The organism is Prosthecobacter sp., from assembly GCF_020439865.1.
Taxonomy (GTDB): Bacteria; Verrucomicrobiota; Verrucomicrobiia; order Verrucomicrobiales; family Verrucomicrobiaceae; genus Prosthecobacter.
Window position 1 is genome coordinate 1 of the sequence record NZ_JAGRPF010000064.1, and the last position, 57,671, is coordinate 57,671.

The 57,671-nt window shown below is 60.2% G+C and carries 48 protein-coding genes and 2 tRNA genes (1 of these 50 running past the window's edge); 28 read left to right on the plus strand and 22 right to left on the minus strand.

The window, feature by feature from the left end; all coding sequences use genetic code 11:
• Both KDL09_RS06225 and KDL09_RS06230 read right to left on the minus strand, forming a co-directional pair.
• Positions 1 to 235: helix-turn-helix transcriptional regulator (locus tag KDL09_RS06225; RefSeq protein WP_294382783.1), on the minus strand; the 235-nt coding region annotated here is incomplete at its 3' end.
• A 130-nt stretch (positions 236 to 365) separates the two neighbouring features.
• Entirely contained in the window at positions 366 to 1,037 is a 672-nt protein-coding gene (locus tag KDL09_RS06230; RefSeq protein ID WP_294382785.1) for a hypothetical protein, read from the minus strand.
• Between the two features lie 38 nt (positions 1,038 to 1,075).
• Here KDL09_RS06230 and KDL09_RS06235 point away from each other — a divergent pair, with 38 nt between their 5' ends.
• Positions 1,076 to 1,870 carry an HNH endonuclease gene (locus KDL09_RS06235; RefSeq protein ID WP_294382786.1) on the plus strand — a complete coding sequence of 265 codons (795 nt, stop codon included), beginning with the start codon at positions 1,076 to 1,078 and terminating at the stop codon, positions 1,868 to 1,870.
• A 28-nt stretch (positions 1,871 to 1,898) separates the two neighbouring features.
• Here KDL09_RS06235 and KDL09_RS06240 read toward each other — a convergent pair whose 3' ends face one another.
• The 3 genes from KDL09_RS06240 to KDL09_RS06250 are packed head-to-tail and all read right to left on the minus strand — an operon-like array spanning position 1,899 to position 4,032.
• Positions 1,899 to 2,786, minus strand: coding sequence for an NgoMIV family type II restriction endonuclease (locus KDL09_RS06240; protein ID WP_294382787.1), 888 nt, complete (start codon positions 2,784 to 2,786; stop codon positions 1,899 to 1,901).
• Positions 2,783 to 3,808: a DNA (cytosine-5-)-methyltransferase gene (dcm, locus tag KDL09_RS06245; RefSeq protein WP_294382789.1), complete on the minus strand. Its 1,026-nt coding sequence runs from the start codon at positions 3,806 to 3,808 to the stop codon at positions 2,783 to 2,785. The genes KDL09_RS06240 and dcm overlap by 4 nt, the downstream gene beginning before the upstream one ends.
• A complete protein-coding gene (locus tag KDL09_RS06250; protein WP_294382792.1) occupies positions 3,805 to 4,032 on the minus strand; it encodes a helix-turn-helix transcriptional regulator in 228 nt (75 codons plus the stop codon). Before KDL09_RS06250 ends, dcm begins: the two co-directional genes overlap by 4 nt.
• Before the next feature lie 138 nt (positions 4,033 to 4,170).
• Here KDL09_RS06250 and KDL09_RS06255 point away from each other — a divergent pair, with 138 nt between their 5' ends.
• From KDL09_RS06255 to KDL09_RS06265, 3 genes are all read left to right on the plus strand, one after another.
• A complete protein-coding gene (locus tag KDL09_RS06255) occupies positions 4,171 to 4,329 on the plus strand; it encodes a hypothetical protein (protein WP_294382793.1) in 159 nt (52 codons plus the stop codon).
• A gap of 417 nt (positions 4,330 to 4,746) precedes the next feature.
• A complete protein-coding gene (locus KDL09_RS06260; protein WP_294382795.1) occupies positions 4,747 to 5,055 on the plus strand; it encodes a nucleotidyltransferase family protein in 309 nt (102 codons plus the stop codon).
• The gene (locus KDL09_RS06265; RefSeq protein ID WP_294382797.1) at positions 5,042 to 5,389 is read left to right on the plus strand and encodes a DUF86 domain-containing protein; all 348 of its coding nucleotides are present in this window, start codon (positions 5,042 to 5,044) and stop codon (positions 5,387 to 5,389) included. Before KDL09_RS06260 ends, KDL09_RS06265 begins: the two co-directional genes overlap by 14 nt.
• 366 nt (positions 5,390 to 5,755) lie before the next feature.
• On the opposite strand, the gene KDL09_RS06270 is transcribed toward KDL09_RS06265, so the two are convergent.
• Together KDL09_RS06270 and KDL09_RS06275 are read right to left on the minus strand one after the other, a co-directional pair.
• On the minus strand, positions 5,756 to 6,226 hold the full coding sequence (locus KDL09_RS06270) for a cytochrome c oxidase assembly factor Coa1 family protein (RefSeq protein WP_294382800.1): 471 nt from the start codon (positions 6,224 to 6,226) through the stop codon (positions 5,756 to 5,758).
• 97 nt (positions 6,227 to 6,323) lie between these two features.
• On the minus strand, positions 6,324 to 8,390 hold the full coding sequence (locus KDL09_RS06275) for a prolyl oligopeptidase family serine peptidase (protein WP_294382802.1): 2,067 nt from the start codon (positions 8,388 to 8,390) through the stop codon (positions 6,324 to 6,326).
• Between the two features lie 169 nt (positions 8,391 to 8,559).
• Between KDL09_RS06275 and KDL09_RS06280 the strand changes: the two genes are divergently transcribed.
• Together KDL09_RS06280 and KDL09_RS06285 are read left to right on the plus strand one after the other, a co-directional pair.
• On the plus strand, positions 8,560 to 8,715 hold the full coding sequence (locus KDL09_RS06280) for a hypothetical protein (protein WP_294382804.1): 156 nt from the start codon (positions 8,560 to 8,562) through the stop codon (positions 8,713 to 8,715).
• Between the two features lie 1,302 nt (positions 8,716 to 10,017).
• Positions 10,018 to 10,587, plus strand: a complete 570-nt coding sequence (locus KDL09_RS06285) for an elongation factor P (RefSeq protein WP_294382805.1) — start codon at positions 10,018 to 10,020, stop codon at positions 10,585 to 10,587.
• A 105-nt stretch (positions 10,588 to 10,692) separates the two neighbouring features.
• Here the strand turns inward: KDL09_RS06285 and KDL09_RS06290 are convergent, their stop codons facing one another.
• The 5 genes from KDL09_RS06290 to KDL09_RS06310 all read right to left on the minus strand — a co-directional run bounded on the left by KDL09_RS06290 (position 10,693) and on the right by KDL09_RS06310 (position 15,570).
• Positions 10,693 to 11,250 (minus strand): hypothetical protein, encoded by a 558-nt coding sequence (locus tag KDL09_RS06290; protein ID WP_294382808.1) that lies wholly within the window; start codon positions 11,248 to 11,250, stop codon positions 10,693 to 10,695.
• A gap of 85 nt (positions 11,251 to 11,335) precedes the next feature.
• The gene (locus KDL09_RS06295; RefSeq protein ID WP_294382810.1) at positions 11,336 to 13,099 is read right to left on the minus strand and encodes an ABC transporter ATP-binding protein; all 1,764 of its coding nucleotides are present in this window, start codon (positions 13,097 to 13,099) and stop codon (positions 11,336 to 11,338) included.
• Positions 13,100 to 13,134: 35 nt separating this feature from the next.
• Positions 13,135 to 14,433 (minus strand): class I SAM-dependent methyltransferase, encoded by a 1,299-nt coding sequence (locus KDL09_RS06300; RefSeq protein ID WP_294382811.1) that lies wholly within the window; start codon positions 14,431 to 14,433, stop codon positions 13,135 to 13,137.
• A 40-nt stretch (positions 14,434 to 14,473) separates the two neighbouring features.
• Complete coding sequence (locus KDL09_RS06305; RefSeq protein ID WP_294382814.1) at positions 14,474 to 15,418, minus strand: GDP-L-fucose synthase; 945 nt, start codon at positions 15,416 to 15,418, stop codon at positions 14,474 to 14,476.
• 77 nt (positions 15,419 to 15,495) lie between these two features.
• A tRNA-Glu gene (locus KDL09_RS06310) sits at positions 15,496 to 15,570 on the minus strand.
• Between the two features lie 1,586 nt (positions 15,571 to 17,156).
• On the opposite strand from KDL09_RS06310, the gene KDL09_RS06315 reads away from it, so the two are divergent.
• From KDL09_RS06315 to KDL09_RS06330, 4 genes are all read left to right on the plus strand, one after another.
• Positions 17,157 to 18,923 carry a hypothetical protein gene (locus KDL09_RS06315; RefSeq protein WP_294382816.1) on the plus strand — a complete coding sequence of 589 codons (1,767 nt, stop codon included), beginning with the start codon at positions 17,157 to 17,159 and terminating at the stop codon, positions 18,921 to 18,923.
• A 61-nt stretch (positions 18,924 to 18,984) separates the two neighbouring features.
• Positions 18,985 to 19,626 (plus strand): GTPase domain-containing protein, encoded by a 642-nt coding sequence (locus KDL09_RS06320; RefSeq protein WP_294382817.1) that lies wholly within the window; start codon positions 18,985 to 18,987, stop codon positions 19,624 to 19,626.
• Between the two features lie 11 nt (positions 19,627 to 19,637).
• Complete coding sequence (locus KDL09_RS06325) at positions 19,638 to 20,036, plus strand: roadblock/LC7 domain-containing protein (protein ID WP_294382819.1); 399 nt, start codon at positions 19,638 to 19,640, stop codon at positions 20,034 to 20,036.
• Positions 20,037 to 20,209: 173 nt separating this feature from the next.
• Complete coding sequence (locus tag KDL09_RS06330) at positions 20,210 to 21,064, plus strand: FAD:protein FMN transferase (RefSeq protein ID WP_294382821.1); 855 nt, start codon at positions 20,210 to 20,212, stop codon at positions 21,062 to 21,064.
• On the opposite strand, the gene KDL09_RS06335 is transcribed toward KDL09_RS06330, so the two are convergent.
• Positions 21,042 to 22,226, minus strand: coding sequence for a hypothetical protein (locus tag KDL09_RS06335; RefSeq protein WP_294382824.1), 1,185 nt, complete (start codon positions 22,224 to 22,226; stop codon positions 21,042 to 21,044). The two genes, KDL09_RS06330 and KDL09_RS06335, sit on opposite strands and share 23 nt — an antisense overlap.
• A gap of 42 nt (positions 22,227 to 22,268) precedes the next feature.
• The gene (locus KDL09_RS06340; RefSeq protein ID WP_294382825.1) at positions 22,269 to 23,312 is read right to left on the minus strand and encodes an alcohol dehydrogenase catalytic domain-containing protein; all 1,044 of its coding nucleotides are present in this window, start codon (positions 23,310 to 23,312) and stop codon (positions 22,269 to 22,271) included.
• A 105-nt stretch (positions 23,313 to 23,417) separates the two neighbouring features.
• On the opposite strand from KDL09_RS06340, the gene KDL09_RS06345 reads away from it, so the two are divergent.
• The 4 genes from KDL09_RS06345 (at position 23,418) to KDL09_RS06360 (ending at position 28,395) form a co-directional block, all read left to right on the plus strand.
• Positions 23,418 to 24,317: a sterol desaturase family protein gene (locus KDL09_RS06345; RefSeq protein WP_294382827.1), complete on the plus strand. Its 900-nt coding sequence runs from the start codon at positions 23,418 to 23,420 to the stop codon at positions 24,315 to 24,317.
• A 64-nt stretch (positions 24,318 to 24,381) separates the two neighbouring features.
• A tRNA-Arg gene (locus tag KDL09_RS06350) sits at positions 24,382 to 24,456 on the plus strand.
• A 130-nt stretch (positions 24,457 to 24,586) separates the two neighbouring features.
• Positions 24,587 to 27,706, plus strand: a complete 3,120-nt coding sequence (locus tag KDL09_RS06355) for a PVC-type heme-binding CxxCH protein (protein WP_294382829.1) — start codon at positions 24,587 to 24,589, stop codon at positions 27,704 to 27,706.
• 71 nt (positions 27,707 to 27,777) lie between these two features.
• On the plus strand, positions 27,778 to 28,395 hold the full coding sequence (locus KDL09_RS06360) for an LON peptidase substrate-binding domain-containing protein (RefSeq protein ID WP_294382830.1): 618 nt from the start codon (positions 27,778 to 27,780) through the stop codon (positions 28,393 to 28,395).
• A gap of 3 nt (positions 28,396 to 28,398) precedes the next feature.
• Here KDL09_RS06360 and KDL09_RS06365 read toward each other — a convergent pair whose 3' ends face one another.
• A complete protein-coding gene (locus tag KDL09_RS06365) occupies positions 28,399 to 29,202 on the minus strand; it encodes a fumarylacetoacetate hydrolase family protein (protein ID WP_294382832.1) in 804 nt (267 codons plus the stop codon).
• 3 nt (positions 29,203 to 29,205) lie between these two features.
• Positions 29,206 to 29,976 (minus strand): phosphoribosylformimino-5-aminoimidazole carboxamide ribotide isomerase, encoded by a 771-nt coding sequence (hisA, locus tag KDL09_RS06370; RefSeq protein ID WP_294382834.1) that lies wholly within the window; start codon positions 29,974 to 29,976, stop codon positions 29,206 to 29,208.
• A gap of 288 nt (positions 29,977 to 30,264) precedes the next feature.
• Here hisA and leuA point away from each other — a divergent pair, with 288 nt between their 5' ends.
• Complete coding sequence (gene leuA / locus KDL09_RS06375; RefSeq protein ID WP_294382836.1) at positions 30,265 to 31,932, plus strand: 2-isopropylmalate synthase; 1,668 nt, start codon at positions 30,265 to 30,267, stop codon at positions 31,930 to 31,932.
• Between the two features lie 10 nt (positions 31,933 to 31,942).
• Positions 31,943 to 32,536 carry an HAD family phosphatase gene (locus KDL09_RS06380; RefSeq protein ID WP_294382838.1) on the plus strand — a complete coding sequence of 198 codons (594 nt, stop codon included), beginning with the start codon at positions 31,943 to 31,945 and terminating at the stop codon, positions 32,534 to 32,536.
• On the opposite strand, the gene rsmA is transcribed toward KDL09_RS06380, so the two are convergent.
• On the minus strand, positions 32,529 to 33,914 hold the full coding sequence (rsmA, locus tag KDL09_RS06385) for a 16S rRNA (adenine(1518)-N(6)/adenine(1519)-N(6))-dimethyltransferase RsmA (protein WP_345781075.1): 1,386 nt from the start codon (positions 33,912 to 33,914) through the stop codon (positions 32,529 to 32,531). The two genes, KDL09_RS06380 and rsmA, sit on opposite strands and share 8 nt — an antisense overlap.
• Before the next feature lie 65 nt (positions 33,915 to 33,979).
• On the opposite strand from rsmA, the gene panD reads away from it, so the two are divergent.
• The 8 genes from panD (at position 33,980) to KDL09_RS06425 (ending at position 45,108) form a co-directional block, all read left to right on the plus strand.
• On the plus strand, positions 33,980 to 34,330 hold the full coding sequence (panD, locus tag KDL09_RS06390; protein WP_294382842.1) for an aspartate 1-decarboxylase: 351 nt from the start codon (positions 33,980 to 33,982) through the stop codon (positions 34,328 to 34,330).
• A 112-nt stretch (positions 34,331 to 34,442) separates the two neighbouring features.
• Positions 34,443 to 37,478, plus strand: a complete 3,036-nt coding sequence (locus KDL09_RS06395; RefSeq protein ID WP_294382844.1) for a PVC-type heme-binding CxxCH protein — start codon at positions 34,443 to 34,445, stop codon at positions 37,476 to 37,478.
• A 70-nt stretch (positions 37,479 to 37,548) separates the two neighbouring features.
• Complete coding sequence (locus KDL09_RS06400; RefSeq protein WP_294382845.1) at positions 37,549 to 38,463, plus strand: dihydrodipicolinate synthase family protein; 915 nt, start codon at positions 37,549 to 37,551, stop codon at positions 38,461 to 38,463.
• A 74-nt stretch (positions 38,464 to 38,537) separates the two neighbouring features.
• Positions 38,538 to 39,431, plus strand: coding sequence for a sugar phosphate isomerase/epimerase family protein (locus KDL09_RS06405; RefSeq protein WP_294382866.1), 894 nt, complete (start codon positions 38,538 to 38,540; stop codon positions 39,429 to 39,431).
• A gap of 37 nt (positions 39,432 to 39,468) precedes the next feature.
• A complete protein-coding gene (locus tag KDL09_RS06410) occupies positions 39,469 to 40,266 on the plus strand; it encodes a PIG-L family deacetylase (protein ID WP_294382868.1) in 798 nt (265 codons plus the stop codon).
• A 92-nt stretch (positions 40,267 to 40,358) separates the two neighbouring features.
• Complete coding sequence (locus KDL09_RS06415) at positions 40,359 to 40,793, plus strand: NYN domain-containing protein (protein ID WP_294382870.1); 435 nt, start codon at positions 40,359 to 40,361, stop codon at positions 40,791 to 40,793.
• Between the two features lie 29 nt (positions 40,794 to 40,822).
• Positions 40,823 to 41,545, plus strand: coding sequence for a tetratricopeptide repeat protein (locus KDL09_RS06420; protein ID WP_294382872.1), 723 nt, complete (start codon positions 40,823 to 40,825; stop codon positions 41,543 to 41,545).
• A complete protein-coding gene (locus tag KDL09_RS06425; RefSeq protein ID WP_294382873.1) occupies positions 41,542 to 45,108 on the plus strand; it encodes a hydantoinase B/oxoprolinase family protein in 3,567 nt (1,188 codons plus the stop codon). The genes KDL09_RS06420 and KDL09_RS06425 overlap by 4 nt, the downstream gene beginning before the upstream one ends.
• Here KDL09_RS06425 and KDL09_RS06430 read toward each other — a convergent pair.
• The 5 genes from KDL09_RS06430 to KDL09_RS06450 form a co-directional block, all read right to left on the minus strand.
• Entirely contained in the window at positions 45,095 to 46,531 is a 1,437-nt protein-coding gene (locus KDL09_RS06430; RefSeq protein ID WP_294382875.1) for a PPC domain-containing protein, read from the minus strand. The genes KDL09_RS06425 and KDL09_RS06430 overlap by 14 nt on opposite strands.
• Entirely contained in the window at positions 46,531 to 47,871 is a 1,341-nt protein-coding gene (locus KDL09_RS06435) for a DUF1501 domain-containing protein (RefSeq protein ID WP_294382879.1), read from the minus strand. Before KDL09_RS06435 ends, KDL09_RS06430 begins: the two co-directional genes overlap by 1 nt.
• A gap of 69 nt (positions 47,872 to 47,940) precedes the next feature.
• Positions 47,941 to 51,417 carry a DUF1553 domain-containing protein gene (locus tag KDL09_RS06440; RefSeq protein WP_294382881.1) on the minus strand — a complete coding sequence of 1,159 codons (3,477 nt, stop codon included), beginning with the start codon at positions 51,415 to 51,417 and terminating at the stop codon, positions 47,941 to 47,943.
• A 69-nt stretch (positions 51,418 to 51,486) separates the two neighbouring features.
• Positions 51,487 to 52,089: a protein-S-isoprenylcysteine O-methyltransferase gene (locus KDL09_RS06445; protein WP_294382883.1), complete on the minus strand. Its 603-nt coding sequence runs from the start codon at positions 52,087 to 52,089 to the stop codon at positions 51,487 to 51,489.
• Positions 52,090 to 52,190: 101 nt separating this feature from the next.
• Entirely contained in the window at positions 52,191 to 53,204 is a 1,014-nt protein-coding gene (locus KDL09_RS06450) for a heparan-alpha-glucosaminide N-acetyltransferase domain-containing protein (RefSeq protein WP_294382886.1), read from the minus strand.
• Positions 53,205 to 53,282: 78 nt separating this feature from the next.
• Here KDL09_RS06450 and KDL09_RS06455 point away from each other — a divergent pair, with 78 nt between their 5' ends.
• From KDL09_RS06455 to KDL09_RS06470, 4 genes are all read left to right on the plus strand, one after another.
• On the plus strand, positions 53,283 to 55,838 hold the full coding sequence (locus KDL09_RS06455) for a CehA/McbA family metallohydrolase (protein WP_294382888.1): 2,556 nt from the start codon (positions 53,283 to 53,285) through the stop codon (positions 55,836 to 55,838).
• Between the two features lie 4 nt (positions 55,839 to 55,842).
• Entirely contained in the window at positions 55,843 to 56,229 is a 387-nt protein-coding gene (cdd, locus tag KDL09_RS06460; protein WP_294382891.1) for a cytidine deaminase, read from the plus strand.
• A gap of 10 nt (positions 56,230 to 56,239) precedes the next feature.
• Complete coding sequence (locus tag KDL09_RS06465) at positions 56,240 to 57,115, plus strand: D-hexose-6-phosphate mutarotase (RefSeq protein WP_294382893.1); 876 nt, start codon at positions 56,240 to 56,242, stop codon at positions 57,113 to 57,115.
• A 76-nt stretch (positions 57,116 to 57,191) separates the two neighbouring features.
• Positions 57,192 to 57,671, plus strand: the beginning of a protein-coding gene (locus tag KDL09_RS06470; RefSeq protein WP_294382895.1) for an AMP-binding protein. It continues 816 nt past the right edge of the window; the window shows 480 of its 1,296 coding nt (coding positions 1-480); the start codon lies at positions 57,192 to 57,194; the stop codon falls past the right edge of the window.

The following is a 57,671-nucleotide window of genomic DNA, read 5'->3' on the forward strand; positions in this document are numbered from 1 at the left end:
CCACCACGACCACCGCCAGCGGCTTGTTCAGCGCCTTGGACAGGCGCTCCACCGTGTCCAGCGTCGGGTAGCGCTGCTGGGTCTCGATGAAGTGCAGGCCCATGGGCGAGATGCCCGCCGCCCTCGCAGCCTCCTCCTGGGAGAGCTTGAGTTCCTCACGGCGCCTGCGCAGGGTCTTGCCAATCCGGCTGGTCACCGGCATTGGCCCGTCGTCGGGGAGATGATTGGATCCCATGCTTAGAATCATGCCATAACCGGCTAGGGTTTGGGAACCAAACAATTGTATAAATTTGCTTATCCCCATCCACCGAACCGGCAAAATGAACGGGAATAATTCATAAAATAACCTGCCCGAAGCTGGTGCCTCACTCGTCCAAGCGGGCATGAGCAGGAATCAGCATCGGTCTTTCCGGGAACGCAACCCCCGGCGCGAGATTGGATGCCAAAGACCTGACCTCCGCGTAAGTGGCCGAATCGCGGATGTGTTCCAGCAGTCCATCGGCATCGATGCCATACAAGGCGAGCACGGGCGGCTCATAATCCGCGTCATGCGGATCATCGCCATAGCACATCGGCTCCATGTCCTCCTCTCCTTGAAGCCTGCGCACTGTCTGAATACGCCACCGAACGAAGGATGAACCCTGCACCGGATTCGCTGCCGTCAGATCCAACGGCAGCTTGAACCCATCGCGATACCACAGCGGCAAATTCATGCCCATCGCCACCACGAGACAATCCATCGCGTCAAACGTGATCAGACCGTCCATGTTAACGTGCGCCAGACATGCGTCGCCAAACTTAGCCTCCAGCAGGTAGGGCCAAACATGATCCAAAGCTTCAAAAGCCACATTCTCGCAGGCCCAGTTCTCAAAAAGTGTCGCGATTCGCATCACCTTTCGCCAGAATTGATCTCCACCGTGGAAGACCTCGCTAAGGTTGATGCCATGACGCTCCGCATTCTGCTCGCAGGCATCACGCAAAGACACAGCGCATGCAAAGACAGCGGCGGGATCGGGTTGATCGATTTCAAAACTCATGACTTCCCACGAACGAATGGGCGTTCTAGTTTCCTGGCATGGCCGCACGAAAAAACTGGACCCGTCACGAGCTGCTCATCGTGTTGAATGTTTATCACAAGCTGCGGTTCGGACAGATGCACAAAGGCAATCCGACCATCATCAAGCTGGCCGAGAAACTGGAGCGAACGGCGAGCAGCGTGGCGATGAAGTTTTGTAATCTGGCCGCGCTTGACCCGGCCCTGAAGCTTCGTGGCATCAAAGGTCTGTCGGGAGCCAGCAGGCTCGATGAAGACATGTGGAACGAGTTTCATGCCAATCTTGAGGAAGCAGTTCCATCAAGCGAGGAAGCCCTGCGCAAGCTGATGAAGGCGGGACCGGAGTCTGAAATCGAAGTGCTTCCCAAGCAGGGCATCCGCATCACCAAACCGCCGCCCTCCGGCCCCACCACGACCACGGGCTCGGTCAACATCCGGCTCGGTCAGGACTATTTCCGCAACGCGGTCCTGAACAACTTTGGCGGACACTGCGGCGTCACTTCGCTGAGCATTCGCGAACTTCTCATCGCATCTCACATCCTTCCTTGGAGCACCCATGCCAGTGAGCGACTGAATGTGCGCAACGGCCTCTGCCTCTCGCGCCTTCATGATGCGGCATTTGACCGTTATCTGATCTCGTTCGATGACAATCTGCGCCTGCTTCTATCGAAACGGCTTCGCGATGAGATGTCGCAGCGAGCCGTGAAGGAAAACTTCGCCGCGTATCAAGGCCAGGTTTTGGACCTGCCGGACGACTCGGTCCTGCCTGACCTCGCATTCATCGCAGCACATCGGGCGAAGTTTTTGAAGCAGTGAGCAGCCTGCCTGCAATCTTCAAGACAGCTCATATTGCCAAATCTAACGGCAAGTCTGAAATATCCCGAAGACGCTTGCCAGCGATCAGCATTTCCAAGTCTTGATCCTGTTCACTCCGGCGACCTTCCATGCTTTCACTGACAGCCTCCCGAAGCTCAGGCAATGCGATATGATACACACAGTCTAGATCGCTTGTCCCTTGCGCTATTGACGCAATACGTTTGGGCATTGGCTCGGCAGTGATCGCCACAATATGTGGAACGTGGCCATTGCGGTTCCGAATCAAATTGAGAGCCTCTGTTCTGGCATTTTGAGCGCGGTCACTTCGAATAGTCCATTTACAGGATATACTTGCATGCAGAAACTTGCCTGGCGCAGACGAGACATTGCTTTTCCTCAGCGGACTCAGAAGCGACACTTGGTCATCCACAATCGCTCCCGGCTGATTAATCACAGAATCAGGCTCAGCATGCCGAACAACAACGACATCTGGTTCAATGAAATATTCGCCACCGAGGACTGCACGGAGATCAGGGTCTGTCTTTGTCTTCTCTGCCAACCTTAACAAATGGTTATATTGCTGGAAGTTTGAAATGCGCACCAGCGAGCGCTCGGAGCCATGCAAAACATCCCAACTTCCAGGACGCAAATGTCCCAATGCCAGGAATGTGGTCCGCAAAAAGTCTGCAACGGCTATCTCAAAACCTTTCCCCGCTGATTGTCCGCTGTTCTTCTCCGCCGTCAGAGCTTTTCCAAGTCTTGCGATAAGAGAACTCGCAATACTTTTCGAAATCGCGCTTCCCCGATCTGCGATGCTGGGCACGCCGTCTTTGTCCACACTCAAATCTGCCTGCAAAAGGGAAGCAAGAAACTGAGCACGGGCCGCCTGGATGATTGATTTCTGGGTTGTGGTCATTTGGCCGCTTTCATTCGTTTGTGTTTATATGCCTTCGGCTTCTCCAAAAGCCGCATTTGATCCGCTGAATCCCAAGTTACCGGCTTTTCACCTTTCAGAGCGGCACGAATCGCCAGCCCAAAAGCCTGAGCAACCTTCGGCGGAAATGCATTGCCGATCTGCCTATAGGCAGCCGTCTTTCCTCCAAAGAACTCCCAGTAGTCAGGGAAGCTTTGAATCCGGGCTGCCATACGTAGCGTGAGCTTGGGTATGAAGTCCTTAGGGGCATCCGCCGGTGGAGCACTGTTCGCTATCCCCATTCCGTCAACTCCCAGCGTCCTCCACTGGGCCTTGGCTCTCGTGGGCCCAAGGTCGGGGCCGCCATGCAGACGCGATCCTCCCACCAGTGTGGGAGCAATTACATTGGCTCGTTTGGCCCAGGCTTTAGCGCCTTTCCAGCCTTCAGCTCCCATGAGATCAACCAAAGTTTCACCAACTGATTTGGCGTCCAATGTTGGGATCGGCCATGCAAACCGGTTCCAGTCAGCGATTGCCATGCCGATAATGATGAAACGTGGTCGAAGCTGCGGAACCCCATAATCGGCTGATTGGATCAATCGGCCTTCGGGCTCATAACCAAGCTCTCTGATTTTTTGAAACAGATCATCGCGATATTCGGCAAACTTCGCCGCAGCGAGACCGGGCACATTTTCGAACATGATCGCCCGAGGTTTTGCGCTCGCTATGATCTCAAGCGCAGCAGGAAACATATCACGCTCGTCATTTGATCCGAGTTGCTTGCCTGCAACACTAAATGGAGGACACGGAACTCCCGCCGTGATCAAATCAACTCCACGGTAAGCTCCGCCGCTGAACTCCCTGATGTCCTTATGATGGACTTTCCACTCGGGCCGATTTCCACGCAGTGTCCCACAAAACTTCTCTTCGTATTCCACGACCGCTGCATGATCAAAGCCCGCCATCTCAAAGCCAAGCGCCTGACCACCACCGCCTGCACAAAGCTCTAGAACGGAAAGATTCACGCCTTCACCCCCTGGAAGAGGCTGCCTGAATCGGTTCCCAGCGCCTTGGCGATCCGAACGATGCTCAGCAGACTCGGATTCCGAACGCCACGCTCAATGCCACTGATGTAGGTGGAATCGAGGTCCGCCTTGTCGGCGAGCGCTTCTTGGGAAAGGCCTTTTTCGGCGCGTTGTTTTCGGACGTTTTGCCCGAACTGATCGAGGGCACGGTGGCGGGAGGACATGCCAGCCACCTTGGACGATGAGTCTAGGGACGATGAGTCAAGTCAGGCCCTGCGCCCGCCGCGCTTCTGAAAAACGCGTCTTAAACAATGGAAGGAAAAAATGGTGACAGCGGAAAAGGCGGTGCGGAGATTTGATACATGATCTTCGCCGCCCTGCCTGCCCATGCTGACCCGTTCAAGCTGATCATTGATTCCGTGATCCAACATCCTGCCGTCGCCAGCGTGGTCGGCCTGGCGCTGTTGGTGAACATTCTGGTCTGGGTGTTCAAGAAGCCGAATGCGCGCCGGCGGCGCTGAGCGCGATTTTAACCATCCCAAGCGAGGAGACAAACGCGCCTGCGTTTCCCACTTCGGCAGCGCAGGAGCGTTGCCCTCCCCTCTTTGAGCGCTGCTGCGAGAGCGAACTCATGCGCAAGCGTGCCCGCCGGGCCCCGCGCAAGAGCCCATTCGCGAACGACGTGAAAAAAATCAGGGCTCACGCAGGATGAAGGGACGGGATCCACCGGCGCCTCACGGCGCAGGCTGCGGGGGAGCCTTGAGATCGATGGCGGCCTGACCGGGGATCTGCACCTCGAGCACGGAGCGTGGCTAGGCAAGGAACGCGGGCACATCACCCGTCAAGAGAAGGACGATGCTAAACCGCGCACGATGCCGCTGGAGGGGCTTGCCAAGGCGGTCGTTGCACAGCAGCGGTCCAGACGTTAATCTAAGTTCATGCCGATGGTCACTCCGCAAACTCAGTCTGTGCTCGGCTCCTTGCGCGCCCTGCTGCCGGGGCTGCGCCAGGAGTTTCCGCTGCATGGCATGGCCTTGTTCGGCTCCACCGCGCGCGGGGAGGCCGGGCCGCAGAGTGATGTGGACATCCTGGTGGATGTGGACGGCAGCATCGGCCTGGAGTTTGTGACGCTGGCGGAGCGGCTGGAGGCGGCCCTGGGCCGGAAGGTGGACCTGGTCTCCCGCCGCGCGCTGAAACCCGCGCTCAAGCAGATCATCGAGCAGGAGGCGATCGATGTCGAAGCGTGACACGAGCCTGCTGATCGCGGACATGCTGGAGTCCATCTCCCGCATCCAGCGCTATGTGGCGGGGATGGATTACGACGCCTTCCTGGCGGATGAGCGCACCTGTGACGCGGTGGTGCGCAATGTGGAGATCATCGGCGAGGCATCCAAGCAGGTGCCGGAGGACTTCAAGCAGGCACATGCGGCGCTGCCCTGGCAGCAGATGGCCGGGATGCGCAACCGCATCGTGCATGACTACACCGGGGTGGACCTGGCGATCGTGTGGGATGTGACGCAGAATGCGCTGCCGAAGCTGCAAGCGCAGCTCGAAGTGCTGGTGAAACCGGGCGCCGCCTGAGACTCCCTGCCGCAGTTTTTTGACAGGCGTGGTAAGTTTCAGGCATGAGCTACCACATCCTCCACGTCTTCCAGCACGGCGCGTTGCCGGGCAAGGAACGCGGGCACATCATCTGCCAGGGGAAGGAATGATTCTTGATGCTTCGCTGCCTTCGGTTGTCTCCTGTGAACCAGGACGGGAAACGGGGGCGGTTTGCCACTGGCTGACCAATCGTCCTCGTTCTCCTGCTCGTCCTCAACAGGGCGTGCGGAGTGTGACGCGGAGGTTTCCGTGGGCTTCCGGGTGTTCCGCAGGCGAACTGGCGGCGGAGTTTGACTATCGAACAAGGAACCTCGCGGGTTTAAGGGGCCGGGATTCACCGGCGCCTCACGGCGCGGGCTGCGGGGGAGCCTTGAGATCGATGGCGGCCTGGCCGGGGATCTGCACCTCGAGCACGGAGTATTGCCAGGGCTCGCCGGTCTTTTTGTCGGCCTTGGCCACGAGGGTGCCTTCGCCTTTGGGACCCGAGAGCGGCACGTTGAACTCGGCGGTGCCCGCGCCGTTCTTGTAGTTCACCGATCCCTGAAACATCCAGCCGGCCTCGACGGGCGTGCCGAGCGCCGACTGCACCTGCGGTGAGTTCTGCGCCTGCTTGTAGGCTTCCTTATAAACGTCCGTGCTCTTGATCGTGCCCATCACCATCCAGAAGAATCCGGCAAAGCAAAGCACGCCGAGGATCGTCAGCGACAGACAGCCGCCGCAGCCGATGAGCACCCACTGGCCCGCGCTGCGCTTCGGCGGGGATGCAGGAGGAGGCGGAGGAATCACGGCATTGGGAATGGGAGGGGGAGTGTCCATGATCGTGGCGGGGTGATGACCCGCCCATTCAACCACACGACGGCCCCCGGGTCGAGCCTCTTGTGCGGGGCTGCCCCCTGCGCCCCGCACCCGCATCTCAGGGCTTCTTCACCTGCCAGTGGTCGTCAAAGAAGTCCGCGGCGACCACCTTGCCCGCCGTTTCGGCGCTCGGCGGCTGCGTGATGTCCAGGATCGCCCAGTCGGGCAGCTTGGGATTCTGCAGCGAGTTCGTGCGGTCATGCGCCTCGCGGAAGGTGAGGCCGGAATTGATCACGGCTTCAAAACCCATCGACTTCAGGCAGGGATAGGTCAGCAGCGGCACGTGCGTCTTCGCATCAAATGACTGCGCACCGATGCCCACCTTCGCCGCGCTCCATTCCACCGGCAGCGATTTGACCAGCTGCCTGATGCAGGAGTTCGACTCCGGCGTGCCCCAGAGGATGAGGCTCTGCGTCTTGCCGGCTTCAAACACATCGGCGATGTCCGACGCCTGCACCACGCGTGCGTCGCCACGCATCAGCCCCCGCCAGCGCTGAAGGAAATGCGCGGACTCGGCCTTCACCCAGGCGTCCACCGCCGGGGAGGACGACTCGCCATCCGGCAGCACGACGACGAAGCGCTTCAGAAAGCTCGCATCCATCGGTCCGGGATGCGCGCCCGCCTTGCCGCCCTCGGGGCCTTCATGCTGAAACGGCACCGCATTGCCAAAGTCACGCCACGCGCCGTTCTCCTTGATGAGACGGCAGAAGGCGTTCGCCACCTTCGGCCCCGGGCTCATGAAGGTCTCGAACTTCGGCGCCTCCGGTCCCGCCGTGAGCTGCAGCTCGGTGCCGTCGATGATCAGCTTCAGCTTGTCGCCGCCCTTTCGCGCCTGCGGCGGCGGGTAAAACACGATGCGCGTCACGTTGCTCGTCTTCATCTCGATGGTGCCGCCGTCCACGACCCGCGCGTCGATCCGCGCGTCCTTCCAGCTCTCCTCCATGCCGTGCAGATTCACCCACTTCATGCGCCCGTAGAAAGGCGTCTTCGTCTGCACGTGCACCTCGTCGGGAAACAGCTCGCGTCCTTTCGCGACGGCCTTCTCGATCCATGCCTGCACCTCCTTGATGACCTCCGGATGATACTTGTGCCCCATGCCGGGACCGATGAGATGCGGCGGCTTGATTCCTTCCTTCGCCAGCACCTCCATCATGTACTCCGCGCTGTCGCGCTGGGCGTCGATCTCGCCGCTGTAGCTGATGAGCGGCACGTTCATGAAATTGCGCGCGTAATCCGGCACGTCATACACGCCCCACAGCGTCTGCTCATACCACACGGGATACTTGTCCGGCGTGAGCTTCTGATAGCGCTTCACATCGGCAAAGCCCGCGCCCGTGTGCACGCAGGCCCACTGGTCCGCATAGTGCGCGCCGAGATGCCACGCCCCTGCCCCGCCCATGCTGAAACCCGCCAGCGCCACGCGGTTGGTGTCCACGTTGAAGCGCTTCGTCGCGTCATCCCGGCACTCGAACACATCCGTCTCCCCCGCGCTTTTCCAGCCGTTGCAGTAACGCCCAAAGGGATGAATCACGATCGTGCCCGCCGGCTGAAACTGCCCCGGCTTCTTCGCCATCAGCTTGCCATACACAAAGCTCAGGTCCGTGCTCGTGTCCCCGCGGCCGTGCAGCCAGATCCACATCGGCACCGGCTTCTTCCCCGCGCCAAACTCCAAACCTTCCGGAATCTCCACGCCATAGGGCTGCGGCGAGTCGTCGATCTTCGAGTAAAAGCCCAGCACCTTCGGCCCGCTGCCGTTCATCCACGACGTCTCGTTCTTCTTGAGCGATGCGATGCGCTTCTTCGCCTCATCGAGCAGCGCGGTGGCCTTCTTCACGCCGTCCTCGGGCTTCTTGTCATACCACTCGTCAAACTCCAGCGCGTAACGCACCGCCTTGATGAAGATGTCCGCGTCCGCCGCGCGCGGGTGCTTCTTCACTGACGCAAACGCCTTCGTCACCGCCGCCAGTTCCTTGGCGATCCCCGCCTCCTGTTCGGCCGACAGCGCCGCCGTCGGTTTCGGTGGCAGGCTGCCTTTAAAAGAGGCCGTGGCACCGTTCGGGCTGAGCTGGGCCTGGGCGGGAAGGACTGTCGCGGCGAGGAGGGATAGAAGGAGGGAACGTCTCATGTTGGGAAGCAACTAAACGCACCCATTCGCCCCTTTTCGCCGCCCATCTGCGCCCACCCCGAATCGGGAGGTACGAAGACATCCAGCATGACGCCTCCCCACCTTCAAAAGGCCTGTCTGAACGCCGGGCCCGCTGGCGCTGTCTCAACGGAGATCCCGTTCCTCCCCCATGAATCCCAGCGACACCCCCACCCCGCCCACCCCACGTGAGAAAGAAGTCTGGCGCCTCTCCGCCAACGGCAAGTCTCCTGAAATCATCGCCATCCGGCTCGGCATGAAGCTCTCCAAAGTGCTCCTCATCCTCGCCATGCTGCCCAAGCCCTGAGCGCCGGATCCCAATCTCCAGGCCTTGGAGTCTCCCCGTCTCCGGCTCCACGTTCCCTCAGCGCCCCGTCACCGCGCCGCCATTCGCCGTGAGCATCAGTTCCCGGTCGCCGACCGGCGTCCAGCGGAGTCGTAGAACAGCACTCCGTCCGCACTCTGACCGGCCCAAGGCACCCGACCAGTCAGGCTTCAGGCCTCAGAAAGGATCGCTCCAAGCGTTACAAACTCATCATCTTTTCAAGCCGCAGGCGCTCCACTCCGTCAGCGCCGATGCCCCGAGGTCCCTGCTCCTAGATTCACCCGACCTGCCCGGCACGCGCCACTCGAAAGCACTTATTCAAGCGTTACATTTAGACGGCAAGCAACCTCGGTGAACAAGTCTTTCGCTCCTTCTCCTCCCCACTCCAGGTGTCTCCAGCACTCCATCGGCTCGGCTGAATCTAATTCAAAAAGGCCCCTTCCATCTCCTGCCGATCTCAGGGTCACACCAGCCTCATTGTTGAATCATGCCAATGCTTTGTTTACCCAATCTTTTTCTCTGTCCTTCAAAACTTTAACACCATTTATACACACTCATTAAAGCCGCCCTTTGGCAACGGTCGAAACTCGTTATTGCCCTGTTTAAAGCAGTGTATTTAATCACTTTAAACCGTTACATTTAATCCAACCTCAAACGGCCATCACGCCAATGGCGGGGAGCGAACGACGGGGAACAAGTCCTGGAAGCAGCCGCCGCGACACAAAGTGAGGCCGCCGTGCCGCACCGGGGTTGAGTTGCGTCCGCTCCACCTCGGCAATACTGAGATTGCGTTACTTAATGCCTCCACTTGGGGGGCCCGCACTTCCCTCTCGGCTCACTCAGGACGGCTGCGCAGACCCAGGCGGGCAGAGAGCTCCGACGGAGTTGTTCACAGCCCTAGATCGACAGCCTCCGGCCGCCCCCTGCTCCGAGCGAATCTCCCCCGACATCCTTCCGAACCCGCTAGAGCCGGTACGACACAACACCTGCCATCCGAAGGCGGCGCCCTGATGAGACGGGGCGGCTGGCGCTCCCCGTTGCCATTCCACGCCACCCCCTCCAGACCGGCTGAAGCCGGAACAACACAACGCCTGAGGCCGGCCCCGGACTGCGCCCGGCCACGGCTTCCGGTCGTCTCACCGCTCCTCGATTCCTCTTCACCTGAATGCCTGCGCGGTCGAGAACGCCCCAGAGGACGGAAACGAGGACTCCCCCGAAGCCCCCGGCCCGGCTGTGAACCGGGGCTTGCAAAGCGCTGCAAACTCGCCAAGGAAGCACGCTCTTATGCCAGCCACCCCCGTCATCAATCTCCGCAAAGGCCACGCCGTCCGCTACAACAACGACGTGTGCGTCGTCACCGACACCGAACTCAAGACGCCGCCGCGCATGGCCTCGTTCGTCCAGATGTCCGTCCGCAGCATCACCATCGGCAAGATGTACAACCTGCGCATGACCTCCAACGAGTCGCTCGAGTCCGTGAACCTCGTGCGCGACAGCCATGAATTCAGCTACAAGGATGGCGACGGCTACCACTTCATCCACCCTGAGACATTTGAAGACGTGCTCATCGGCGAGGACAAGCTGGATGCCAAGACCCGCGGCTACCTCATCGAAGGCCAGAAGTACCTCGTGGTGTTCGCCGACGACGTCGTCGCCGGCATCGAACTGCCCGCGAACATCATCATGACGATCACCGACAGCCCTGCGGGCGTGAAGGGTGACTCCGCCAACAACGTGTACAAGGAAGCCACGACGGAATCCGGCATGCGCGTGCAGGTCCCCCTCTTCATCGGCCCCGGTGACAAGATCAGTATCAAGACCGAAGACGGCACCTACCTCGGCCGCGCGAACTGAGTTCTGCGATCGAATTGATTCAAACAAGGCGCCTGATCGTGAAAGCGGTCAGGCGTTTTTGTTGGGGCTCGTCAAATCCAGCGGCAAGACGCAATCGTGCCCGGCTCATTCGGGCTTGAGCTTGCCATCGATTTTGTCCCTACTGCCGCCAATGTACCCCTCGCCTTTGTCGAGGAACTTGAAGAACCAGGTCTCGACGACGCCAGAATCGTTTTTCTGACCGCTTACTTCGACCATGTCGGGGCCGACGATCCTCCAGACGATGGCCTTTTTGTCCGATCCCAGTTGTCGAGTGCCCGATCCGCCCTTTTTGAACTCGAACGACGTCCCAAGAGAAGTGCGCCACGACTTGCCGACGAAGAGCTTCTCCAAAGGGGGCTTGCCCGGCTGGATGGGCGAGCCCGAGGTATCCTTGATCGCCCTGCCGGTGAGCCTCTCAATCTCTTCCTTCACTTCAATGGCCTCGGCCAACTGACCGGCCTTTGTGCGCTGCTCGAGCAGCTTCAACAGCTCCTTTTCATACGTGGCATTGATCGGGGCCAATGCACGAGCGGAGGCATCTTGGTAGGACTGCTTCAAGCGCTCAAGATCCGCATCAGCAGCACGGGCGGCCGTACCAACAATGAAAAGTGCCGCGATCCAAAGAGCGAGTCTGTTGTTCATATCCGTTGGATTACCACGCGGGCAGTCTTCGCGACAAGGGAAAACTGTCGCGATAACCTGCCAGAAGGCTCCGCTCTCAAAGAGCTCAGGATGGTCCCTCGCCTTGGTCGAACGCGAGAGCGGTAAGTTCGCGGTAGTAGGCGGAGGACTGGAGAAGTTCGGCGTGGGTGCCGTGGACGAGGACGCGGCCCAGATGGAGCACGTAGATGACATCGGCCTCAACGATGGTGCTGAGGCGATGGGCAATGACGAGGCTGGTGCGGTTGGCGCGGAGCCGGACGAGTGCCGTTTGAATGAGATGCTCGGACTTCACATCCACGGATGACGTGGCTTCATCGAGCAGCAGAATCGGTGCGTCTTTGAGGAACGCGCGGGCAAGGGCGAGGCGCTGGCGCTCGCCGCCGCTGAGGAGGACGCCGCGCTCACCGACTTCGGCATCGAGGCCCTCGGGCAGACGTTTGACAAAATCTTCCGCGCAGGCGTCGCGCAGGGCGGTCCAGAGTTCATCGTCTGTGGCGGACGGTTTGCCGAGGAGGAGATTGTCGCGCACGGTTCCGGCGAAGAGGAAGGACTCCTGCGTGACGTAGGCAAGAGACATGCGCAGGGAGCGCTTGCTGAGGTCGGTCAATGCAACGCCGTCGAGCGTGATAGAGCCGCTCTGCGGATCGTAGAAGCGGGTGAGGAGCTGGAAGAGCGTGCTCTTGCCCGAGCCGGTGGCACCGACAATCGCGACGGTTTGATGACGCTTCGCGGTGAGCGAGATCTCGTGCAGCACGGGCTTGTCGTCGCGATAGGCAAAGGAGACGGAGCGAAACTCGATCTCGCCACGGATCTGCGCGAGCTCTCTGCCAGAATCGAGGTCCTCCTCGGTTTCGCGATCGAGGATGGCAAACACGCGCTTGGCGGCGGAGAGGCCGTTGAGAAGGGTTTGATTGACGCCGTGGAGACGGGCGATGGGTTCGTAGAGGAATCCGACGAGCAGGATGAACTGCATCAACTGGCCGGGCGTCATGTGACCGCTGACACACCACCATGAGCCGGCCATCAGCAGCAGGACGAGCCCCGCATTGCCCAGCAACGTCATGGAAGGCGCGTAGAAGGCCCAGGCGGCCATGAGACGCGTCTGCTTCTCCTTGAGGCGTTCGCTGGCGGCGAGAAATTTCCACTGCCGCATTTCCTCGGCGGTGAAGCTCTTGATTTGCCGGATGCCAGTGATGGTGTCGTGCAATGTTGCATTGAGCGCACTGGTGGCCTCGCGTGCGGCGGTGGCTCGCGGAGACACCCAGCGTGAGTAAATCCAGCCGCCGGCGGCAATGAACGGAGTGGGAATGAGAACGAGCAGCGCGAGCTTCGTGTCGGCCACAAGCATGACGATGGCGGTGATGACGATTTGCAGCAGCGCGGTGAGTCCCTGCTCGATGCCTTCGAGGATGACGCGCTGCGTGGCGGGGACGTCGTCGGCGAGCTTGGTGAGAATGTCACCGGTGCTTTGATGATCGAACCAGCGCAGCGGCAGGAGTTCGATCTTGCGATGCAACCGGCCGCGCAGATCGGTGATCATGCGCTGCTCGAAAGTGCAGTTCACCCGCGTGCGAAAGTAGAACAGTGCCTCGCGCACGGTGAACGCGAGGATGGCCAGACCTCCGGCCTGCCAGATGAGATCGGTGCGCTTCTGCGGAATGATTTCATCCATGAACCATCGCACCACGCCGGGAAAAACGAAAATGAGCGAAGTGCCGGCGACCGCGAGCGCAAACTGCCACGCGGCGATGCGCCAGTGGCCGCGTGCGAACAGGAGCAGACGACGCAGCGCGCTGCGGTTCGTCATTGGCTCGGGCTTGTCGTCCATGGCAGTGACCTAGACGAGCAAGCACGGGCGGTGATTCAACCGACGAGATGAACCTGCGGCATCGGGACGACGAACTTGCCGCCACGGGCGAGGAACTCCGTCTCGCGGGTGAGGAACTCCGGCATGAAGTGCCAGGGCAGGACAAGGTAGTAGTCCGGCTTCGCGGCGCGGGATTCCTCCTCGGAGATGATCTTGATCTGCGTGCCGATGGTGTACTTGCCCCACTTCACCGGATTGCGGTCGGCGATGGCAGGAACAAGATCAGGCGTGACGTTGCAATACTGCAGCGTGGTGCTGCCCTTCGTCGAGGCGCCATAACCGTGGACGAGCTTGCCCTCGGCCTTTGCCTTCCGGAGGAACGCTCCGAGATCGGTGCGAATGCGTTCGATGTTGTTGCGGAAGACGGCGTAGGGCGCATCGGAGTCGAGCGCCATTTCGAACTCGCGGATGCGCAGTTCCTGCACGCGTGCGGCGGCTTCGGCGCTCGGTTTGACCTGGCCGGCGTTGGCAACGACGAGTCGGAAGCTGCCGCCGTTCACGTCATTGAGATGCACGTCGATGACTTCCAGTCCGTGATCGCCGAACAGGCGCTCCAGCACGGCGAGCGAGTAATATTCCAAATGCTCGTGGCAGATGGTATCGAAGCTGTTGATGTCGAGCATCGCCGGCAGGTAGCTCTGCTCAAGAATCCAGATGCCGTCGGTGGCGAGCACGTCGGCGATGTCCTGCACAAAGGCGTGCGGATTCTCCAAGTCGTAAAACATGGAGATGCTGGTGACAACGCGGGCCTTTTCCGTGGCATGAATGCTCTTGAAGGCGCGGGCGGAGAAGAAGTCGTTCACCACTTCGAAGCCTTTGGCCCGTGCTTTGAGCGCAACGTCGGAAGGATCGATGCCGATGTGGCGGAGGCCCTGCGTCTGGTAGCTCGAGAGCAGCGTGCCGTCGTTGCAGCCGATGTCGAGCACGATGTCCTTCGCTTTGAGCTTCACCGTTTCTTCGACGAGCTGGGTGATGCCCGTGAGGTTGTCGATCATCGACTGGTTGATGCCGGACTCGTAGTAGTAACGGTGGTAGAGCACCTTCGGCGGCACGGAATGACGCATCTGCACGAGGCCGCAGGCATTTTCATCCTGGGAAGGGTCGCAGCGCACGAGATCGAGCGGGACTTTGCGTTTGATGAGCGCGCTGCCATCTTCGCTGGCGAGGACGCCGCCGATGAATTGATCTCCGAGACTGACGACGGGCGTGAGGCTGTGGGAGCCGCAGATGCGGCAGGTGTTGCGAGTGATGAGGACGGGTCGGAAGGCCTGAATTGCCATTTGCTCAATTGGCATTGAAGCAAGGACGTGTCCAGCCGGACTTCATGCCTCGTCTTCAGACGCGGGCAGTGGCTCGATTGTCCAAGAACCACCGGTAGGTGCTGGCCACGCCTTCGCGGAAATCGGTCTTCGCCTTCCAGCCGAGTTTTTCCATGCGGCTGATGTCGAGCAGACGGCGCGGATTGCCGTCGGGCTGCGTTGTGTCCCACTCGATTTCGCCCTCGTAACCGATGATTTCACGAATGATCTTCGCGGCTTCGCGAATGCTGATCTCCCAGCCGCAGCCGATGTTGATGATGTCCGCGCTGCTGTAGTTCTCGAGGAGGAAAGCGCAGGCCGAGGCGAGGTCGTCCACAAAGAGGAATTCGCGCTTGGGACTGCCGCTGCCCCAGAGGGTGACGCTCGGAGCGTTTTGCAGCTTCGCCTCGTGGAAACGACGAATCAACGAGGGCAGGACGTGCGAATGCTCGGGGTCGAAGTTGTCGAAGGGACCGTAGAGATTGGCGGGCATGCCACAGATGTAATCGCGACCATGCTGATGACGATAGCCCTGACAGAGTTTGATGCCTGCGATCTTGGCAACCCCGTAGGGTTCGTTGGTGCTTTCCATCGGGCCAGTGAGCAAACTGTCTTCACGGATGGGCATCTCGACGACCTTGGGATAGATGCAGGTGCTGCCCAAGAAGAGAAGTTTCTTCGTGTCGTAGCGGTGCGCGGCGGACAGGACGCTGTTTTGGATCTGCAAATTGTTGAGGAGGAAATCCACCGGGTGCGTGTAGCTGGCCTTGATGCCGCCGACCGTTGCCGCGGCGAGGATCACCTGGTCCGGCTTTTCTGCTGCAAAGAACGCGTCCGTCGCATGCTGGTCGCGCAAATCGAGTTCCGCCCGTGTGCGTGTGACGATCTGCCATTCCGGCCTGCTCGCGTAGTGGCGCAGCAATGCGCGCCCGACGAGACCTTGATGACCTGTGATGAAAAGTTTGCCGCCTGATGAGGACATGATGCTCGTTTAGCGGGCGACTTTGCCGGTGTCCAGCGGAGCTTCTTTTTTGCATCTGGTCGCACTCAAAAAAGAAGTGGCGACCCCTACGAGAATCGAACTCGTGTCGCATCCGTGAAAGGGATGTGTCCTAACCGCTAGACGAAGGGGTCTTGTGCTCGGGTTGAGCGGGCGGGGATAGTGCTTTCAATGTGTGATTCCGCAAGAGAAAATTCATGCTGTTTGAAATTCATTTGTCGAGAAGCCTTGTGATGAGTGTCCACGATCGGCTTGATGCAGAAATTTTCGCGCAGAAATCACCGCGGGTGACAAGGCATGGCCTCAGTGCTGCTGAGCAAGCATTTAGAAGAATGAAAACCCGTGAAAAAATCTTGAACTATCGGGCTTCAATATTTAACATCGGTTAATTAATGCAGATGTCGGAGTATTTGTTTATAAAAACTAGATTTTTCACACAGGCCTGCTACTTTGCTGAGTCGGGCCGCTTCATCCTCCGATGAGTTTTTCGTTCCGAAGTTTGTTCCAACGTGGCCCCGGTTCTGATGAACCAGGGCCAGGCACACCGCAACACTTCGCGAGGGCACATCCTCAGGGCATGGCTGGCACGTCCTCCAACAGTCTCCCGCCCATGCAAGCCTCTCCCACATTGCAGCCTTCGTCTGGTCCCTCCCCTTTTCAAATCGGGGGCAACCCGTTGTTCAAAATCGCAGGCAATGAATCAACCAGCGCACCGCCGATCAATTCAGCCATGGGAATGTCCCCGTTCAGCGTCGCTGGAGCAACGCCCACGAACGCCCCTCTCACGGTGGGGGATGTGATCAATCAACTGCCACCCGAAGTAGTTCGCGCCGGAGCCCTGCCTGCGGAGCAGCCCCTGTCCCTGCCTCCCGCCCTGCTGGAAAACGCCCTGCGCAGCGGTCAGGCGGCGCTGCCGGTGTTTGAGTTGTATCGTGTCTGTCCGGCGCTTTTCCAGGTGCCCATTTCCCCCCAGGATCCACGTCTGGTGGCGCTGCCAGCGACAAAACTTCCGGGACTGATTGCGCAGGCACGAGAGGGACAGTCTTCTGCTCCTGCTCCCGAAGCCCCCAGTTCCGCACCCTCCCCTTTCGCAATCTCTCAAAATGCAAAGCCGGCCGCCCCACCTGCCGCCTCGCCATTCCAGATGGCCCAGCCTGCGGCAGAATCGACCGCCCCTCCTGCGCAGGCGTTCCCCATGAGTCCCTTTGCAGCCGCATCGCCCAGTTTTAGCTCTCCGGAGTCACCAGTGCCTGCTCCCTCTCCATTTTCCATCCAATCGGCTCCCCCGGAAGCTCCTGCTGCCAGCCCATTTTCCATGGCGCAGCCTCCGCAGCAATCAGCCGCTCCGCCGCCCCCGCCGCCCCCGCCCGCATCGCCCTTCTCCTTGGGAGCGGGCGCCGATGGCTCACCGTTTGGCATCTCACAAAAGCCCACGTCCCCGGCTTCGCCACCTCCAACGGCATCCCCCTTCTCTCCAGCGACATTAGAAAGTCCGTCGCCATTTGCCGCGCCCGCGCCAGCCGCCCCAGTTCCGCCGCAGGAATCCATCTCGAGTTTGTTCACCCCCAAGTCGCAAGAACGAGCTCCAACTCCGACGGACATGCGCGAAGGCGCACCAGCCATGCCGTTTGGGTCACCCTTCGTGGCCGCAATGCAGGAGTCAGCCGCCCCGTCTGCACCCACGCCCGCATCTGGGTTCGCAGCCCCTCAGCAGCCTCCCATGCCCATCTCGTCGCCGCCTGTGGCTCAGGGCAGTGCATCATCGGCGTCAGGCATGGCAAAGTTGGGCTTTGCTGCGGTACTGAATGGCTACAGCATTGAAGAGCTTGGCTTCAACCCGGGAACGCTGCCGGCATGGATCACTACGAGTGTTCCTGCGAGTGTCTTGAACGAACAGATTGCTTCTGGCAGCATCGTTCTGGAACTCGGCGCGCTGATTGACGGCGTGTCCGACATCGGCTTCCGCAACACGCTCTCCAGCGCAAAACGCGACTTCCGAGTGAAGCTCCCGCAGAATGAAGTCTTTCATTCGCTCACTAACATGTCGGCGACACCCGCCGCACAGACTCCTTTGGGAAGCCCCCCCCCTGCCGACTCGACCCCGCGTCAGGTCGCACCGCAGAACAACGCTTTCGTCATTCAACCTGGAGCCGCTGCAGGTCAGGTCAGCAGGCTGGAACCATCTCCTGCGGCCATCTTCACCGCACCCGCAGCGCCGACCAGCGTTCCTTCGCCCCCCCCCCCCCAACCGCCGCAAAGCCCGCTCTCGGTATTCGCTTCTCCCGCCATCGCGAAGGCGGAGCCTCCGGCACAGGCCGCTACTTCCTCTCCGCTGGCACCACTGTCTGGCATCGCGTTGAATCCGTTTGCTCAAATGCAGCCGGCTGAAGCTCCGTCGCCTGCGCCTGCATTTGTTTCTGCAACGCCGACGGAGGCACCATCGCCATTCGCGTTCACGCCTCCGTCTGCCATCGAACCGCCAAGGCCGCAGCCATCGCCAGTGACGCAGTCTCTATTCTCCGCTGCGGGGCAGCCTGCCACGCCGCAGTCTGCGCCAATGCAACCGATCGCAGGAGCGTTTCAACCCTTTGGAGCACAACCTCCGGCCGGTGTCGGCCAGCCTTCATCTCCGTTGGCACCAACCTCGAAGCCCTTTGATCCGTTTGCCTCGTCGTCCACGGATTCGCAGCAGCAGCAAAGAGCTCCAATGGAAGCCGGCCTCAGCAGCGCCCAGCTGCTGGGACAGACCCCGTCTCAGCCATCCACCTCCTTCCCACAGGCTCCTGAGATCAAGCCATTCGCGAGCGCGCCGCCTCCCGCTGAACGTCCGCTGTTTCAGCCCACGCCGTCGTTTGCTCCCGCTCTGGAGGAAATCCCTTCGTTTGCACCTCCTTCCCCTGCCAACAAGCCGGCCACTCGCAGCCTGTTCGGTGCACAGACTCCCGTTGCCCCTGCTTTTGCCGAGCCGGCACCGCAGCCCAAGCCTGAACCAAGGCAAGTTGCACCAGCCCCTGCGCCAGCGTCCCAGGCTGCGCCTCCGGTGAAAATGGCGGCCGTGAAGCATTCCTTCCTTGGCCTGGCTCCGCTCGATACTCAGACCGATCAGCTCCTGCTGCGTGCGCTGCTTGGCACTGAAGAAAACCTAACCGCTCCTCGTGTCGCAGAGCTTCTGGCCCTGCAGCCAGGTCTCAGCGCCTGTGTCTGCCTGCATGGCTCTCATGTGCTCAGCCATGCCAATTCATCCAAACCGGACGCCACAGAATTCCAGCGCCAGGCACCCGACATCGCCCGCCAGTTGCGCGGACTCGCCCCGTTGATCGGCATCGACGGCGCCGAAACGTTCACACTCAACGCCGGCGGCCGTCTGCTCACCTTCTGCTTTCCTGGAGAAACCATCGTCGGGGTCTTGCACGACGAAGAGCCCTCCAACGGTCTGCGTGACAAGATCACCCTCATCTCCCGCGAACTCGCCCGGATGCTCGGATGAAGCATGCCTCGGCATGGTTCGTTCGTCAGTCGTCAACCGGGATTAGTCCCTTCCATTTACCATGCCCAGCATCAATCACGATGACCATACCGTCAGCTTCAAGATCGTCTATTGCGGCACTCCGCTGAGCGGCAAGACTTCCAACCTCCAGCAGATCCACGCCAAGCTTGATCCGAACGGGTGCAGTGATCTTGTCTCGCTTTCAACGGCGCAGGACCGCACCCTGTTCTTTGACTTCCTCGCGATCGAAGCGGATGCCCTTCCCGGCTATAAAACCACCTTCCATCTCTACACCGTTCCCGGACAGGTCACCTACAATGCCACCCTGCAGCTCGTCTTGAGACAAGCCGACGGCGTCGTCTTCGTCGCCGACTCGCAGATGGACCGCCAGCGTGACAATCTGCAGTCGTTGCAAAGCCTCGAGGCAAATCTGCGAATGAACGGGAGTTCGATCGATCGCTTGCCCATCGTTCTGCAATACAACAAGCGTGACCTGCCAAACGCCGCTCCTGTCGAGTATCTCGAATACCTCTTCAACAACCGTCCCACGCCCTTCCTCAGCTTCGAATCCGACGCCCGCACCGGCCGCAACGTCCTCGCCACGCTCAACGCCATCTCGCAGGCCGTACTTCATCAGTTCCGTCTCCGCACTTCGCCCGAGGACGCTCCGAACGAACTGCCCACTGAGGCGCTCGCAGCCTGAACAATTCCCCCATGAATCTCAGTCAAATCAAATCGATCCCCGGCGTTCTTCAGGCCGCCATCGCCGACGACGCCGGACGCCTTCTCGACTGCATCGGCGATGTCGAACCGCCTACTGCCGCCGTTTTGGTTCTCGCCCATGCCACCCTTTCCGCCGCGGCCGAACTCGGTCGCCGCTCAGGCAGCGGAGATTGTTTGGAAATCATCCAACAGCACGAAGGCGGTGCCATCTATCTTCATGGCATGCCGCAGCGTCGCGTTCTTCTCGTGCGCTGCCAAAACATCGACGCCATACCTTTCGTGCGTGCGGCCAGCCAGAATCTCGCCAAGCCCATCACGACTCGCATCCGCCCGGTCTCCACGCCCTCGCATGATCTCGCCGACGCCCTCCACGCCGAACCGGCCTGGTAACACGAGCGCTCTGATCTCATCCCACAGATGACGGATTGAAAACTCCGTGCCCCCATGTCTTCTGTGGTGGTCCAACACTTTCTTCCGTGCATTCCGCAGGCATCGTTTTCCTCCTCTGCATCTGCGCCCTTCCGGCGCAGGCCTTGGAGCGCTTTGATTTTTCCGCGCCACTCATGGCCACCACTTTTCGCATCAGCCTGCACGCGGAATCCAAAGAGCAGGCGGAAGCCGCCGCCGATGCCGCCTTCAAGCGCATCGCCGCTCTCAATGCCGTCTGCTCCGACTATGAGCCCAACAGCGAGCTCATGCGACTCGTCAACACGGGCCCCCACCTCCCCTTCCGAGCCAGTGACGATCTCTTCACCATCATCACCCGCGCTCTCGAACTCTCACGCCTCACTGATGGCGCCTTCGACATCACCTGTGGCAATCTCTCCCACCTCTGGCGCCGCACCCGCCGCCTGAAAAAACTCCCGCCTGCCGACCGCCTCCAGCAGGCCCTCGCCGCCACCGACTGGCGCGCCGTGCAGCTCGATGCCAACGCGCACACCATCACTCTCCTCAAGCCCGGCATGCTCCTCGATCTCGGCGGTATCGCCAAAGGTTACGCCGCAGATGCCGCCCTGCGCGTCCTGCGAGATCTCGGCCTCGCCCGCGCCCTCGTCATCGCCGGCGGAGACATTGCCATCGGTGACCCTCCGCCCGGCACCGACGCCTGGGACATCAAGCTCCGTCAGTTCACCAAACCCTCGCCCGAGGAAGACCTCGTCACGGTTCGTCTCCACAACTGCGCCGTCTCAACTTCGGGTGACCTCTACCAATTCACCGAGATCGATGGTGTGCGCTACTCGCACATCGTCTCACCCAAAACCGGTCTCGGCCTCACCGAGCGTATCGCCTGCTCCGTCATCGCCCCCGACGCCACCACCAGTGATGCGCTCGCGACAGCCATGTGCGTGATGGGAAAAAAACGCGGCACTGATGTGGCTGCGCAAATCCAAGGCGTCACTGCCCGATTTGCTCCGTGACATCACGTGCAATGAGAGTGCCTTTGAAGAGCTCCAGCGCGTTCAGCGGAATCAGGCGAACTTCCTCGGGCAGTCCGTGATCCGCAGGCGGTTCCGATTCCACCAAGATGCGAAAGCGGCGCAATCCCGCGGCATTGAGCCTGTGATGTTCGCGCTGGAGATTCTCGACGGTCAGCGGGAGATGTTTGGGAAAGACCCACAGAGCCGAGAATCCGTCATGGTCATGGTGAATGAGCGAGGTGTGACTCAGAAAATCCGCCACCGGCCCCACCAGACGGTTCCACCGAAGCAGTTGAACGTAGTTCATCGAGACCAACCCCTGGTGTAAATAGAGTGCATCAGCCCACTTGCTCTTGTAGCGGAAGACCCCGTCGTGCAACGACGGACGACTGCCGCCCATTCGGATCTCACTGCAGTGAAGCTTTTGTGCCTGCAAGATTCGATGCACGTAGAGACCGGACAAAGCCCCTTCACGAAGCAGTTCGTCCCTCCCGTCCAGCACTCCATTCACCACGGCCGTCATTTGCTTCCCGCTCACGGTGATCAGGTCACCAGAAATCCGGTCTCCCCTCTGTTTCATCCAAAGGATCATGCCTTGCTTGAGCACAAGGCGCAGGATCCACCGGGGATTGAGGTTCGCAGCCTCGCCTAGACGCCTCTCAAGATGTGGAACATAAAACCTGTCATAGAAGAGGTCGAAGTCTTCATCAGAGCGGCTGAGTTCAGCCTCCAGCCCCTTGGTCCGAACTCGGCGGATGTCGTTCATGGCGTCGCCATGTGATCGCGCAAAGGACCACAAGTCATCGGGAACACCCATGGAACTCCCAACCCACATGGGCACCGTGAGCCATCCCTTGCTCAAAAACAAACGAGAGGAGATGCGGTCGATCGCGGCCACAGTCAGGTCCGCCTCCTGCTGCCAGGAGTCCAGCAACACCTGAAGCCTCCAGACGGGAACACTAACCGTCCTGAGAGTCTCCGGTCTGTCTGCAAAAAAGCGTCCGGTGATGAAGCCCGTCCGGCGGGCCCGTCCGGCAGACAACAGCACCACCTCCCCGCCGGAAACGCGATCACGCCCGCGCAGCAGGCTCACCGGAACACGCCAGTCGAGAAACGGCAGAGCCGTCCTGACCGCAGCGCGCAGCAGACTTCTGGGGATCATGCCACACTTTGCCAGCAAGAAGACGCGTTGCTCGAATATTTCTCAAGGGTACTCCAACAGCGCCTTGATCACCTTGCGCTCGCTCACCGCCTGAAATGCATCAGCGATGCGATCCAGAGGAAAACGATGCGTGATGAAGTCGGCGGAGGTGAGTTTGCCCTCACGGATCCACTGGCAGAGAGCGGCCTGCGATTCCTTCTCGTAGCGTCGTGTGGGCCACTGGTGGACGAAGAGGTTGAAATTGAAATCCGCCTTCGATTTGTCGATGTGCAGCACGCCATGCGTCAGCACGCCGTAGATGCAGTGCGATCCACCTCGGCGCAGCAGCGGCAGCCCCTTGTGCACGATGTCGGGATGCCCCACGGCATCGATGACGGCATCAAGCTTTCTCCCGCGAATGCTGGCGAGTTCACCGATCTCCACATCACCCGGTGCAAAGGCCGCATTGGCCCCAAAGGCGAGCGCTCTGTCCTGCTTGTCAGGATGACGATCGACGATGCCGATCCAGCCAAGTCCGAACAACCGCCCAAGCTTCACGAAGCTCAAACCAACCGGCCCCGCACCGAAGATGAGCACGTCGTCGCCAGGCTGAAGATGGAAATCACGAAACGCTCCCAAAACCTCGCGCCAAGTGCACAGCAGTACGGCTTGTTCGGGTGGAATATCGGCATCGACACGGGTTTGAATCTCGAACACCTCGACCCAGCCATGAGCTTCGTCCGCCACCCCGTCGGCAACCATTGCATCGTGGTCATTCGCCAGCGTAAACTCGCCAAATCCGCCCCAGCCTGAATCCACGCCCTCTTGCTGCAGATCAAAGACCAGTCCGCCGACGACGCGGTCTCCCGCCTTGAAGTTTTTCACCTTCTCACCGATCTCCACGACGATGCCCACGCTCTCGTGTCCGAGAGCGAAAGGAAACTTGTCCTCCATGCCGGGGAACTTGCCGGCGAGCAATTCGGAGTCCGTGCGGTTGCAAAGGCAGGCGCACTCCGTGCGCACCAGCGCCTGATACGGCCCCGTTTTCGGCTTCGGCGTGTCGAGGATGGCGAGTTCTCCGGGTGAGATGGCTATGACAGACTTCATGGGCGGCGCATCGAACACGCGCGCTGAAGGAGTGCAAGCAATGAGATGTCATTCGCCATTTCCGCGCTGGAATCCTGCACGTTTCGTGCTTTGAAAGTGCCGTCCATGCTCCGCACGCTTTTCGAATATCTGCTCTGGCCGCTGATCCTCACCGCCGCCCTGATTCCAACGGGAATCGGCATCGCGAGCGGCCACGGCCCGCTGGCCTTCAACATCTGTTACTTCAGCCTCGCAGCGCTTCTGTATGTGCTGGAGCGCGTGTTCCCCCACGAAGAAAGCTGGCTGCACTCGGACGGGCAGGAGATCCCGGACTTTGCGCACACGGCTTTCACCAAGTCGTTCGTGCAACTGCTGGTTGTCTCGATGACCTGGCTCGGCCTCGCCAGCGTGGTCGGCGGAGATCAGGGCACCGGTTATTGGCCGAATCACTGGCCGATGTTTTTCCAGGTCGTGCTGGGTCTCGTTATCGCCGAGTTTGGGCTCTACTGGGCGCATCGAATCGCTCATGAATGGATGCCGCTGTGGTGGTTCCACGCGGTTCATCACAGCTCTAGGAAGCTGTGGTTCTTCAACACGGGACGCTTTCACATCATCGACACGCTCAAGAGCATGATTTTTTCGGCGCCTCTTCTCGCTCTGGCCGGCGCGCCCAAGGATGTCGTGCTCTGGTTCGGTGCCATCACCGCCTACATCGGCTTCCTCACACACGCCAACATCCGCATGCGCTTTGGCTGGCTCAATTACATCTTCAACACCCCCGCCCTCCACCGCTGGCATCACTCGATGGACCTTCGCGAAGGCAACAAGAACTACGGCGAGAACTTGATCCTATGGGATCTCATCTTCGGAACCTTCTACGACGACGTGAACCGCCGCCCGCCCGCGGAAATCGGCATCAACGCGGCGATGCCCAAATCCTTCTGGGGTCAGATCGTCGAACCCTTCCGCTGGAACAAGTTCCAGGCCGACGCCAAGGAAGGCAAAGCTAAGCACGAGCTCTTGTGAGGATCGCCCGGAAAACGACTTGCCGCATTCCGTGGTGCATGCGAAGCATCGGCCCCGCGACAGCGCGCCCGTAGTTCAACGGATAGAATGGTGGTCTCCGAAGCCGCAGATTCAGGTTCGATTCCTGACGGGCGCACCAGCGGGAAAGTGGTTGTGGCGGCCCGGCAGAGTCTGGCTGGGAGATTGATGGCGATCGATGAGTACTTTTCCGAGGCGAAAAGCGTATGCCTGTGCCACGCTTCCCTTTCCGTCCGACTCTCTGCCGCGTCATGACCTCTCTTCAATCCACACTTCTGGCGTTTCTCGCCGTCGCCTCCGCCGCTTCAGCCGCTGATCCGGTCTACGAAAGCCCCAAGCTTACCAGCACGAGTCTGCGCCGGTTGGTGCCAGTCGATGTGTCCGTGAAAGGCGCCAAGGAACTGTATCTCGTCGTTTCAGATGAGGATGGCATCAGTTGCGACTGGGCCGACTGGCTCGAGCCAAAGCTGGTGATGACGGACGGTTCGAAGAAGGATCTGATCAAGCTTCCATGGAAGGCCGCCAGCCAGGGTTCCGGCAGCACCCGCATCGGAAAATCGGCCATGGGATCGCCGCTTCTCGTGAACGGGCAGACGTTTGAAAACGGCATCGGCACCCACGCGCGCTCGGTGATCTTTTATGAACTGCCCCAGGGAGTGGAACGATTCACCGCGCAGACGGCGATCGATGACGGCGGCATGATGCGCGGAGGCAAGGCGAGCACGGCCTCGGTAAAGTTTCAGGTGTTCACCGAGAAGCCGCCCGGTGCACCGAAACCCGTGCCGCCCGTCGTGGATGATGGCAAGACGCTCGTGCCTTCAGAGATGTTTGCGACACCTGAAGGACTCGAAGTCACCGTCTGGGCCACTTCACCCGCGTTGTATAATCCGACGAACATCGACTTCGATGCCCAGGGTCGCATGTGGGTCGCGGAAGGCGTGAACTACCGCAGCAAGGGCAGCCGCAGGCCGGAGGGCGATCGCATTGTGGTCCTCGAAGACACGACAGGCGACGGCAAGGCAGACAAGAGCACCGTGTTCGTGCAGGAGTCCGCGCTCGCCGCTCCGCTCGGAGTGGCGGTGTTCGGAAACAAGGTCGTCGTCTCCCAGCCACCGGACATGCTTGTTTACACCGATGTGAACGGTGACGGCAAGTTCGACTCCACCGTGGACACACGCGAGGTTTTGCTCACAGGCTTCGGCGGTCGTCAGCACGACCACAGTCTTCACAGTGTCACCGCTGGCCCGGATGGGATGTGGTATTGGAATCAGGGAAACACAGGCGCGCTGTTCAAAGACAAGTCGGGCAAAACCTTCCGCATGGGCAGCCCCTATCAGATGCAGGATATCGCCGGGCAGAAAAGCGACGACGGCCATGTGTGGATCGGCGGTTTCGCCGCGCGTATGAATCCGGATGGCACAAACGTCACGATCATCGGACACAACTATCGCAACAGCTACGAGCAGACCATCACCTCCTTGGGCGATGTGTTCCAAAGCGACAACGATGATCCGCCCGCCTGCCGCGTAACACCAGTGATGGAGGGTGGCAATGCAGGCTTCGCCTCCGCCGATGGTCAGCGCTCCTGGGGTGCTGACAAGCGTCCCGGCCAGGAGACTCCCGTTGCCGAATGGCGGCAGGAAGATCCCGGCACGATGCCGGCCGGTGATGTCTATGGCGGTGGCTCGCCCACTGGTGTGGCATTCTACGAAAACGGCGCTCTTGATCCCAAATGGAACGGCCTGCTGCTCGCCTGTGAGGCGGGCAAGAACGTCGTCTTCGGTTATCTTCCGAAACCTGACGGTGCAGGATGGAAGCTGGAGCGTTTTGACTTCCTCACGTCGAACAAAGAGAAAGAATTTGCTGGTTCCGATTTCCTTGGTGGCAAACCCACGGGTGAACTCAAAACACGCTTCCGCCCCAGCGATGTCACTGTCGGCCCCGATGGCGCGATCTATGTCGCAGACTGGTTCGATGCGCGCGTCGGTGGTCATGGCACTCTGGACGACCGCTACACCGGCACGATCTACCGCATCGCACCGAAAGGCTTCGCCTCAAAGGTGCCCGCGTTGAAACTCGACACGATGGAAGGCCAGATCGCCGCGCTGAAAAGCCCCGCGCCCAACGTGCGCTTCAGCGGCTTTACGGCATTGAAGGCACAAGGTGCCAAGGGTGTGCCTGCAGTCGCCGCATTGCTCAAGGATGACAACGCCTATATCGCCGCACGTGCCGCCTGGCTGCTCGCGCAGACGGGTGAAGACGGCATCGCAAAGGTGAAGCCCTGGCTGGAATCGAAGTCCGATGAACAGCGTCTCGTCGCCTATCGCGCCCTGCGCCGTGCCGATGTAAACGTGCTAGAAATGGCCGCCAAGATGGTGTCTGATCCTTCCGCGGCAGTGCGTCGCGAAGTGGCTCTGACTTTGCGAGACGTGCCCGCGGCGCAAAGCGTCTCCTTGCTGGTGAAGATCGCAAAGCAGTTCGATGGAAGTGACCGCGCCTATCTCGAAGCGTTTGGTCTCGGCAGTGAGGGCAAGGAAGCGGAGGTTTATGCAGCCGTGTCGAAGGAACTCGCAACCAGCGCCGAGAAATGGAGCAATGCCTTTGCTTGGCTCGCCTGGCGTCTTCATCCCGCCGCTGCGGTGCAGGATTTCAAGACCCGTGCACTCGATAGCGCTCTGACAGAAGAGCAGCGCAAGCTCATGCTCACCGCGCTGGCCTTTGTGAAAAATCGCGAAGCCGCGGGGGCGATGATCGAACTCGCCAACACTCAGGATTTCCCGATGAAGGAGCTCGCCAAATGGTGGCTGCTTAACCGCAAAGGCAATGACTGGAAAGATTACGATGTCGAAGGCGGCATGAAGGCGCTCGGTTTGTATGACCCCGCCAAGGTCAAGCTCGTCGCGGTTGAAATGCCGCCGGAAATCAAAGATGCGCCCCAACTGCCCACGAGCACCGACATCGCCAATCTGCCTGGCGATGCGAAACGTGGGGCGGCGACCATCGCGGTGTGCTACACCTGCCACAAAGTCGGCAAGGCAGGCGTCGAATTCGGCCCAGACCTGAGCACATTTGGCAAACAGCAGCCTGCCGAGGTCATCGCCAATGCCATCCTCAATCCCTCTGCCGACATCTCCCACGGCTTTGAAGGCAGCGAGATCAAAACCACGGACGGGCTCACCATCAGCGGCATGATCCTCTCCAGCGGGGATCCCGTCATGATCAAGTGCATGGGCGGCCTGGTTCAGACCGTGCCTAAGAACCGGATCGCCGGCATTCAAAAGATGAAGCGCTCGCTCATGTATCAGCCCCAGCAGCTCGGCCTTACGCCTCAAGCGATCAGCGATATCATCGCCTATTTGAAGAGCCTTTGAGCAGCCACGCACAGTCGCAGGAAACATCGAACCAGAGAGCGGGTTGAAGCGTATCCCGTCACATCTGATTCATGGACATCGCCTCAAAGACATTCTCAGCCACACAATTCGTGCTCCCACGCAGCCTGCCGGTGATTGTGCTCGACGGATGCTATCATTTTCCAGGATGCCACCTGCCTCTGTTCATCTTTGAGGAGCGCTATCGACTGATGCTCGACCACGCATTGCACACCGACCGCATGTTCTGCGTCGGCGTCTGCAGCAAGGATGACGTTCTCCCCATCACCACGGCAGGTCTCGTCCGTGCCTCGGTCAAGAATTCCGACGGCACATCGCAGGTGATGCTCTATGGCGTCCGGCGCGTGCGCATCACCGGATGGGATCAGATGGACCCCTTTCGGATTGCCCGCATCGAACCCGTCATCACACGCGACGCCCCCACGGAGAGCCTGCGGACATTGAAATCACGCGCGCTCGACCTGCTGCCGCACCCCACGGACGACAGTTGTGAAAGCATGCAGCAAATGCGCAAGGAACTGGAGATGATGGATGAGGCGGAAGGCGTGTGCGACATCATCGCCTTTCATTTCGTCCGGAGGAAGGCGGCTCTCCGCGCCCTTCTCGAAGAATGCTGTCCGCAGCGCCGTTACGAGCGGCTCATCAGCGAACTGAAAAAAGCTCAGGACTGAGGTTCACGCCTCACTGCGGACCGGATTTGTCAGCGTGCCGATCTGTTCGATCTCCACGCTCACTGTGTCGCCGTCCTTCATGAACACAGGCGGCGTGCGCGCCATGCCTACGCCATGAGGAGTGCCGGTGAGGATCACGGTTCCCGGCATCAGCGTCGTGCTGCCGCTGAGAAACTCGATCAGCGTTGGCACATCAAAGATCATGTCGTTTGTGTTCCAGTCCTGCATGGTTTCTCCATTGAGCACGGTTTTGATCGCCAGACTGTTCGGGTTCGGGATTTCGTCCACCGTCACCAACACCGGCCCCAGCGGGCAAAACGTGTCAAAGGACTTGCCTCGGCACCACTGGCCGCCGCCGCCATGCTTCTGCCAGTCACGGGCGCTCACATCGTTCGCGCAGGTGTAGCCGAGCACATGCTTCAATGCGTCTGCCTTGCTCACGTTCTTCGCCACCTTGCCGATCACGACCGCCAGCTCGCACTCGTAGTCCACCTTGTCGCTCTTCAGATGGGTCGGCAGCAGGATCGGATCGCCAGGATGCTGGACCACGTTCGGGAGCTTCATGAACACGACCGGATGCTGCGGAATCGCCGCCTTCGTCTCCTCCGCGTGAAACTTGTAGTTCAGGCCGATGCAAATGATTGCAAACGGCTGAACCGGCGCGAGCAGCTTCGCCACATCGGCCTTTCGATCGGTCACGTGATATTCGCCAAAAATGTCACCTTGGATGATCCGCGCGCCTCCATCCTTCTGCTGCGCGGCATGAACAATGTTTCCCTGTGAGTCGGCATAGCGGATGATTTTCATGGTTCAAAGAGTGCGATGGTTCCAAGCCACCAATTCATCGTACTTGGCGCCAGAGCCACCAAACAGGTCGAGGGCGCTTCCCACCGTGCCGTCAACGCGACCACGGCTAAGTTCGTCGATGCGCTTGAGATCGTCCAGATGGCGAATACCTCCCGCGTAGGTCATCGGGATCGGTGAATGCTCGCCAAGAAAGCTCACCAGAGCTTCGTCGATGCCCTCACACTTGCCCTCGACATCGACGGCATGAATCAAAAACTCTGCACAGTGCCCCGCGAGCCACTTCAGCGAGTCGGGCGTCACATCGAGCGTCGTCAGCGTCTGCCAGCGGTTCATCGCGACCGTCCACCCCTTCGCCGTGGCCTTGCAACTCAGGTCGATCACAAGCCTGTCACGACCCGCAGCCTTCACGATGTTTTCGAGCTTTGCTTCACTGAACGTGCCGTCAGCTTCAAAGAGGTAGCTCGTAACGATCACATGACTCGCTCCGGCATCGAGGTACTCGGCCGTGTTCTCGGGCCGGATCCCGCCGCCTACCTGCAATCCGCCGGGGAAGGCCCCCACTGCGGCCTTGGCGGCCTGCTCATTCCCCTTCCCGAGCAGAATCACATGCCCGCCGGCCAGACCATCACACTTGTAAAGTTCGCCATACCACGCCGCATCACGGTCGCTCACGAAATTCGTTTTCAGACCCGCGCCGTCATCACGCAACGATGAGCCGACGATCTGCTTTACGTGGCCGTCGTGAAGATCAATGCAGGGGCGAAATCGGGTCATGGGATGGTCAAGGAGTAGTCAAGAGAGTCACGAGGTGGTCAAGAGGTCATCCTGCCACCGGCCCGACAACCTGACGGCACAGCCTTGACCTCTGCGCCATCTCTGCTTTCTTCCGTTCGTTCATGACCACCACCGCCACGGCTCTGCTTCTTCTTTCCCTGCGACTTACGCAAGGGTAGGCGGCCCGCGTTTCCTCGTCATCCCCTGCCGTCACGTCACGGCATCCCAAGTCAGCCCGGCTGTGAATCTGGCTGCAATTCTGTCAATTTCGTCCAAATCTGTCCCGTCATGTTGAAAAGTCCGTCCTCCAAATACCAGCGCTTCGATCCCGTCTCGTTGCCGAACCGTCGCTGGCCCTCTCAAACCATCTCCGCTGCTCCTATCTGGTGTTCGGTCGATCTGCGCGATGGCAATCAGGCGCTCGCCGTGCCGATGAATGTGTCCCAGAAACTCGACATGTTTGATGCTCTGGTAAAATGTGGCTTCAAGGAAATCGAAGTCGGCTTCCCCTCCGCCTCGAACACCGAGTTCGCCTTCAACCGCCGCCTCATCGAAGAAGGACGCATTCCTGATGATGTGACCATCCAGTGCCTGGTGCAGGCACGGGAAGACTTGATCGAAAAGACCGTCGAAAGCCTCATCGGCGCGAAGAAGGTCGTCATTCATATGTACAATTCCACGTCGCCCGCACAGCGGAAGTACGTGTTTGGCAAGACCAAGGAGGAGATCATCGCCGTGGCTGTGAAAGGCGCGCAGATGATCAAAGACCGGCTGCACCGCCTCACCGCAGGCGGCACGCACGTCACGTTGCAGTACTCGCCCGAGAGCTTCAGCGCCACCGAAGTCGAGTTCGCCAAGGAAATCAGCGAAGCCGTCATGGACGTGTGGCAGCCAACGCCTGAGCACAAAATGATCCTCAACCTGCCGGACACCGTCGAAGTCTGCATGCCAAACGTGTATGCCGACCAGATCGAGTGGATCTGCACGAACATCAAAAACCGCGAGAGCCTCATCGTCAGCCTGCACACGCACAACGACCGCGGCACCGGCACCGCCGCCACCGAACTGGGCCTGCTGGCCGGAGCCGACCGCGTGGAAGGCACGCTGTTTGGAAACGGCGAGCGCACCGGCAATCTCGACATCGTCCAGGTCGCCATGAATCTGTACATGCACGGCATCAATCCGAAGCTCGACTTCAGCGACATGAACGGCCTGATCGCCATGTATGAGCGCACCACCGGCATGACCGTGCCTCCACGTCAGCCTTATGCGGGTGAACTCGTCTTCACGGCCTTCAGCGGCAGCCATCAGGATGCGATCAAGAAGGGCCTGTCCGGTTACGACCAGCACAAAACCATCTGGGATGTCCCCTACCTGACGATCGACCCGAACGACATTGGCCGCGAATACCGCGAAGTCATCCGCGTGAACTCGCAGAGCGGCAAAGGCGGCGTCGCCTACCTTCTCGAAAGCGAGTTCGGCATCGAGCTGCCGAAGGACATGCAGCGCGAGTTCGGCCCGCTGGCCAACGACATCGTGGACAAACTTGGCCGCGAGGTCAGCGGCGCGGAGTTGAAGGAGATGTTCTGGAAGGAATACATCGAGCGCAGCACCCCCTACTCGTTGCACCACTTCCACGCGGACGGTGTGGACGGCGTTTTCACCTGCCGCTGCAGTCTGGTCATCAATGGACAGGAACGCGGCATCGCAGGCAAGGGCAACGGGCCCATCGCCGCGTTCGCCCATGCTCTTGTCAGCGAAGGCGGCGCCCCGTCATTCGAAGTCGCCACCTACCGCGAGCAAAGCCTCAGCAGCGGCACCGAAGCCAGCGCACTCGCATTCATCCAGATCAAAAACGGAGAAGGCAAAACGATCTGGGGAGCCGGTGTCGACACGAACATCGAACTCGCGTCGATCAAAGCGGTACTGAGCGCGGTGAACCGGGCTTCCCATTGAGACTGTTGCCATGACTCTTCAAATCCCCGATCATCCCTTCAAGGCCTACATCTTCGACTGCGATGGCACGCTCGTCGATTCGATGCCGATGCACTACGTCGCGTGGGTGGAGGCGCTGAAGCGGCATGATGCACCGTTTGAATTCACCGAGGAAGAGTTTTACGCCCACGCTGGCATCAAGGAGCAGGATGTGGTCAAGATCCTCAACGTGAAGCACGGCACGCAGATCGATCCGGTCAGCGTCGATGAACTGAAGATGGAGATCTTCCGTGAGCGCATCCCGGAGGTTCAGGCTGTGCGGCCCGTCGCCGAGTTTGCCAAGTCGCTCCACGGCCGATTCCCAATGGCGGTCGCCTCAGGCAGCGAAGAGTCCACGGTCCGCGGCTGCCTGGAGGCCACGGAACTGCTGCATCTGTTTCCCATCATCATCACCCCCCGAAAGGTGAAACACGGCAAACCGGCACCGGACATGTTCCTGCTTGCCGCAGAGCAGATGGGCGTCGAGCCCGGCGATTGTCTCGTGCTCGAGGACGGTCACAGCGGCCTCGCGGCGGCGACCGCGGCAGGCATGCAGTCCGTCTTCATCCCGCGGACGCTCAGGTAGCGCGCTGCTTCTGCTGCCACGCCTTCCAGCAGGTCACAAAGCCCTTCGCAAAGTCCTGAGGCCTCGCCTCCACCCAGGCGGTGATGTCCTCGGGCTTGAACCAGTCGCCGGTGGCGATTTCCTCGGGCAGGCAGCGGATGGGACCCTCGTGACGCGCGAGGTGGAGTTCGACGAATTCGTGATCCGTGTTGTCGCTGGCGGGAATCTGGGCCGCGAGCTCGGTGGTCCCAACGTCGATGCCGATCTCTTCGCGCGTTTCACGCACCGCCGCGCTGGCGTAGCTCTCTCCGGCATCGAGATGCCCGGCGGCGCTGCTGTCCCACTTAAGCGGCGACACGTCTTTGAGATGTGAACGCTGCTGCAGGTAGAGATGACCACGTTTGTTGATCACAAAAATGTGCACGGCGCGATGCAGCAGCTTGCGCTTGTGCACCTCGCCGCGTGTGAGCTGACCGATGACCTCGTTGCGCTCATTGACCACGTCGAACATCTCTCCCGCCTTCTGTCCGGCATCGGCCTCGTGCCGCTGCTCATAGTGGCGGGCGATTTGAATCCACTGCGTGAGCGACAGTCCCTCGGCACGCACCGTCAGTGGAACGTTGAGCGATGCGACCAAGGACTCCCAGCCTCCCGGAGCTTCGGGCAGGAGATTCTTGAGCTGCTTTCGACGCTGGGAAAAGCCCATGCGGACGAGGCGGTCGAACAGCACATGATCAAACACCGGCAGCGTGGCGGGATCTCGCGGAGTGAGGCGAATCACGGCGGAATCCACCTTCGGCTTCGGCACAAACACCTCCGGCGGCACAACGCGCAGCATTTCGACATTCCAGTCCTTCTGCACCAGCAAGCTGAGCGCACCGTAGGCGTCGTCCTCGCAGGTGGCCGCGAGACGGTCGCAGACCTCCTTTTGCAGCATGAACACAGCGCAACCGACGGGCGTTGGCGGCGTGAGCCAATGCTTCAGGATTTCGCTGCCGACCGAATACGGGAGGTTCCCCACGAGGCGCAGCGGGCCGTGCTTGAACCACGAACGCAGATTGATGCGCGTGGCGTCTTCATGGATCACCTCCACGTCGCTGCGGTCGTCAAACCGGCCCTGCAATTCCGGCGCGAGCTGGGAGTCTTTTTCGACCAGCACGAGATGTTTCGGCCTGCCGACGAGATGCTTGGTCAGGGCGCCCATGCCGGGCCCGATCTCCACCACAAAATCCGCCTCGTCCGGCTGCACCTGGTCGGCGATCCACCGCGACACCTCCTCATCCTGAAGGAAGTTCTGCCCCATGCTCTTGCGCGGGGTGAAATGCTGGTGGCGGGGGCCTGCCTCGGAGCGGCGTAAATCGCGGTATCTCATTGCCGCATCATTCACCCGTTCCGGCATCCATCAAACGTTCATCCTCTTGAGCCAACACTTGACCCCCTCGCAGGTTCGACGCACTCTGGCAGGTGCTCCGAACCTCCCTCAAATCCAAGCTCCACCGCGCCGCCATCACAGATGCCAACGTCAACTATGAAGGCAGCATCACCATACCGACTGATCTCATGGAAAAGGTGGATCTGTGGGAGGGCGAAAAGGTCCTGGTGACCTCGATCACCAGCGGTGCACGTCTGGAAACCTATGTCATTCCCGCTCCGAGCGGCTCGGGCCAGATCATCATCAACGGCGCCGCCGCCCACCTCATCAGCACCGGCCACCGCGTCACCATCATGGCCTGGGGGCACAGCGAGACTCCGATCATCCCGAAACGGGTACTGCTCAATGAGCGCAACGAGATCGTGAACGAGACGGTGCTGTGATTTCGATCTCGTGAGACAGGCTGGCAGCCTGCCTCACTGCACCATCACAAGAATACCACGATGGGAAACATTCGGCTGTTCATGCGGAACCTGAGTTCCGTATGATTCTGCCATGAATCGCCTCGTTTTTGTATTCTTTGCCGTCAGCTCATCCCTCTTTGCCCAGGCGGACGGCATCAAGACCAAGACCACCTACGCCAAGGCCTACGGCGAAACGAAAAACCCGGTGGCGGTCGATCCGGCCAAGGATCTGCCGCGTTATCCCGCCGTGGAGCCGAAAGACGCCATCGCGACATGGCAGGTGAAGAAAGGTTTCAAGCTTCAGCTCGCCGCGAACGAACCGCAGGTGCGCGATCCCATCGCCATCTGCTTCGACGAGCGCGGGCGCATGTTCGTCTGCGAAATGATCGACTACAGCGAGATGCGCGATGTCACGCCGCATCTCGGCCGCATCTCCATGCTGGAGGACAAGGACGGCGATGGCCACTACGAGACGAGCCAGGTCTTCGCGGATGATCTGCCCTGGCCCACGGCGGTGATCTGGGCAAACGGCGGGCTCTATGTCGGTGCCACGCCGGACATCTGGCGTTTTGAAGACAAGGACGGCGACGGCAAGGCCGAGGTGCGCGAGAAGGTCTTCACCGGCTTCGGCACCGGATTGAAAATCCTCAACGTGCAGGGCCTCATGAACAGCTTCCAGTGGGGGCAGGACAATCGCATCCATCTGCTCGCCGGTGGTGGCAATCGCGGTGTGGTCACCTGCCTGAAGCGGCCCGACCTGAAGGGCGTCGAGCTTGGAGGGAAGGACTTTTGGTTCAATCCGCTGACGCATGAGTTCGGCCTCGAAGGCGGCGGTGCTCAATACGGCATGAGCTTCGACAACTACGGTCGCAAGTTCGGCTGCTCGAACAGCGACCACCTCCAATACTGGGTTTACGACGACAAATACGCGAACCGCAATCCCTACTACCAGATGCCGCGTGCCAAGGAGAGCATCGCGGCCGACGGCGGTGCGGCGGAGGTCTTTCGCATCAGCCCGGACGAGCCTTGGCGCATCATCCGCACGCGCTGGCGCATCGCCGGTGTGGTGAAAGGCGTGGTCGAGGGGGGCGGTCGCGTGAGCGGCTACTTCACCGGCGCCACCGGCACCACGATCTATCGCGGCGATGCCTACGGTCCCGACTTCGTGAACAACAGCTTCACCGGCGACGCCGGCGGCCAGCTCGTGCATCGCAAGATCATCAAACCCAGCGCCGACGGCATCAGCCTCGTCGGCGAGCGTCCTGCCGACGAGCATGGCTTTGAATTCGCCGCGTCCAAAGACACCTGGGTGCGCACCGTGAACTTCGCCAACGCTCCCGACGGCTGCCTGCACATCTGCGACATGTATCGCGAAGTCATCGAGCATCCGTGGAGCATCCCGGACGAGATCAAAAAGTACATCGACCTCAACAACGGCAACGACCGCGGTCGCATCTACCGCATCGTACCGGAGAAAGGCGCGGAACGCATCGGCCAGAAGGTCAACCTCTCCGACGCCAGCACCGAAGAACTCGTGAAGACTCTCAGCCATCCCAACGGCTGGCACCGCGACACCGCGCAGCGTTTGCTTTTCGAGCGCCAGGACAAAGCCGCCGTACCGATGCTGGAGAAGGTGCTGAGTGGAAATAATGCCTTGGCGAAGCTGCATGCACTGGGAACTCTGGAAGGGCTGGGTGCTTTGAGTGAGCAATCCATTCTCCGCGCCTTGGATGACGCAGATCCCCAGGTGGTCGAACGAGGCTTGGGGAAAGTGGGACCTGCATCCGATGAGGTTCAAACAACGCTCCAAGTGCTCATCGCGAAATGGAACTCGCCTCGGATTCTGATGGCGTTGGCTCAGGTTGCCAGCGAACAACCCGGCCCCGGAGGAGCAAAGACCTTTGGTGGGTTGAACTGGGCAGAAGAGATCGCGTGGCAGTGTCTCGTAAAAACCGATGCACACCCCATGGTTCTGGGCGCGGCACTGAACGGCCACCACAGCATGGCGGCTCTAGGGTCAAGTTTTGAGCGCCAAGCGAAAAAGAGATCCCAATGGATTGGCGCGATGGCGGCGTTTCTGCGGGCCGAAGCCTCCAGACCTGATGCAGGCGATTGGGCGGGCGGCATGTTAAGTGCCTTGGTTGAAGATGGCGGCCTGAAAGTTGCGTGGCCGCAACTGTTCAAGGCACTTGATGAAGGCTTGAGAAAGGCAGGCACTAGTTTGCAGCGTGCAGACAAAGGCTTGAAGCTGAAAAAGGTTTTGGCTGATGCAGCAGAGAATGCTTCCAGACTTCAGAATAGTGAGTCCAGCAGATTGATGGATGTTGAATTGCTGTCCTTGGATTCATCCAAAGAAAGTCTCAATACCCTCATCGCCTGCTTGGGTGACAATCAGCCCGATGCCGTCCAATCCGCCGCGATTCGTGTTTTGGCCTCAAACAATTCGGGTTCAGTCACGGCGAATTTTATCTCCAACTGGCCGCACTATGGTCCCAAGGCTCAGAGCGCGGCTCTGGAGGCGCTCCTGGCACGAGATGACCGTGCCATCGCCTTGCTGGAGTCGAAGGTGGTGAAGCCAGAAGCTTTCTCGGCGGCGCAGGTGCAGGCGTTGATCAAACACAAGTCGCCGAAGGTCGCCGCGGCGGCGAAGGTGGCGCTGGCGTCGGTGATTCCGCCGTCGCGCGAGGAAGTGACGGCGAAGTTCAAACCGGCGATCGCCGCGAAGGGAGATGCGAAAAAAGGGCAGACGCAATACATGGCCCGTTGTGTGGCCTGCCATCGTGCCGGAACGATGGGACTGCAGGTGGGGCCGGATTTGATCACGGTGAAGACGAAGGGGCGAGAAGCATTGCTGACCGCGATTCTGGAGCCGCACAAGGAGGTGGCGTCGCAGTTCATCGCCTACACGGTGAACACGAAGGACGGGCAGACCTTCACGGGCATCATCACGAATGACACGGCCTCCAGCATGAGCTTGAAGATGATGGGCGGCATCGAGAAGACGCTACAGCGCTCTGAGATCCAAGGCAGCAGTTCGTCCGGGCAGAGCCTTATGCCCGAAGGGCTCGAAACCGGCATGAGCGTCGAAGACATGGCCGATCTGCTCAGCTACATCGAGAGTCTCTAAACCAACCTGGCAAACAACGGCTCTTTTCCTTTGCAGCACGCACGCTCCGCGCTCCTTTCCCCAGCACCCCATGAAGACCACCCCCGTTACGTACGAAGATCTGCAATCCTCCGTCATCGCCGTTCCGCCGCTGTGCCGAAACAAGAACCTGACCTTGTCCAAGGCGCAGAACAGCCGTCTCATTAAACACATGTACAAAGGCGGCATCCGCACGCTGCTTTACGGGGGCAATGCGAACCTCTACAACATCGCTCCGAGCGAATACCATTCGCTGCTGAAAATGCTCGTGGACGTCTCGCCCGAGGACATGTGGATCGTGCCGTCCGTGGGCCCGATGTATGGCACGGCAATGGATCAGGCGAGCATCCTCCGCGAGTTCGCCTTCCCCACGGCCATGCTTCTGCCAACGCTCTTCCCGTCAAAGCCCGCCGGTGTCGCCACCGCCATCCGCCATTTTGTGGAAAGGTCCGGCATCAAGGCCGTGCTCTACATCAAGGATGGCTCCTACATCACGCCGGAACTGGCGGCTGAACTCGTCAACGACGGCCTGATTTCGTGGATCAAATACGCGATCGTCGAGCCGGATCCGAAGAAGGACCCGTATCTCAAAAAGCTCACAAAGCTGGTGGACACCAAACTCATCGTCAGCGGCATCGGCGAGCAGCCTTCCATCATTCATCTGCGCGATTTCGGCGTCACCGGATTCACCGCCGGTTGCGTATGCATCGCCCCGTCCCGCTCCACCGCTTTGCTGAAAGCCATTTTGAAGAAAGACTGGACCACCGCCGAGGCGATCCGCGAGGAATTTGTGGCCCTCGAGGACCTGCGCAATGCCCACAGCCCGATTCTGGTGCTGCATCATGCCGTCGAACTCGCCGGTGTCGCCCAGACCGGGCCCGTGCTCCCGCTGCTCACTGAGCTTCCGGCCAAGTTGCTGCCCAAGATCGAGAAAGCCGCGAAAGCGCTGCTGGCGAAGAACGTCTAAGTCGCTTCCTAACGGCCCGAAGACTCATTGTATCCCCCGTGACAACTCACGGCATGCACCTCCGTATTCACGCCATGTCCAACCGCCGCCATTTCCTGCAATCCCTCTCCAGCACCGCCCTCCTCGCCGCCACCGGAGGTCTCGGCGCTCAAGAAGCCGCCAAGCCCGCCCGCAAACTGCGCAAGGCCATCATGGGCGGCACCTTGGGCATCAAGGGGACCTTGATCGAAAAATACACGGCGGCCAAGACCGCCGGCTATGAAGGCGTGGAACCGGCCGGTGGCATGAACCAGCAGGAGGTGATCGACGCGCTCGGTCAGTCAGGTCTGCAGGCCGCCAGCGTGTGCTGTCACACCCACTGGAAGCAGACGCTCACGCACAACGATCCTGCAGTGCGCGAACAGGGTCTGCAGGGCGTGCTTCAAACCCTGCGTGATGCCAAGGCTTACAGTGCGGACTCCATTCTCGTCGTCCCGGGCGTTTGCAACGAAGAGGTGCCGTATGACCTCGCGTGGGAGCGTTCGATCACCGAGATCAAGAAGGCCGTGCCACTGGCGAAGGAACTCGGCGTGAAGATTTCCATCGAGAACGTCTGGAACAACTTCATTCTCAGCCCGCTCGAAGCCGTGCGCTATCTCGACGAAGTGGGCGATCCCATCGTCGGCTGGCACTTCGACATCGGCAACGTGCTGCGCTACGGCTGGCCGGAGCAGTGGATCAAAGTGCTCGGGAAACGCATCAACCGCATCCACGTCAAAGAGTACAGCACCAAGAAGATGAAGGACGAAGGCGTCTGGAAAGGCTTCGACTGCGACCTTACCGAAGGCGACAACAACTGGCCCGCCATCATGAAGGCGCTTGATGACGTGGGCTATACGGGCTGGGCCATCAGCGAGCAGCGTGGAGGCATCAATCCAGGCGGCCTCAACATGCTTGTCGAGCGCATGAACAAGATCTTCGCGCTGTAATTCAGGCATTCGTCATTCTGAATTCGTCCTTCCCCCGATGCCCTCCGCCCTCGCTCTCTTCGCCCATCCTGACGACATCGAGTTCGTCGCCGCCGGAACCTTGTTGCTGCTCAAGGAGTGTGGCTGGGACATTCACTACATGAACATGTGCACCGGCAACGGTGGTTCGGTGCAGATGGACGGCCCCACGACAGCCAAGAAGCGTCTGGAGGAAGGAAAGGAAGCCGCCCGAATCCTTGGTGCCACGTTTTACCCGCCGATCAGCGACGACCTGGAACTGACCTACGACGTGAAGTATTTGCGCCAGGTGGCTGCCGTCGTGCGCATGGCACAGCCGAGCATCGTCCTGACGCATGCACCAGCCGACTACATGGAGGATCACATGGCGGCCTGCCGCCTCGCCGTCACTGCGGCGTTTTCCCACTGCATTCCCAATTTTCAGACCGAGCCGCATCTGCCTTCCTATCTGCATGACGTGACTGTCTATCACGCCATGCCCCATGGCCAATGCGACCCATTGCGGCAGAAGCTTCTGGCGGGCGCCTACGTGGACACCACCAGTGTCCACTCCCTCAAACGCGAAGCGCTCGCCGCCCACGAAAGCCAGAAGCACTGGCTCGATGTCAGCCAGGGCATGGACTCCTATCTCATCAGCATGGACGAGGCATCTCATGCGATCGGCCGGCTCTCCGGCCGATTCGAACATGCCGAAGGCTGGCGCAGACACTTGCATCTCGGCTTCAGCGCCAAGGAGATCGACCCTCTCAAGGATGCGCTAGGCGACCTCTGCCTGATCAACGAGGCATACGAGAAGGCCAAGGCCACGCCGGTGTAGGCAGAGTTCAAAGTTCCCAGTTTAAAGTTTCGAGTTGGCGTGTTGTCCGCTCTCAACTTGAAACATGGAACCTGAAACTTGAAACTCCTCCCATGTCCGCCCCGCCGACCTACCTGCTCGTGGACGGCCACAGCGTCATCCACGCGTGGCCGGAACTGTTGCGCGAGCACCGGGTCGCCTCGAGACGTCATCTGGCACGCACGGAACTCCTGAAGCGGCTGCGCAATCTTCAGGACATGACCGGCACGCAGGTGGTCGTAGTTTTTGACGGCGCAAAGCAGGGTACCAACGAGGAACGGGAACCGCAGGGACTTCAGATCATTTTTGCCGATCCTCGCACCACGGCGGACACGATCATCGAGCGTCTCGTCGCCAGATATGGCAAGGATCGCACCCTGAGAGTGGTCTCCGCCGACGGCATGGTGCGTGAAACAATTCTGTCACTTGGTGCCGAATGGATCAGCCCCGAAATCCTCCACAGTCTATGCGATGGCGCCGAAAGCAGCATGCGCAGCCGCCTTGCCTGATTCCCATTCACGCTTTAACATTCGCCTCAATGAGACTGATCCAATCCTTACTGATCCTGACTTTAGGCGCGGCCTCCGCATGGTCGCAGACCTCCAAGCCCGCCAGTCAGCCCCAGACATCCGATGAAGTGAAAAAGCTGCTCATGGAGGCCCGCGACATGCGTGTTCAGCAGCGCTTCACCGATGCTCTCGAAAAACTAGACGCGGCGGAAAAGCTCGCCCCAAATGTGGCTGACATCTACGCTTTGCGGGGAGACATCTACCTCGCTCCACGCCGACGTGACTTCGAACTCGCACTTCCTCAGTTCGAAAAGGCGGCCGAGCTCCAGCCTGACAGTCCGCTGCCCAAGTTCAACCTCGCCGAATACTACTTCGTCAAGCATGATTTCGACACCGCCCTCAAGGCCTTCACCAAGCTGACCGCTGACTATCCGAAGCTGCCGATGGTCATCCGCCATCTCGTTCATTACAAACGAGCGCTCTGCGAACTCAAACTGGGGCATCGTCCGGCGGCGGAAAAGATCGTCGCCGACACCTTCACCTTTATGGATGACACGCCGGCCTACTACTTCAGCAAGTCGGCACTGGCCTTTGATCAAGATGACAAGGCAAAAGCCAACGAGTGGATTCAGCGCGGCGTAGCCGTTTTCAAAGCACAGAGATGCGAACCTTACTACGACGCCTTCAAAGAGCTGCGCTGGGTGCCTGACATGGATCTCGCCGCCCCCAAGGATGAGCCCAAGCAGCCGTGAAGTGGCGCATCGCAGCCGACACCGGTGGAACCTTCACCGACTGCCACGCTCTCGACCCGCTGGGCCGTGAATCACGCTGCAAAGTTCTCTCCACCGGCCATCTGCGCGCCGTTCTGGCCAGTAAGACGGGCACTCTTGTCCATCTCTCCGGGCTTCCGCCCCTTCCCTCCGCCGTTCTCGTCGGCTTCCGCATTCACGCCGTGGGTGAATCGTACCATCGCACCATCGTTTCGCTCGATGAGACCACAGGCGAGATCATCCTCGACTCTCCGGTAACATGGCCTGCAGGCACCCTTCTCGAGCTCACCACCGGAGAGGAAGCGCCGGTGCTCGGCGCTCGCATTCTCACCAACACGCCGCCGGGAAGTGAATTTCCGCCGCTGAGTCTTCGCATCGCCACCACGCGGGCCACCAACGCCCTGCTGGAGCACAAAGGCGGTCGCATCGCGCTCTTCATCACGCGGGGATTTGGAGATCTCCTGCAAATCGGCGACCAGCGTCGCAGCGATCTGTTTGCGCTCAATCACGAACCCCGTCCCATCTTCCATGAGATCGTTTGCGAGGTGCCCGAACGGGTCGGCGTGAACGGCGAAGTGCTTGAGCCGCTCGATGAAGCCGCCGTGCGTGCAGCCGCGCTCGATTGCGTTGCCATGGGCATCACCACTGCGGCGGTTTCGTTGCTTCACGGGCACGCGCATTCGCAGCATGAACAGCGCGTCGCCGAGATTCTGCGTGAGTGCGGCTTCACTCATCTCACTCTCTCACACCAGACCGCCGCTTTTGCGAAATTGCTGCCGCGCACTCAAAGCACCGTGGCAGACGCCTACCTGCACGCACCCGTGCAATCATTCCTCAACGGCATCCGCCGTATCTCGCCTGACATGCAGGTCATGACCAGTGCCGGTGGATTGAAAACGGCCGATGACATCCGCCCAAAGGACATGCTCCTCAGCGGCCCCGCCGGAGGTGCCATCGGTGCCGCCAATGCTGCGCGTCGTTTGGGAATCACGAAGATCATCACCTTCGACATGGGCGGCACCAGCACCGACGTGGCCCGCATCGACACACGTCCAGGCTATCGTTTTTCTCAAGACGTGGCGGGCATGAAGCTGCTCGCTCCGTGCGTCGCCATCGAAACAGTCGCCGCAGGCGGAGGGTCCATCTGCCAAATGACCCATCACGGCCTTGCCGTCGGCCCTGAAAGCGCCGGATCAAATCCAGGCCCGGCGTGCTATGGCAAAGGCGGTCCTTTGACCATCACTGATGTCAATCTGCTGCTCGAACGCTTTGATCCCGCACGCGCGCCCATTCCCCTCGATGTGGAGGCTGCCAAACAACGCCTGCGCGAACTCCATGCACAAACCGACAGCAGTTTGAGCGAAACAGATCTGCTTCATTCCCTCCTGCGGCTCGCCATCGAACACATGACCGATGCGATCCGGCGCATCTCCATCGGTGAAGGCTATGATCCTGCTGATCACGCGTTGCTCGCCTTCGGCGGCGCCGGCCCGCAGCACGCCTGCGCTGTCGCCGAGGCCCTTGGCATGAAAACGATCCTTGTTCCCGAGCACGCAGGCATCCTCAGTGCCGTCGGACTGCAGGAAGCAGTCCCCGAAAGGATCATCGAGAAGGAATACCGCGTTTCGTTGGCTGATTTTTTGTCAGACACGTCCGACTTGTCCAACAAGTCAGACACAACCACCCAGATCGCCGAACTGCGCCTTAAAGGCCAAGACACCCCCATTCAGGTGGAGTTTGATGATCCCGCAGCTCTTCCGAAACTCTACCGCGAAGCCTACGAGCGCCTGTTTGGCTACGAACCGCCTGCCAATCGCGAAATCGAGATGGTGAGCGTGCGCATCATCGTCAAGGAGGGGGAGCCTCCTGTCTCCCCCATTCCAATTCAGGAAAAACCTCTCTCTCCCACACCTGAACTGATTCAGGACGCGTTCAGCACCATCGTCATCGCGGCCGGATGGAGCGTGGAGAAAGTCGAAGGCTTCGGCCATGTGCTGCGCTGCGATCAGGCGGCCAGCCCGGCGCTCACACTCGAGCGCGACCTGCTGCGCCATCGTTTCCACTCCATCGTGAGCGACATGGGCGCCCTGCTCTGCCGCACGGCCATTTCGACCAACATCCGTGAACGGCTCGATTTCTCTTGTGCCTTGCTCGATTCGCACGGGCGACTCCTTTCCAGCGCTCCTCACATCCCGGTGCACCTCGGAGCTCTTGGCGTGTGCGTTCGAGAAGTCGCCAAGGCGGTCCAGATGCAACCGGGAGACACGATCATCACCAATCATCCGGCCTTCGGCGGATCGCACCTGCCTGATGTTACACTCATCACGCCGGTGTTTGATGTGAGTAAGAAACTCGTCGGCTACATCGCCAACCGGGCGCATCACGCAGAAATCGGCGGCATCACCCCAGGCTCGATGCCTGCAAACGCCACACGATTGATTGAAGAAGGCGTCGTCATTTCCCCGCGACACTTGATTCGCGAAGGCCAGTCATGTTTCGAGGAAATCGGTACCCTGTTAAGCACCGGACCCTATCCCACCCGCAATCTCGCTGACAACCTCGCCGACCTGCACGCCCAACTGGCGGCCAACCTTCATGGAGTGGAGCGTTTGCGTGCTTTGGCGAGCCAGTCGCTCGCTGCAACGATGCAAAGCATCCTCGATCACTCGGCCCAGGTCATGCGTGCTCAAATCGAGCGCCTGCCCGATGCGATTACAGCCACCGAGAGACTGGATGACGGATCTCCGATTGCTGTTTCGATGCGCAAAGCCCGGGGAAAGCTCATTCTGGACTTCACCGGCACGTCTTCCGTCCATCCGCGCAATTTGAATGCCACCACGGCCATCGTTCGCAGCGCCGTGCTGTATGTCATGCGGCTCATGCTTCAGGAAGATCTGCCGCTGAACGAAGGGCTGATGGAACCGGTGGAAATCATCTGTCCAGAGTCCCTGCTCAACCCGACCTTCACCGGCAATGCGTCCCGCGATCCGGCGGTTGTCGGAGGCAATGTCGAAGTCAGCCAGCGCCTCGTGGACACGCTCGTCAAGGCGCTCGATCTGCAGGCCTGCAGCCAGGGCACCATGAACAACTTTCTCTTCGGAGGTGAACGTTTCGGCTACTACGAGACCATCGCAGGAGGCTCGGGAGCTGGAGATGGCTACAATGGCTCCCACGCGCTTCACACGCACATGACGAACACCGCCATCACCGATCCTGAGATCATCGAGCAGCGCTACCCTGTGCGTCTGCGCCGGTTTGCGATTCGGCACGGCTCAGGAGGTGAAGGTCGGTGGCGCGGTGGCAATGGTGTGATTCGTGAGTTTGAGTTTTTGGCACCGCTGACGGTCAGCCTGCTGACGCAGCACCGGGTGGAGGCTCCGTTTGGCCTGCATGGCGGCTTGAGTGGAAACCTGGGTTCTCAGAACCTGCTGCGAAACGGTCTGACGACGAAACTCGAGGGCTGCGCTTCTTTGGAAGTTCAGACCGGAGACCGTGTGATCATCGAAACGCCCGGCGGCGGCGGTTGGGGCGTCACGGCTTCTTGATCGCCACCGTCAGCCACGGATGCGTATCACTCATGATGAGCAGATCTCCGCGGGGTTCGGTAAATGGGATCGCATAACTGGCAGCGAACGTCTGGAGGGAATCAGGCGCACCGGCGACGATCTCCACGCCAAACGGGGCCTGACTTGCGGCGGCATCTGCTGCCGCTGTCAGCTTGAGTTTCACCTCGCCGCCTTTGGCTGGCACCTCGACTTCGGGACATGTGACGCCGGGAGGCAGCTGGGTGGCTCTGGCCATGATCTTGCCGCTGAAGGTCCCGTTGGTCTTCACCGTGACTTTGACTTCGACCGTCTTGCCCGCCTCGATGCGGTAGGCATGCGTATCGAGCGTGGCGGTCAGGCGTGGAGTGAACGGGTGAACGTCGAGTTCGTAAAGATGGTCGGCGCTGCCGTGCTGAAAGCGATCGGCGACGATGATCGCATAGTCGCCATCCTTCGGAGCCTTCCACTTCAACGAGGGATCGGTGTTATCCACGTCATCGGTCTGCTGGATCACTTTGCCTTCGGCATCCTCAATGCGCAGTGTGGCATCAAGCGGACTACGGAGCGCATAGGCCCTCACATCGATCTGCCATTCGTCTCCCTTCTTGGCCGTGACGGCATAGCGGTCCTCTTCCGCAGGCTTGCCAATGCTGCCGGTGACTTTGGCGGGAATGGTCAGCGTCTTGGGTTCGTTGATCGCCACGACCGGTTTGGGCTCGTCGGTCACGGTGAGTCGATAGACATGGTTCGCGCTACCTTTGAGCGAAACATCGGCGGCGGGAGGATGTGCGAAGGCAAAGATCTGCACGAACAGCGTGCCATCGGCGGTTGGCGTGTATTCGATGCGGGGATCGAGATTGTATGTGTCGTGGCCACCGGCGATTTCGATGCCACGCTCGTTCAGCAGACGGATCGCCGGGTCCATGGGCGAACCCAGCGCGTAGCCGTGCAGTTCCAGCGTGATGCGTTTGCCCTTCTGCACTCGGATCGTGTGTGTGTCCACGTCGCCGGATTTCTCCAGCGTGCCGTTGATGGTCACGTTCATCTTCGCCTCGGCGGCTTGAACGTCCGACAGCGAATCGTTCGGTTCCTTCTCGATGACTTCCTCAAACCTGCCCACTTCGATGATGCGCGGCTGCGTGGAACCCTCGTCATTGTAGAGGCGCATGAGATAGGCGCCGGGCGCGGCATCCTTGGCAATGTTCAGGAAGTATTTCTTCGGCTTGTCGCCCGCCAGCACGACGATGTGCGGATCGCTCGTCCACGCGGCCGGCGAGTCTTTCTCGAGTCCTTTGCCTGCGACGGTGACCTCCATCCTGCCGCCGGGCGAACCGCCGGCAGGGTAAAGGCTGTCAAAGGCTGGAGGCGCTGCGTGAGCAGCGATTCCGAAGGTCAGCGCGATCAAACCCGCCCGTGCACGCATCACGCAAACAGCTCGCGGATGGGCCGGCCGCCGTTGATGAGCTGCACCGGACGTCCCGTGTTGGTGTGCAACACCTGATGCGGATCAATGCCCAGCTTCGTGTAAAGTGTGCACGCAAAATCCTCCGGCGAGTAGATGTTGTCGCTGGCGTAGTAGCCCTTGGGATCGGTGGCACCGACGATGCCGCCGCGTGGCACTCCCGCGCCTGCGAAGAGGATGTTCATCGCGCCCGGCCAGTGATCGCGCCCGCCGTCCTTGTTGATCTTCGGCGTGCGGCCAAACTCTCCAAGACCGACGACCAAGGTGCTTTCCAACAGGCCGCGGCGGTCGAGGTCGGTGATCAGAGCAGCCATGCCCTGGTCGAACTTCTTCATGAAGTCGCCTTTGCAGGTCTTGAACAGCTCGCGGTGATGATCCCAGCCGCCGTAGTTCACGGTTACAAACGGCACGCCGACTTCGACGAGGCGACGCGCGAGCAGCATGCGCTGGCCGAGATCGTTGCGGCCATACAGGTCACGCGTTTTGTCATCTTCGAGCGAGATGTCAAAAGCCTCTTGGGCAGGCTTGGAGGCAATCAGATCGACCGCCTGACCATAGAAGGTGTCAAAACTCACCGCCGGGTCTTCCGCGACGGCGTCGTTGAGGCGCTTCATGCGATCCAGCGAGACGCGCAGTTCACGACGGGCCAGACCACGCGCTTCGGAAATGTCAGAAGGCAGCACGACGTCGCGCACTTTGAAACCCTTCGAATTCGGATCTCCGCCGGCGACGAACGGCGCATGCTCCGCACCGAGGAAGTTGGGGCCGCCGCTGCGGGTGATGCTCGGCAGCGTCATGTAGGCGGGCAGTCCGTTTTTGATGCCACGCTTGTAGCTCACCACGCTGCCGAAGGATGGATGAAAGGTCACGAAGGCACCGCAGCCGACCGGCACCGGCGTTGGCGCTCCGGTCATCATGTAGTGGTTGCCGCCGCCATGATTGGGATCCTTGTGCGTTACGCTGCGCAGCACCGTGAACTTGTCCGCCGCCTTGGCGAGGTGTGGCACGGATTCGGAGAACCTCACACCCGGCACGCTCGTTGGGATTGTCCCGAACTCGCCGCGAATCTCGCTCGGCGCATCCGGCTTCGGATCGAACATCTCGTAGTGCGACGGCCCGCCGTCGAGCCACACCAAAATGCAATTCACCGGCCGGGCGATGGAAGGCTGTGGCGCTGTGGCGGCCATGGCCCGTGCTCTCAGCAGGTCGGTGAAACCCAACCCACCACCAGCGGCGGTGAGTCCCAGCTTCAAGAAATCACGCCGCAGGTGACGGGCGCAGTTGTGAGTGATTCGAGACATTCAGGGGGGAAGGACCCGCAAATTACGGGTTGTGGCGGTGATTCTTACGAAACCGCAAAAAAGATCGCCTCAATGGTTAAACACGAACTCCGCCGAGTTCAGCAGGCTCCACATCACGTCCTCGATCGCCGCCTGCCGGTTGGCGACGCCAACGTCGAGTGCCTTGTCGGCGATGGCCGCTTCTTCGGGCGTGGGCAGGCGTGAGTAGCAGGCGAGGTAGAGTTCCTCTGTGATCTGGGCCGGGGTCAGGCTTGTTTTTGCGAGTCGTGTCGCACGGCCTTTGCTGTTGATGAGCATTTCCTGCAGCTTGGTGGAATTCATGAGGTGCAGGGCCTGCACGACGCTGGGTTTTGCATCGCGTTCGCAGGGGCACTCGGAACTGGCGTTCGGACGGCCGAAGGCGTCCATGAACTGGCTTTCGAGCTTGTGATTCCACGTCTGTTTCGCCAGCGCGTCGGCAGGCATGCCGGAGAAGTTCTCGCGGACCTCGGTGACTTCGCAGACCGCGTCGAGCAGCGATTCAGCAGGCAGACGGCGACGGTAGCTGCGGCTGTAGTTCTTCAGGTCGGCAATGTTCGTTTCGTTCGGGAGGCTGCTGAGACGATAGATCTGCGACAACATGATCGTGCGCATGAGGTGCTTCAGGTCGTAGCCGTGCTTCACGAAGTCCTGCGCCAGCCAGTCAAGCAGCGGGCCGTTCGTCGGAGGATTCGAGGCGCGGAAATCGTCCACGGGATCGACGATGCCGCGGCCCATGTAGCTGGACCATACGCGGTTCACGATGGCATGGGCAAAGTAGGGGTTCTTGGGATTCGTCATCCAATCGGCCAGCACGGCGCGAGGATCCTGCGTGTCGGCGATGGCGATTTCTTTGTCGGCGGGCGGACGTGGTTTGAGCGCGGCCTTCGTCACCGGATGCTCGATGCTCGCGGCACCTGGAGCGAACCACCATTGCTCCGGTTCGCCGCTAATCGGCGCGGAAATGCCCTGGCCCTTGCGCTTCATCTGCGTGAAGAAAGCGGCCATCTGGTAGTAATCCGTGAGGTCCCATTTCTCGGTCGGATGATGATGGCACTTCGCGCATTCGAGGCGCACACCGAGGAAGATCTGGCCGACGAAGGTGGCCGCATCCACGGGTTCACGTTTGTCACGCCAAATCGCCACGGGGCCGTCCTTGTGCGTGTTGCCCTGGGCGGTGAGGAGTTCGCGCACGAACTGGTCCCACGGTTTGTTGTCGCGAAAGCTCTGCCGAATCCACTGGTCGAGCAGATAAACCGGCTTCACGCCGACGCGTGAGGGGTTCGGACGAATGAGATCGCCCCATTTGATCGCCCAGTGGTCCGCCCATTCCGGACGCTGCAGCAGCGCATCAATCCACTGCTCGAACTTTTTCGGATCCTTGTTGGCGAGGAAAGCTCGCGCTTCTTCCACCGTCGGCAGCATGCCGATGGTATCGAGTGTGCTGCGGCGCAGAAACTCCGCGTCGGTGCAGGTGTCGCTCGGCAGATGGCCGAGCTTCTGCAGGCGCGCATAGACGAGCTTGTCGATCTCATTGCGCACCGTGAGGTTCGCGTAGCGCTCAGGTGGGAAAAGTTTGTCCGCAGGCACCGCCACGCGCGAGATGGCCACCATGCCCATGTAGCGCGCCACGATCACCGTCTCGCCGCTCTCGCTCGTGGTCTGCATGTGGCCTTCCTCATCCACGGAGGCGATGGATTTCTCGGAGGAAATGTAGTCCGTGAGTCCGGTGACATCGCGTTTCGTGCCGTCGCTGTAATTGGCCGTGACCTTGAGCGTACCCGCCTCGTTCTTGCGATACGTCTTCTCCGCCGGTGCCACGTCGATGCCTGTGAGCGTCGGCTGTCCCGGCGTCTCGTAGGGCATGCCCTGGCGGATCCATTCTGCGATGGTTTTTGCCGATGCGGAATCCGGTTCAAAACGCTGTCCGCCTTCGTGCTGCACGCGCACCACGGCCTTTTGAAGCAGCAGGCTGTCCTCCGGCAGCGCGGGGAAGACACGACGGCCACGCGAGTCCTTCACCAGTTCCATGTAATCGCCCTTCGGATCGAACGCGAAGATCGACAGCTTGAATCCGGCCTGCCCGGAAGCCTTCGCATGGCAGGCGCCGAGATTGCAGCCCGCCTTGCTGAGAATGGGCAGGATGTCCTGCGTGAAGGAGAGGGCTTTCGGATTGGGGACGACCGACGAAGAATTGGGAACGGCGAGCTTGGTGATCGCGGCCTTTTCATCGAGACGAATCACCTCGCCCGAATCCATCGTGGCAAAGAGATCCTTGCCATCGGCCGTCATCACAGCGGCGTTCGGCACGCCTTCGAGTGTGACGAGCTTCTTTTGCTTGCCGCTCGTGAAGGCCAGGCGCACGCCGTCGTGGGTCTTCAATTCAGTGACGCTCGTCACGTTGCCGTTGTCATTGAGAAACGTCAGGCTCGTGGAATCCGGCGACCACATCAGCGCGTTGACTGGTGTTGATTTATCACCCAACAGCATCAGCATCTCCTTGCTGGCGATGTCCCAGACTTTGAGATCCTTGTCCGCCGATCCGGTGGCGAGCCATTTGCCGTCCGTGCTGAAACCCAGCGTCACCACATGGCCAACGTGACCTTCGATCTTGGCGATCTCCTTGAAGGTCGCCGCGTCCCACACCTTCGCGAGGTTGTCCGCGCCTCCGGTGGCGAGTTGCTTGCCGTCACGGCTCAGAACGAGGCTCAAAATGTTGTCCGCATGCGCCTCGACGGTTTGCGATGGCTTGGCCTCACCGAGCTTCCAGCGATGCAGCACACCTTTCGCTGCGGTCGCCCCATCAGCGAGGATCATCGTTGCCTTGTCCGGCAGGAACGTCAGTCCTGTCACACGACCTTCGAGCGGCGCAGCCAGCGTATGCACCACCTTCCAGTCGGCAGACTTCCACACCAGCACACTGCGATAACCACCCGCTGCCAGCAGCGTGCCATCCGCATTCCAAGCGAGCGATTGCACCACGTCCTTGTGACCTTCCAGCGTCGCGACCACCGGTGAATCCTTCGTGCTCACATCACGCACCAACACGCGATTGCCCAGTCCGGCAGCCAGCCACTTGCCATCCGGGCTCAAAGCGAGCGCCGCCGCTGGCGTGTGACTCGCGGGCAGCGCGGCCAGTTTGTCCGCCGGCGTCAGTTCGCCAAACTTCTTCAAGGCCGCGTCATCCCAGGCCGCACCCGAGTTCACCCAGGCCTTCAGCAGATTGATCTGCTTCTCCGGCATCTGCTTCTTCGGCGGCATATGCGCATCGCCCGGATCATTCAGCGCGGCGATCAGCGCACTGCGCGCCGCGTCGCCCGCCTTCAGCGCGGCGCCGTTCTCACCCCCCTTGAGCGCGAGGTCGCGCGTCTCCAGCGACAGCCCGCCTTTCTTCTTTTCCGCGTTGTGACAGCCGAGGCATTGCGTCTTCAGAATCCCCATCGCCTGCGCCGGATGCACCTTTGCCACCTCCGCGGAAAGCGAGGTGGTGAACAAGACGGTCAAAAGAACATGGCGAAGGGGGATCATGAGCGCCGCAGATTACGGACGCTGATCAATCTCTCTTGCCGTGCTCGTCGGTGGGTTCGTCCAATCTACTCACGCCTTCTCCCCGGCAGTCCATCGTGGCCAAAGCCTTCCCGTCTGTCGCATGTAGGTGCGGTATTGGTCGCCGAACTTCTCGCACATCAACTGCTCCTCACGTGGGACACGCATGAAATACATCGCAGCGAAGGCGGGCGCGACGGACCAGCCGGCGAGCCAGTTCTGCAGCAGCATTCCCTGCGCGAATGCCCACAGCCAGATGGAGGCATACATGGGATGGCGGATGAAACGGTAAACGCCGCGAGTCACCAGTTCGTGATTCTCTCGCAGTTCCAGGCTCACCGACCAGTTCTGCCCCAGATCGCTGTGCGACCGCCAGAACAGCCAAAGCGAGACGATCATCGCCACCGTTCCGATCCACGGCACAACAATTGGGAGACGATAATCCGCAAAGGCGAGCCAGGGCGTGAAGAGATAGAGCACCGGCAGCAGCAGCGTGCCCGGCGCCATGCCCGCCAGCAGTCCTTTTTCCAACCCGTCCATACGTCTCACCTCCTTCTTCTCGTCCTTCGTGCGCAGAATGAAGACGTGCCGGATCCGATAATAGATCACGAACCCGATGAGGAAGACGATGTTCCATGGTTGAAGGATGTTCATGGGAAGCTTCGTCGTCAGGTTCAGTTTTGAGCGTGCTGATCCAACCACAAATCCACGACGAACGTCAACGCCATTTGTGAGAAGCCTGCGATGCTTTCAAATCACGAAGCGTCTTTCGACTTGGAGCCAGCCCCTCCCCTGCCCTGTCGAACTCGCACCCGGCGTCGCTCGTTCCACCACCCCAGCATCAACGAGACGCCAAACAACAGCGCGAAGATCAAAAACACGGTCCACAGCGGTTGTGTGCTTCCAATGATCTGCTGCAACGGCCGCCTTGGCAGCGGCACGGCATGGATCAGCAGCAGATGCACCACGTAAAGAAGCAGCGATTCACGACCGGCAAGCCGCAGCCAGCCGGTGCCCGCGCTGATTCGGTCAGCCACGCAGGCGGTGAGCACGGCGGCCATCATCACCCAGCCCAGACGTTCCAGGAAGAACTCCGGTTCGCCTCCGGGCCAGGGTGAATAAGGCTGAGCGAAGGTCAGTAAAGCTCCTGACACGAACACGACAGCCGCTCCACGATTCAGGGTGCCGCTCCAAAAGCTGCGCGTCAGAAAACCTGCCATGCCGAAACCAACCCAAGGGAAAAGGGCGAACCACGAACCATGGTTGCGACTGAAATACTGATCGATCAACAACACACCCGTATGCCAGCTCTCGGCCGACTTTTGCAGGCCGACAAATGCGAGAAGCAACACAGCGGCCACCGCGTTCCGCCAGCGCACGAAACGTTCGGCCAGCAGCATCAGCAGACCGCTCACCGCCAGGCAATGCAGCACATTGACCGTGCAGGCCGCCTTCCATGCCTCCGGCGTGAGCAGCGCCTGCCAGGGCACATACATCAGGTAACCGATGAGCCACACCATCAACAGTCGCTTGGCCGCAGGCCATGCCGGTTTGGAACCGCCCGTTGTCACATGCGCGCGCACGAAACCCGCGATCCAGAAGAAGGCCGGGGCGATCAGACCGTGATAGTAGTCGAGTTCATGAAACCACGGTGCGTCACGCAGATTCGCATCGAGAAACGTGTGTGCCGAATGCGTCCAAACCATGCCGAGCACCGCGAGACCGCGGAACAGATCGAGCCAGGCAAGGCGTTGGGGAGCAGCGGCCACGCGGCGAGATTAACAAAGTTGTGTCGCGGCACAAGATGACTCTCGCCCTGCCGTTTGTTACAGCTTCACCCACCTTCCATGAAATTTGCCCTCTTGCTCCCCCTGCTCTTTGCAAGCGCCCTGCCCGCCGCCGAAGTCTTTGAAGCCGCGCTCGGTCGCGAAACGGAACTGCCCAAAGGCAAGGAAGCCGACGGTATCCTGGGCGACTTCGTTCTGCGCAGTGACAAGGTGGAGGCCGTGATCTCACACAACGCCGCAAACCGTCGCGCAAACATGAGCACCTTTTACGGCGAAGACGGTGTCACCCCGGGTGCGCTCTATGATTTGACACTGCGTGGCGCCAGCAACGACCAGCTCGTCATTTACAGCCCCTGCGGTCACGGTCCGGTCAGCTACGTAAAGATTGCCAATGTCAAAGAAGAGGGCGCCGCCGCCGTCGAATCCGTCACCACCGCAGCAAAGAACGGCGGCGTGTTCAAACGTCATGAATATCGTGTCAAAGACGGTGTGCAGGGCGTCTTCATCACCACAGTGCTGCGCAACGAGACCGACAAACCGCAGAAGACTTTCACCAAGGATGATCTGATGCGGTTTGAATCCACCGGCGAAGTGCAGGGCATTCGATGGGCCGATGCGATCAATCCCGCACATAAGTGCGGTTATGCGTTCGCGACCCTCAGCGTGAGCGGCATCGACAAGCTCGAAGACACGATCGAATTGCAGCCGAAACAGGAGGTCGCTATCTCACGCTTCTTCGCCGTGGGCACATCTCCGGCGCAGGCCGTGGGCGAGGTATGGGCAGTGAAGGGAAAAACCGGAATCGTTGAAGGATTATTGACCGACGAGAATGACAAGCGGCTCGCGACGGGTTCCATCGCCATCAAGCAGGGTCAGAGCAGTATCCTGGCGTACCCTGATTTGGAAGGCCGGTTCAACCTCCGCCTTCCTGATGGGAAGTACGAGTTCGTTGCCTCTGATCTGGGCCGTAACGAAGTCACCGCGAATGTTACCGTGAAAGCCGATGGGGTAGTAAAGCACGCTTTTGGTCTCTCGGCTGCCTCCGGCATTCGCTTTGCGATCAACGATGAGGCAGGCAAACCCATCCCGTGCAAGGCGCACTTCGCGCCGCTGGATGAAAACGCTCCGAAGCTCAATCTCGGCCCGAAGCATCGCGCGCATGGTTGCGTGGACCAGTATCACAGCGAGAACGGCCACTTCACCCAACAGCTCCCGCCGGGCAAGTACCGCGTCGTCGTTGTGCGCGGACCGGAATACAGTCACCTTGCGAAGGAAATCACGCTTGAGGCCGGTAAGACCGCCGAATTCAAAGGCACGCTCAAACGTCTCGTGGACACGAAGGGCTGGATCAGCGCCGACTTCCACAATCACAGCACGCCGAGCGGCGACAATGTCTGCGACACCGACGGCCGCTTGATCAACATCGCTGCCGAGCACCTCGAATTCGCGCCAACCACCGAGCACAACCGCCTCTACGACTGGGAACCGACGATCAAGGCGCTAGGCCTTCAATCCTACATCAAAACAGTCAAGGGCATGGAACTCACCGGCAGCCGCCAGCACTTCAATGCATTCCCGTTCGAGCCTGATCCGCTCAAGCAAGACGGCGGTGCCCCCGTTTGGAACGATGACCCTCGCATCACCGCACTCACGCTGCGACGCTGGCAGGGCGAGCGTGCGGATCGCTGGATTCAGTTCAACCATCCCGATCTCGCGAACATGTTCATGGACCGCGACAGCGACGGCGTTGCGGATGGCGGCTTCGTCGGCGTCGGTGACATGATCGACGGCTCTGAAAGTGAGAACGGACCTGGCACAGACATTCTGGCCGATGCGCCATTCAAGGTCAGCCGTCCCGCCGGCTCCTTGGCCGCCAAGGTCTCGCAGGTGCGTGAGTTCATATGGCGTCAGCTTTTGAATCAAGGTCTGCGCGTCACCGCCGTCGGTGTGGCCGACGCGCACAGCGTTTATGGCAACGGTGTTGGCTGCTGGCGCTGCTACCTGCCCTCCAGCACCGATGAGCCGGCGAAGATCGACTGGGCGGAACTCTCGCCGCATGCGAAAGCCGGCCACATCGTGCTCAGCACTGGTCCCTTCCTCGAAGTCACGACACAGAACGGCAAGATCGCCGGTGACGACGACCGCGCGACCGGAGTCATCGATCTCAAGGTGCGTGTGCAATGCACCGACTGGATGGACATCGACCGCGTGCAGGTGCTGGTGAACAGCCGCCCTGATCCGAAGCTCAACTTCACCCGCGCCACGCATCCGCAGATGTTCAAGGACGGCGTAGTGAAGTTCGACCAGACAATCCACGTGCCGCTGCAGCATGATGCGCATCTCATCGTCGTGGCCATTGACGAAGACGGCGATGAAAAGACCTGCTACGGCACCAGCGACTACGCCAAGATGCGTCCCTGCGCCTACAACAATCCGATCTACATCGATGCGGACGGCCACGGCTTCACGCCGAACGGTGACACGCTTGGTTTCGATCTTCCTGTCGGCGGCATGAACGCGGACAAGGCCAAGGCGCAGCTTGTCAAAGCTGGTTTGATCAAGGAAGAACCCAAGACTGGCACCGCACCTGCGGGTGAAACGAAAAAGAAAAACTGAACTCATGACCGGCACCCCCGATCTCCTCGAACTGGCCAAGGTCTCCGCGGAACAGGCTTACGCGCCTTACTCGCGGTTTCAGGTTGGTTGCGCCGTCTTCACTGAACGCGGCGGCCTTTTCACCGGCTGCAATGTGGAGAATGCGAGCTACGGACTGACGATCTGTGCTGAGCGCAATGCAATCTTCCACGCCGTGTCCGAGGAAGGACCGGCGATGAAGATCGCCACGCTCGCCGTGGTTGCGCTTGGGCAGGAGTTTCCGCCGTGTGGAGCCTGCAGGCAAGTGATCGCGGAGTTCGCGACGCCAGAAACCACGGTCTGGTTTCTGCGCGACGGAAAACCGGTGGCGATGACGATGGCGGAGTTGCTGCCTGCTAGCTTCAGGATATGAATGCCCGAGCATGACTCTCCCTCCTTCCGTCCGTATCACCGAAGAACTCTCTGAATATCCCATCCTCGAAATCGATCATCCGGCAGCAAGCGGGCGAATCGCGTTGAACGGAGCACATGTGATGGAATGGATTCCCGAAGGCCATGATCCTGTGCTGTTCATGAGCATGGCGGCGCAGTTGGAGCCTGGGAAGGCGATCCGCGGCGGCATTCCGGTGTGCTGGCCGTGGTTTGGACCGCATCCGCGCGATACAGCGATGCCCGCCCATGGATTTGTCCGCACCATGATGTGGAAGGTGGACGTGGCGCGTGAGAACGATTCGGAAGTCGAGATCGTGCTGAAAGTTCAAGACTCCGCCGAGACAAAGACTTACTGGCCGCATGCCTTCTCGGCACGTTTGCACGTGCGCATGGGCGCGTTTCTGGAAGTCACGCTGCAGGTGGCGAACACAGGAACCGCCGCGTGGGATATGACGGGGGCGCTGCACACCTATCTCAATGTTGAAGACGTGCGGCAGATCTCGGTTCACGGACTGCATGGCACGCAGTATGTCGAGAGCCGCCTCTCACCGGAGAAGCGGCCGCAGCACGGGCCTGTGGTCATCGATCAGGAAGTGGACAGGCTCTATGCTTCAGATGCGCCAGTGATCGTGCATGATCCCGCCTGGAAGCGCGAATTCATCATCGAAAAAGGCGGCAGCCTGGCCACAGTCGTATGGAATCCCTGGATCGAAAAATCCAAGCGCCTTGCCGATTTGCCTGACGAGGCGTATCCCGAATTTCTCTGTATCGAGGCGGCCAACGCCGGCGAAGATGTGGTCACTGTGATGCCCGGCCAGGAGCATTTGCTGATGCAGCGTATCGACGTTCGGAAGCTTCATGCCTGATGATGAGTGAGTGACGGTAGCAGAGGCCGAAAATCGACCGATGAGCAGGCGGCTTGACCCCGCTCCATGCCTCGCCATGTCTACGAGCGTGTCGGACGGCCCTCCATTGATCGACCGCGTTCGCTTACGCTCCAACCAGTGGCGCAAGCTGAGGTCCATCGTGCTCAATCTCGCCACGACGGACAGCTTTTACGGCAAGAAAATTCACGAATGGGAGCTCAAGGTGAGCCGCCTCAACCGTGTGGACGACTTCATTGCCCAAGTTCCGTTCACTACAAAGGCGGACATTCAGGCCGATCGTCTGGCTAACCCTCCTTTTGGAACCAATCTGACCCGGGCCATTCACCAATACACCCGCTTCTGCCAGACCAGCGGCACCAGTACGGGCGAGCCCATGGCCTGGGTCGATACGCCAGAGAGCTGGGAGGCCATGCTCAAATGCTGGCAACGTGTGTTTGACGCCGCCGGACTCGTCAAAGGACGCGACCGCATCTTCTTCGCGTTTTCGTTCGGACCGTTTCTGGGATTCTGGACAGCATACGAAGCAGCAGCAAAA

Coding starts and splice junctions, on each gene's coding strand:
- KDL09_RS06415 (WP_294382870.1), top strand. CDS start 40,359: ATGTCCGCCCCGCCGACCTACCTGCTCGTGGACGGCCACAGCGTCATC.
- KDL09_RS06280 (WP_294382804.1), top strand. CDS start 8,560: ATGAATCCCAGCGACACCCCCACCCCGCCCACCCCACGTGAGAAAGAA.
- KDL09_RS06340 (WP_294382825.1), bottom strand. CDS start 23,312: ATGAAGTCTGTCATAGCCATCTCACCCGGAGAACTCGCCATCCTCGAC.
- KDL09_RS06410 (WP_294382868.1), top strand. CDS start 39,469: ATGCCCTCCGCCCTCGCTCTCTTCGCCCATCCTGACGACATCGAGTTC.
- KDL09_RS06400 (WP_294382845.1), top strand. CDS start 37,549: ATGAAGACCACCCCCGTTACGTACGAAGATCTGCAATCCTCCGTCATC.
- KDL09_RS06305 (WP_294382814.1), bottom strand. CDS start 15,418: ATGTCCTCATCAGGCGGCAAACTTTTCATCACAGGTCATCAAGGTCTC.
- KDL09_RS06420 (WP_294382872.1), top strand. CDS start 40,823: ATGAGACTGATCCAATCCTTACTGATCCTGACTTTAGGCGCGGCCTCC.
- KDL09_RS06395 (WP_294382844.1), top strand. CDS start 34,443: ATGAATCGCCTCGTTTTTGTATTCTTTGCCGTCAGCTCATCCCTCTTT.
- KDL09_RS06260 (WP_294382795.1), top strand. CDS start 4,747: ATGCCGATGGTCACTCCGCAAACTCAGTCTGTGCTCGGCTCCTTGCGC.
- rsmA (WP_345781075.1), bottom strand. CDS start 33,914: ATGCCGGAACGGGTGAATGATGCGGCAATGAGATACCGCGATTTACGC.
- KDL09_RS06315 (WP_294382816.1), top strand. CDS start 17,157: ATGCCCATCTCGTCGCCGCCTGTGGCTCAGGGCAGTGCATCATCGGCG.
- KDL09_RS06285 (WP_294382805.1), top strand. CDS start 10,018: ATGCCAGCCACCCCCGTCATCAATCTCCGCAAAGGCCACGCCGTCCGC.
- KDL09_RS06355 (WP_294382829.1), top strand. CDS start 24,587: ATGACCTCTCTTCAATCCACACTTCTGGCGTTTCTCGCCGTCGCCTCC.
- KDL09_RS06365 (WP_294382832.1), bottom strand. CDS start 29,202: ATGAAAATCATCCGCTATGCCGACTCACAGGGAAACATTGTTCATGCC.
- KDL09_RS06250 (WP_294382792.1), bottom strand. CDS start 4,032: ATGTCCTCCCGCCACCGTGCCCTCGATCAGTTCGGGCAAAACGTCCGA.
- KDL09_RS06360 (WP_294382830.1), top strand. CDS start 27,778: ATGGACATCGCCTCAAAGACATTCTCAGCCACACAATTCGTGCTCCCA.
- KDL09_RS06300 (WP_294382811.1), bottom strand. CDS start 14,433: ATGCCAATTGAGCAAATGGCAATTCAGGCCTTCCGACCCGTCCTCATC.
- KDL09_RS06265 (WP_294382797.1), top strand. CDS start 5,042: ATGTCGAAGCGTGACACGAGCCTGCTGATCGCGGACATGCTGGAGTCC.
- KDL09_RS06380 (WP_294382838.1), top strand. CDS start 31,943: ATGACTCTTCAAATCCCCGATCATCCCTTCAAGGCCTACATCTTCGAC.
- KDL09_RS06455 (WP_294382888.1), top strand. CDS start 53,283: ATGAAATTTGCCCTCTTGCTCCCCCTGCTCTTTGCAAGCGCCCTGCCC.
- KDL09_RS06255 (WP_294382793.1), top strand. CDS start 4,171: ATGATCTTCGCCGCCCTGCCTGCCCATGCTGACCCGTTCAAGCTGATC.
- hisA (WP_294382834.1), bottom strand. CDS start 29,976: ATGACCCGATTTCGCCCCTGCATTGATCTTCACGACGGCCACGTAAAG.
- KDL09_RS06295 (WP_294382810.1), bottom strand. CDS start 13,099: ATGGACGACAAGCCCGAGCCAATGACGAACCGCAGCGCGCTGCGTCGT.
- KDL09_RS06275 (WP_294382802.1), bottom strand. CDS start 8,390: ATGAGACGTTCCCTCCTTCTATCCCTCCTCGCCGCGACAGTCCTTCCC.
- KDL09_RS06430 (WP_294382875.1), bottom strand. CDS start 46,531: ATGCGTGCACGGGCGGGTTTGATCGCGCTGACCTTCGGAATCGCTGCT.
- KDL09_RS06435 (WP_294382879.1), bottom strand. CDS start 47,871: ATGTCTCGAATCACTCACAACTGCGCCCGTCACCTGCGGCGTGATTTC.
- KDL09_RS06290 (WP_294382808.1), bottom strand. CDS start 11,250: ATGAACAACAGACTCGCTCTTTGGATCGCGGCACTTTTCATTGTTGGT.
- KDL09_RS06320 (WP_294382817.1), top strand. CDS start 18,985: ATGCCCAGCATCAATCACGATGACCATACCGTCAGCTTCAAGATCGTC.
- KDL09_RS06405 (WP_294382866.1), top strand. CDS start 38,538: ATGTCCAACCGCCGCCATTTCCTGCAATCCCTCTCCAGCACCGCCCTC.
- KDL09_RS06230 (WP_294382785.1), bottom strand. CDS start 1,037: ATGAGTTTTGAAATCGATCAACCCGATCCCGCCGCTGTCTTTGCATGC.
- leuA (WP_294382836.1), top strand. CDS start 30,265: ATGTTGAAAAGTCCGTCCTCCAAATACCAGCGCTTCGATCCCGTCTCG.
- KDL09_RS06235 (WP_294382786.1), top strand. CDS start 1,076: ATGGCCGCACGAAAAAACTGGACCCGTCACGAGCTGCTCATCGTGTTG.
- KDL09_RS06240 (WP_294382787.1), bottom strand. CDS start 2,786: ATGACCACAACCCAGAAATCAATCATCCAGGCGGCCCGTGCTCAGTTT.
- KDL09_RS06440 (WP_294382881.1), bottom strand. CDS start 51,417: ATGATCCCCCTTCGCCATGTTCTTTTGACCGTCTTGTTCACCACCTCG.
- KDL09_RS06325 (WP_294382819.1), top strand. CDS start 19,638: ATGAATCTCAGTCAAATCAAATCGATCCCCGGCGTTCTTCAGGCCGCC.
- KDL09_RS06465 (WP_294382893.1), top strand. CDS start 56,240: ATGACTCTCCCTCCTTCCGTCCGTATCACCGAAGAACTCTCTGAATAT.
- KDL09_RS06335 (WP_294382824.1), bottom strand. CDS start 22,226: ATGATCCCCAGAAGTCTGCTGCGCGCTGCGGTCAGGACGGCTCTGCCG.
- KDL09_RS06270 (WP_294382800.1), bottom strand. CDS start 6,226: ATGGACACTCCCCCTCCCATTCCCAATGCCGTGATTCCTCCGCCTCCT.
- cdd (WP_294382891.1), top strand. CDS start 55,843: ATGACCGGCACCCCCGATCTCCTCGAACTGGCCAAGGTCTCCGCGGAA.
- KDL09_RS06345 (WP_294382827.1), top strand. CDS start 23,418: ATGCTCCGCACGCTTTTCGAATATCTGCTCTGGCCGCTGATCCTCACC.
- KDL09_RS06330 (WP_294382821.1), top strand. CDS start 20,210: ATGGCCACCACTTTTCGCATCAGCCTGCACGCGGAATCCAAAGAGCAG.
- KDL09_RS06445 (WP_294382883.1), bottom strand. CDS start 52,089: ATGAACATCCTTCAACCATGGAACATCGTCTTCCTCATCGGGTTCGTG.